The organism is Pseudomonas sp. BW16M2 (assembly GCF_014268865.1).
In the GTDB taxonomy this organism is placed as follows: Bacteria; Pseudomonadota; Gammaproteobacteria; order Pseudomonadales; family Pseudomonadaceae; genus Aquipseudomonas; species Aquipseudomonas peradeniyensis.
On sequence record NZ_JABWRI010000010.1, the window covers coordinates 56140 to 110960 of the forward strand.

Sequence of the window (54821 nt, forward strand, 5' to 3'; positions counted from 1 at the left end):
GTGTGCTCTACCTACCCCATCCCAAGTGGCTCCAGGCGTACCCAATAGCGCGTCACCCGCCTTGCCCGAACCGGCAACGCGTCTTCCAGGCTGGCCAACGCAACATCGGTATCATCAAGATTGAACGCCCCCGACAGGCGCAATCCGGCAACCTCCTGCGCGCACCCCAGATACCCAGGCCGATAGCGCCCCAGCTCACGAACCACATCGCCCAGGCGCCAATCAACGCTGACCAGCATGCCCTGTGCCCAGGCCTGGGCGCCGGGCGCCAGGGGACGCAACGGCCCGATGCTATCGGCAGCGAAGCTCAGCCCATACCCGGCATCGATACGCACCACTTGCGACGTTTGCCCTGGCCGCACTTCCACGGCATGGGCAGCCACCGCCACGTGGCTCGTACCCGCGTCCTGACGCACGCTGAAGCGGGTGCCGAGGGCAAGGATCACGCCCTCAGCGGTGCGCACACTGAGCGGACGCGGGTCCTTGGCGGTCTCCACCAGGATCTCGCCCTGGCGCAGGTGGATCAGCCGCTGGCCAGCGTCGAAGCGGATATCGACGCGGCTGTTGGTATTGAGGTCCAGGCGCGTGCCATCGGCCAGGGTCACTCGGCGCCGCTCGCCGGTCCGGGTCGAGTAATCGGTGCTCCACGGCGAAATCCGATAGCCCTGCCAACCCACCACACCAGCACCGAGCAACAGCACCAGTGCCTTCACGGCATGGCGCCGATCCCGTCGGGCGATTTCCAGGGTCCGCGCGGCGCCGCTGGGGGCGTTGCCCAGGCGGCCTTGCAGCTCCTCCAGCCGCGCCCAGGCGGCGGCATGGCGAGGGTCGGCGGCGCGCCAGGCTTGCCAGGAGGCGCGGGTGGCGGCGTCGACGTTGCTGTCGTGCAAGCGCACGTACCAGTCCACGGCCTCGGCAAGAATGGCCTTCATGCACCCTCGACCAGCAGGCAATGCATCAGCCCGCGCGCCAGGTGCTTGCGCACGGTGCTCACCGAAACGCCGAGGCGTTCGGCGGCCTTTTCGTAGCTCAATCCGTCCAGTTGCACGGCAAGGAAGATCGCCCGGGTGCGTGGGCCAAGACCGTCGAGCATCCGGTCGATGGCCATCAGGGTATCGAGGATTGCGGCGTGGGTTTCGGCGGAAGGTGCGTAGTTCTCCGGCTGCAGCGCCAGGGCTTCAAGATAGGCGGTTTCCAGGCTGCGGCGGCGATAGAGGTCGATGACCAGGCCCCGGGCGATGGTGGCCAGGTAGTGACGGGGCTGATTGAGGGTGCCGGCGGTGCGCGCCAGCAGCACGCGGATGAAGGTGTCCTGGGCCAGGTCGGCGGCATCGGCGGAGCTGTTCAGGCGTTGGCGCAGCCAGCCGTGGAGCCAGGTGCTGTGCTCGCGGTAGAGCGTTTCCAGGCCGCAGTGGACAGTGCCGGCGGGAACAACGGTGGACATCACGCCCTCCCCCAAAAGATTACCAGGTGCGAATAAGAATTTGTCGCAAGTGTACTCAGTGAGGGCGGGATTGGGAATGGTGGCAGGTACGCTCACATTGCTGGAAAGCCTTTCATGAACGGATCGATTGCCTGCATCAGCTGCGCAACCATTGATCCGCCCATGATGGATCGTCGTCAGTTATGAAACGACTGCGCCAGAAACTCGGTGATCTGCAAGGCAATCTGCTGCTGGATCAGCGCCCGTGGCCGAGCGTTATCGCCATCCCGGCAAATGACGCCATCACCGGGTGCGTCCTCTTCGAGCAACGCCAATGCGCCGGGTTTGCACATGGACAAGAAGCTGAAGTGGCTGGCGTCCTCGATCTCGACATAACGACTCGTCGTCTGAGGCAAACGCTTGGCCAGGTCGGCGGACTCAAGCTGTGCCGGAAGGTCTTCGGAGGGCGCGCCCGCCGCGATCACCAACGTCGGCACCGGCAATGCCGCCAGACTGGCATTGGTCATGCCCCGTGACAGGCCCAGATCCAGGGTCACGATGGCCGTGACACGCTTGTCACGCAGATCGTCGTCCAATCGGGCTTTCGATGCCGGGCTGCGGTCAGGGTTGATCTGTTTGTATACGTTGCAACTGGCCAGCTGCGGATGGGCGATGCAGTCCTGGACAAAGCGCTCGGCGTCGAACCGGGCACCGGCGATTTCCAGGGCCGTCCAGCCGCCCAGCGAATGGCCTGCCACCGCGATCTTGCCCACCGCCACCGTTCCGAACTTTGCCGGCTGAGCCATCACCGCATCGATGGCCCGTTGCAGGTCGATGGGACGCTGCCACAACTGTGCCGCGGCTTCAGGGTCGCGATTGCGGGTGGTGGTGCCGGGATGGTTGACCGCCGCCACGATGTAACCCTGCCGAACCAGCGCGGTGGCCAGCCATGACTGGTTTCCCCAGTTGCCGCGGTAGCCGTGGGACAACACCAGCAAGGGGTGCGCGCCTTTGGCCGGAGGCGCATCGCGCACGGCGGGATCGCCGACAAACACCGGTGTATCACCGATCAATTGCGGTGTAGCGGTGGTTGTAGCCGGGTACCAGACCGCCAGTTCCAGCGGGCGGTCATTTTGCTTGTCCGCCAGGGTAGCGGTGCGAAAACCGATGGGTGTGTCGCCGGCAAACGCCGGTAGGCTGAAACAGATGGAGAGCAAGAAGCCGAGCAGTGTTTTCATTGTTTTTATCTTCCTTGATGGGATCAGCGCCAGCAGGGCGCGATCGGGTGCGTGGGGAACGTATCGCCCCCTCACGTTGCCTTCAATCAGAACAGCCCGCCCATGGTCAACGTCAAGCCGCCACCAGCCTGCACCCCGATGTTGAATCCGGCGGAAAAGATCACACCCTTTGCCGAGCGCAGAAGACGCGGCAAGGTGTCCTGTGGCAGAAGCGCACCGCCCGCCCCCACTGCGGCGGTGCTCATGATCAGCAATTTGGGGTCCAGACCGAACAGCACGCCCGACCCGCTGCCACCACCGACCAGGCCCAGCCCGCCTTCGAGGAACACGCATCCACCTTTGAAATCGTCGCGGACCAGGCCACGGCCAGCGACCGAGTCAGCCACCAGCACCGTGCCGATCGCCGGGAAATCTTCATTCGCGCCCACCGCGCCGACGCTCTTGCCACGTACCAGCAAGTTGATCTTGCCAACCCGCGGCAGGCGCGCGCCCACGCCCACCCCGATCCCGAGCGAGCCGTAGCGAAACTGTTGTTCGGCCTTGTCGGGATCGGTCAGGGTGAGCAGACCGCCGCTGGCGGCAGCGAACATCACCGTCAGACCACCACCGCTGGCCGTCTTGTATTTCCAGTCGCTGACACTCAGGGGTAATGTGACTTGCATGTGAACCTCCTTGTATTGGCAATACCATCCGGCGCTGGCGAATGCGTATGCCCGGACCGCCAGCAGCATAGCAACTCGTTTATTTTGTGAGGCACCGGTTCAGTCAGAAATCTGGACGCCGCAGTCGAAAGCCGAAGCTGCCAGCTTGGCCATCTCAAGCCTACTGTCCGGCCCGGCACCATCCTCGATCATCCAGGTCGCCGACAACCCTGCCCATGCCAGCACCCATTGCAAAAGCCTGCGCCGATCAATACCGGCAGCAGCCGAGATGATCGCTATCCGACGTGCAAAGGCCCCCGGTGCCAGCGCGCTTGCATCGTCGGGGTTGCAGAGGATATTGGCGTAATCGAAGCCTCGCTCGCCGTACAAACCCTTGGGGTCGATGGCGAGCCATCCGGCCGCCCCGAAATCCAGCACATTGCCGTGATGGATATCGCCGTGCAGCACTACCACATCCTGCGGTTCGGCCAAAAGCGCCCTCGCCGCCCTGGCACTGTGTTCCAACACCCCGCCGTGAGTCGCCGCCGCACTCCACAACGCTTCGAACCATTGCACCAGCGGAACCAGCGCAGGCATTGGCTCAGCGCGTGGGGCGTGTAGGCGGGCTACCACCGCGCAGAGGATGCGCGTGGCTTCATCATCCCGGCCATCGGCAACCATCTGCGCCAAGGATGCCGAGCCTTGCGCCCGCGTCATCAACAACGCCTCACCATCGTGAGCCAGCACCGAGGCCGCACCATCACCGCCCCACCAGGTCATGAGCTGGTTGCCGGCCTGCTCTTCAGGTGATTGCGCGATTTTCAGCATGGCGGGTGTATCGCCCTGGCGAACCGGGAGGAGATGGCCGTTCAACGAAACGAACGCGTCCCCATCGAGGGTCAGCCCCCATCGTTTCAGGTAGTGGTCAAACATGGTTTCATTACTCGCGATTCGCTTGTGAACGGGGCTCTATGAGCCGGTGAACATCCATCGATGCCGTTCATTTGGAAATCACTATCCTGACGCGACGATTACCCGAGTACCAGCAGATGCTATCCGCACACCAAGCCAGCGCCATCGTCCTCGACCTTCATAAAGACATCATCCGAGACGGCCGCCCGGAACGGTTCGTCATTCAGTCCTGTGAACTCACTGCGAAGGGTGACTACTGGGTAGTTCGTTGCAACAGCGAGGACTGCGTGGTGCATGGCAAGACCGAGTACTGCTACGTCGGCGTCAACGCCCACCTGGTCGATGTGAGAAGCGGCGCGCTCGAAACGGTCGCCAGCTGCTTCACTATCGAGGAATACCTGCAGGACAAGGACGACCTTCATGCCGCAGCGGGCAAAACCTATGTGCTGGCGCCTTCGTTTACTCGTGAAAGCAGAACGGCAGTGATCAATCTGCGACAGAAGCTCGCCTACTCCTATCCCGACACCCTGTTCCTTCTGAAGGGGGCAGGCCGGCTTTGGTTCAAGGGTATCCGCCGGCAACTTGAAGATACCCGACAACTGCTCGCCATCGAAGGTATCACGACGCAGATCGAGCTACATGCCGACCCACTGGACGCCATCCTGATCGGGCCGCAAATCTGGTACACCGAAGCGGTATTCAATGCGCTGCGCAGGAAGCCACTTCACCACGGCGAAGCTGCTGAATGACGTTTTGTTCGATGTAACCTGCCCTGCAACTGCCTCAACGGGAGAGGTCTGCCAGTAACGTCTTGACCGCCCCAGGCCCCATGGCACTCAAAACCTGCGTGGCGGCCTCGCGCATCGGTTGCCAACGGCCACGCTGAAAGATCGACCGATCATGGCAAGGCAGGTCGCCGTCGCCCATCGACGCATAGAGCGCCCATACGCGGTTCAATGGCGCCGCAATCGAATCAGGCAAGGCATTACCGACGACCTGAAGCGCGTCCTGTACATGACGCATCCTGGCGTTCCACACCTCGCAGGCCAGGCAACCCGGCAGCGCTTGCTCCTGCTGTGTTGCGGTCATGGCAACGAACTCCAACGCCGGAATCAAACGCGCTATCGCGTCGACAGACTCAAGTTCATCTGCGCCATACCACTGGCAAATCAGGTCGACAAAATCAGGCATCTCGCTGGCCTTTGAGGTTGAGGTGTATCAGCAGGAACACGGGTGTTCGGCATGGAACACTACCTTGCACGCGCTGTACACCCATTGCCCAAGCCCTTTGCCAGTCACTACTTATAAAGCGCTCAGAAAGACAGCGAGAATCAGATTAAGCCCCTTCCTTGTAGTCCATTTCCCAAACATACTTCTGCCGCCTTTTTTCCGTTGCGACTGCTCTGATCGGGCTCTAGTCTCGGGCGAGTCGCTGGTGTTCAGCGACCGGCTTTGACAGGCCGCAACGGTATTAAGCATACGGCTAGCCTTCGATGGTGGCTGTACGTGCGGGCACGCTTGCGTGCGCCGGAACTTTGCTTATTCCGCCGGTCTGTCAACCCACGTACAGCTGCCACCCTACTGTTTGACAGCAGGCAGGTGGCAGCCCTTCGAAAGGAATAAGTACATGCTCAAGATCGTCCCCGACCCACCCCACAATCACCACTCCCTCGAAGACACCCTCATCCAGGCCACCGAGTACGCCCTGTGTGCATTGACCGTGGCCCATCATGCCGTACAGCTAAAACCCAGATCGCCCGCCGCGATCCTGATGATGGCGTCGATGCATGAGATGGAAGCCCTACGCGTACTGCTGGAATCGGCATTGATCCAGGTACAGATGCCGAACGCGCAGCCGCGTCCGTTGCACTAGACCCCAAGGCCTGTGGCACCTGAGCTGACGCCATCGCATCCCACTGTGGGAGCGGGCTTGCCCCGCGATAGCGTCAGACCAGGCAGCGAAAACTTCAGGGAGATCCAATAATGACCACAGACACCACCACACCCCACACCACCGTGGGCAAGACCAAGTTCTACCAGGGCGACGGCCAGACCGACCCACTGTTCTGCATCGAACCCGGCATCCCCTGCCAGCATGCCCGCGACCAGGCCTCGGAACTGATGGGCTGCGTACGCGACCTGACCATCACCGGGATCATGGAGGAGAAACCGCAGATGCTCTGGGCGGCGTACTACCTGAGCGCGTTGGCCAAGGCGCTGATGGACGATGCGGAACTGGGCATGAGCCACTGAAGCGAGAGAAGACTTGGGCTTACCTTGCAACAGGTAAGCCCTCTGGACTAAAGCAGCGAACTGGCAACAGCAAATGGATGCAATCAAGCGTTAATGACACGCCAGGAAAGTTACCGCCCCAAAATAAAAGAGCCGCGCGGCGCGCGACTCTTTTATTTTACCTGACCGCCCCTTTAAAGTGATTGCAGAGAAATACTGGCGCTTGTAGAGTCTTGCTGACTATCAGCATCCATCCAGACCCACTGCGTGCCGTCGCCTTGCAAGTTATTGCTGATACTTTGAATCTGAGTCGCAACGATGGTGACGGCGCCTTGCTCCGAAGCCGTAGGCCCAATATTGGTGACTTGGCCAGCCAGCAGGCCATTGGAGGTTTCATTAACAACAAACACAGTAGCAGCCGCTTCCCGGAACTGGCACGAGATAAACTGAGTAATTTTGCTAACGATGGTCAGATTCATCCACTTTGACGGAGGCACTGCATAGTAGCGGTTATATTTATTGAACGGATACTGCTCACCATTCGCCTGCAGCTGGCTATTGTTCAGCCCGCTTGTATTGGTCGGCATGCTGGTACTGCCCAGCCACAGCTCGACCTGTGCGATGCCACTGTTGCTGGGCAGCGAAACCGAAATGGTCTGGGTGTCGGTACCCGAAACAAAGCCCATCGAGGCCAAGCCGGCATTGGCAGTGGTACCTGGAACAGTAATGCGTGCAGGGGCTTGACTATTGCTCCATACCACATTGACAGTGGCATTATTATCACTACCTGCAGAGTTATAGATGAAAATCCCGTAAATCTGGCCAGGGCGCAACGTCGTGCAGGTAGCCGTATCACCCGGAGTCAAAGTGATCCGTTGGCCACCGTTCCAGTTTATTTGTGAGGCTGCGATAGCGAAGCTTTCCATGGGATAGTCCTTTAGTAGATGTAGCATGATAGACGCGCGTACGTCCCTAACATCCGTTGCGCGACTACGAGCTTAGCCATCACATAAAAATATGCTATGGAGCGCTTAGAATCTTTGGGAATTAGTGAGTAGTAGCTAAAAGCCACTCATCCTTCAATTAAAACTTAAGTAACATTCATACTAAAGTAAGTACTGGAATAGCACTTTCTACAACAGGCTGAAATCCATTACGTTTCAGCGCCCATCGAAAACATTAGGCCTGCTGGCTTTCACGATAGAAATTTGTGCGATAGCAGTTGATCGCTTTATTCGAACTACCGTCCAGTCAATGCATACAACTGCCACCCTCCCGATTGCCAAAACGCTGGTGCCCGCATCATCGAAAAACCGTAATGCTGAAGATCCTCCCCGACCCACCCCACAGCCACTACTCCCTCTGTGAGAGCGAGCGGGCCGGGGTAGCGCTCGGTCTCCAGGCGCTACGCGATTTCAAAGATGAGCCTGAATAACAGGCGTTGCCATGGGGCGCACGCACTCCGTCGGACCATGAGAACTAAAAGTCCGGCCCTGGGTCTCATTCGCACCCCAAACCCTCGCCCCTCGGAGGCGTACAAACCATGAAACATAAACTGGTGGCCATCTTCGCTTGTACATTGGCGCTTGGCGCTACTGCGTTGTTGCCTGCGGATGTCTCACCCATTGGCTCAGCCTATGCCAAAGGCGGTGGCGGTGGCGGTGGCGGTGGCGGTGGCGGTGGCGGTGGCGGTCATGGTGGTGGGAACGGTGGCGGCCACGGCGGCGGCATGGGTGGACACGATGGTGGCCGTTCCGGCTTTGGTGGTGATCACACAGGCAAGGCCAGTCGCGATCACGGCGTCAGCGGCAACCGATACGGCAGCCTGCGAAATGATGACAATGGCCATGGTTCCGTTACCTCTGGCGTAGCCCACTCCAAGGATACCCGCGGCCTGTCCAAATCCACCGCTGTCTCGCAGACAACCCCTGGGGATCATAACCAGAAGGGCCTGAGCAACGCAGTCCGGTCTTCGTCCAAGAACGATCGGTAAGCTGAGAGTTCCCACGACTCCATGCCCAGCTTCGTGCTGGGCTTTTTGCATCAGCTTCAGAGCACTCCTGGCCTGGAGGCGCCCAAGCGCAAGGTCGCTCAGCGCAATGACCCGGCATACGAGCGGGAGAGGATTGACGAACTGGCTGAGTTCATTGAATTCCATCTCTTGGATGAGCTGGCTGACCAAAGGTGCGTAGAGGGTTTCTGTCTAAATGCCAGAGCCGGGCTTGAGAGGGAGGTCCCCAGGCTAGAGGCATTCAAGGAGTCGTGGTGTACTGCAGCAGCTCGGTAGGTCTGGTACAAGTACAACCACTAAGGCATGTGGCGCCTGAGCTGATGTCATCGCGGGCAAGACCAAGTTCTACCAGGGCGAAGGCCAGACCGACCCGTTGTTCTGCATCGAACCCGGGATCCCTTGCCAGCATGCGCGGGATCAGGCCTCGGAACTGATGGGCTGCGTGCGCGACCTGACCATCAGCGGGATCATGGAGGAGAAGCCGCAGATGCTCTGGGCGGCGTATTACCTGAGCGCATTGGCCAAGGCGCTGATGGATGATGCGGAATTGGGGATGAGCCACTGAAGGTCAGCCCTTTCAAGGTGTTGAGAATTGGTGTTCGGCTTGGAACTGCCGGGGTCGCTTTGCGACCCTTTCGCGACACAAGGCCGCTCCTACAGGGGGAGCGGCCACCGGTAGGAGCAAGCCTGCTCTCACGCCGACGATGCTTGCAACGCTGTTCTCCTTCAAACCGGCCAGCACCTGATTCGTCGATCATACCGGACGAATCCCGCCACGCTTGGTAAACTGGCAGCCATTCACTCTTTCCATCGCCAGCCAGCGCACCCCGCCGCCTGGCTTCGCTGAGTTCGTGCCCCAGACTTATGCATTCTCAAGCCGCCACACCCGCAACCCCGCGCCCCGAGCCATCCCGCCGCTTCTCCGTGGCCCCCATGATGGATTGGACAGGCGCTTCATATCCCCCCTTAAACACGCGGCCTCCAGCATCATATCTCAACATTCGTACCATTTTTGTACCATCCCTTAGCTTCCACGTTTAGCGGACCACCGCTTTTAGCAACCCCGAGAAACGTCTTCTTCACTCAAGCGCACCTTGGCACATCAACCTCCTCCGTAACGACCATTTCGCAGCGATGACGGATGGGGTCAACCACCTAGTGTACTGTCTCGGAAATACGTTCTCTATTAACGAGTGGCTTGGGTGTTGGGCCAGGGCGCCGCGATGAGTCATAGCAGGTCTATGGCTAGGAGTGGCATCGCCGGCTGGGTACCCAAGACGGCGCCAAAAGTGAACAGCTTATTTCCGAGACAGGACACCAGGAACAGCGGCTTGTAGCAGACTGTGAATGATCCCACACCATTCTCCCCCTCCTTCCACACCTCGACTCGTGCTCCGCCCGATCCGTCCTGTTTTGGTGCTTAACCGCTAAGCTAGTTACCATTCTACTTATTGATGAAGCGAGATACTTGCCACGCATATGATCGTAGTGTACAAACGTATGGCACATAGACACCATACCAGTCGGAGATTCTTTAAATATGGACATATTGAATAGCCTAGTATCTGAACTAGCGACGCATATCAACTCAGGGAAAGCAATACTGTTCACTGGTGCTGGCTTCTCCTCTACCAGCATAAACATCCAAAACGATGACCTCCCTCGCGCCACTGAACTAGCCCGTAAGATCTGTGAACTTGGCAAATTTGAGATTGACGACGACCTTCGCTATGCCTCCGAATACTACCTTGACAAAGACTTGGGCAAGGAAGCTCTTATCGACTTATTAAAGACCACGTTCACTTGCCGCGAAACCACACCTGCTCAACAAGCAATAGCAGCTGCCAACTGGCGCCGAATCTACACCACCAATTATGATAACACCCTTGAGCAAGCCGCCCTTGCCAACTCAAAGCTGCTGGAAACAGTTGACATATCACGCTCACCTAAAGAATTTACGAAAAATGCAAAAACCTGCATCCACCTTAACGGAGCAATTACCAAGCTAACCCCTAGCACGCTAGAAAATCAATTCAAACTATCAACATCCTCTTACGTGAGCCCAGATAGCTTTTTATCTTCACCCTGGCACTTTCAATTCAAACGAGATCTTGATACTTGCAGCGCCCTAGTCTTCATTGGCTACTCACTTTACGACATTGAAATACAAAAAATCCTATACGAAAACAGACACCTAGTTGAAAAAACTTATTTCATCACGCAGAAAAATCCCTCATCAAAAAGCACATTCACTCTTAAGAAATACGGCCAAATACTGGCAATTGGCGTGGAAGAATTTGGCAATCTGCTTGCCCCACTTCTCTGCTCGGAAGAACGATCAACCACTGAAAACCTATCTGCCATCAGGGCGTATGAACCAACTGAGAGTGATACACCTATCAGAGATAGGGATGTAGAGAGCCTCATTCTCTATGGAGATACTACTCAGGCCGCAGTTGATCGATACATTTTACGTGACCCAGACGTCCCCTTCCTAGTAAATAGAAAGGAACTTGAAATTGTTGAGCGCTTTACCCAAGCTAAGCGCCACACTGTGCTTATCGGCACATTTGGCAACGGTAAATCACTGCTCCTTCAGCAGATTGCACCTTACCTGTTCACTAAAGGGTACGATGTCTACTTCTTAAGCGATCCAGATGGCGATTTCAGCCAAGACATTGAAATCATCCGGGGCGGCAAGAAATCTGTAGTACTAATAGATGATTACCCTCATCACATTGACCTAATTAAAACCATAGGACACCTACACCCCGAAAACGTGCATATCATCACGACAGCAAGAATATACGCACACGAATATCTCCGAAACAAACTCAAAGATTACAGCTTCAGCTATCAAGAATTAAGTATTGATCAGTTATCGGAACAGGAAACAACAGAACTGATTGAGATCATTGACAATCTCGGGGCATGGGGAGACAAAGCATACTATTCACAACAACAGAAATTTAGCTTCCTAGCGAACGATAACGACTCACAGATCTCCCTCACACTTTTATCACTCTTCAACTCCGACCAAATAAAGAAACGCGTAGCCGCGCTTCTTAATTTCTTTGGCGACGGCCAAACCCCACAAGAACAGCTATATAAAGACACCGCATTCGCCATTGCACTGATTGAGATTATTGGGCTTCAAACGTCCAACAGCCTCATATCAGAAATCGCCTTGAATGACGAAATTTACTCTGATGCACTCAGGCAAAATGAATCTTTCCAACAACTATTCCGCCTCAGCGATAGTGGTGTACGATCCAAATCAAGCCTCTTCAGCATGGCATTAATTCGAAACCATTTCCTGCCGTCTTACACAGTACCTCAGTTACTGCGCATTGCAAAAAAATACGGCGCAATGGATAACAAAAATCAGTTTGAAAACGAAGCATTTAGATCTGTAGTTAAATTTTCATTTATCGAGCGCCTGCTGCCAGATGCAAACAAAAAATCAAACATTCGAGACTACTATGAGCGACTAAAGAATAATGTAGACTGGCTAAAGTCAGACCCTCATTTCTGGCTCCAATATGCAATGGCTCAGATACCATTCAAAGAGTATGCAAAAGCCCAACAGTACATAGATCAATCTTATGCACTAGCTAAGAAAAAAATCAACTACCACACAAACCATCACGACACTCAACAGGGTAGGCTCTATCTTTTAATCGCACTGGAGCCCAAAACTGACGCTCCGCACGAGTACTTTAGCAAAGCACATAAGCTGTTCTGCAAAATTGACAATGACATATACAAGTTTCGGCAGGTCATTCGATACACCGATTACTACGAAACATGCTATACAAAAATCGCCAAAAGATATCAAACTGAATTCGAGCACGCTTGCAAAAGAATGGTAAACGACATTGATCAATTGATAAAAGACAGAAGCGACAGCTCTTTCAATGCGCCAGTTCTTATTCGTACACGGGAGCAATTAAGCAAAGTGCTGGATGCCATTTTGGCAAAGCGATAGCACGTTTACACACCCGATTGTACTGAAGTATTGACAAGAAAAGCGCCCAAGCCCGATACACAACGGGCTTGGGCGCTTTTTTCTACCTGCTGGTGAAGAGTCTAAAGGACATGGAGGGTTATAGGATGGCGCTCGGTTTGAACCATTTTTGCCCAGTAATACGGACTGCCTATCTACCGGACTCGCCATAGCTGATCGATCCGCGTGGTGTAAGACCGACTCATCATCTCGCGCCGCATCCCCCAGTCAGGGGTGTCGGGGACGCTGGCCGTACGCATCATGCCTCGGCCGTACTTGCCATTGATTTCGTCCAGCATCGACATCAGTCGATCGCATGCCGCCGGCTGCGTCACTGCGAACAGATCATCGCTGAACTCCCCCGGCTGTCGCAGATCCATCAGCAGGACCTCAGCCTTGCTGTAGCGGAAGCCCGAGCGGTAGACCTGCCCCACCGCTTCGGTGGCTGCCCTGGTGAGCAGCAGCGTATCGTTGGTTGGGTATGGCAGCTCGACCAAGGCGCCCTTGGCATACTTAGCTTCATCCGGATTGAACATCCCGGTACGGATGCTGACCCGCATGCGCTTGCATACAGATCCCTGGGCGCGCAGCTTCTCCGCCGCTCGCGCCGTGTAGGTGGCCACTGCCTGCCTGATCGGTGCGAGCTCCGTCAGCCGCTTGCCAAACATCCGACTGCAGCAGATCTCCTGCTTCGGCGGGTCTGCCTCGTCCAGCTCGAGGCACGGTGTGCCGGCGAGCTCGCGCGCGGTCTTCTCCACCACCACGCTGAACTTGTCGCGCAGCATCCGCGGGTCTGCCTTCGCCAGATCCATGGCCATGCGGATGCCCATCGCCTCGAGATGCGCCGTCATTCGCCGGCCGATGCCCCATACCTCCTTCACCTCGGTGTTGCGCAGCACCCAATCCCGCTTGAAGTCATCGGTGATATCGACCACCCCACCGGTGTGCGCCTGCAGGCGCTTCGCCGTGTGGTTGGCGAGCTTTGCCAGGGTCTTGGTGCGGGCGATCCCAACGCCGACGGGTATGCCGGTACAACGCAGCACCTTGGCGCGCACGTCACGGCCGAACTGTGTCAAGCTCCCCTGAACACCCGTAAGATCAGCGAAGCACTCATCGATCGAGTAGACCTCAGCCGCAGGAACCATCGACTCGATCAGCGACATGACCCGCTCACTCATGTCGCCATACAGTGCATAGTTGGACGAGAACGCCACGATGCCATGCCGGCGCAGCTTCTCCTTGGCCTGGAAATAGGGCTCGCCCATCTTCACGTACGGCTTGGCGTCGTATGACCTGGCGATCACACAGCCGTCGTTATTGCTCAGCACCACGATGGGAGTCTTGGCCAGATCTGGCCGGAACACGCGCTCGCAGCTCGCGTAAAACGAGTTGCAGTCGATCAGCGCGAACACCTGGTCACTGGGCATGATCGCGCACGCTGTAGCGAACAACACCCCAGATGACCAGGTCGTCGCCTTCCATGACGTGCCGCGGTGGGTAGGCGGGATTCTCTGATTGAAGGACCAGCACGCCGTCGCGCCGGTACAGGCGCTTGCAGACGGGCTCGCCGTTGATCGCGGCGATCACGATGTCGCCGTGCTCAGCCACCTTGCTGCGGTCTACGATGAGAAGGTCGCCCGAGAAGATGCCGGCGCCCTGCATGCTGTCGCCCTCCACCTGCACCAGGTACACGTGAGGGGCACGCAGGTCGAACAGCTCGTCGAGGGAAATATGGCGCTCCAAGTGATCCGCCGCTGGCGAAGGGAATCCGGCCGGCACACGGAACGAGTACACCGGTAGCAGCGCAGGGCCGCCCGTCGGCGCGCCAAGGAAGGTGATGGTCATGGCAGATCAACTCAAATGAATAGCTGTATATTCGTACAGTAAACTGTCAGACCGTTCCGGCGTCAATGCGCGGACGCGAGGCAGCCGACAAACGAGCGAGGTGTGGTATGTGCGGGAGGTACTCGATCTACGAGAGCATGGACGACTACCTGAGGCAGCTGGCCCTCGATCTGGTGGTCATCAACGGGTATGACCATGAGCGGATCAACCGGTACAACGTGGCGCCCTCTACCCGTGTAGAGCTGATAAGGCCAGTGCCTGGAGGGTTGAGCGTCGATCGAGTGAAGTGGGGATGGTCGCCATTCTGGGCGAAGGGGAAGCGGCCCGACCCGATCAATGCGCGGGCCGAGACGGTGATGACGGGGAAGTTCTTTAAATCGCTTTGGCCCAATGGCCGAGCCTTGGCGCCGGCCAATGGCTGGTTCGAGTGGATACCCGATCCTGCGGACCCAAAGCGCAAGCAGCCCTACTACATCCAGGCAGCGGATCAGGCCCCGCTGTTCTTCGCGGCGCTGGCTGAAGTCCACCCCGGCATCGAGCCGGACGAACACGACGGTTTCGTGATCATCACCGGGGCAGCCGACCAAGGACTCGTCGACATCCACGACCGTAAGCCGTTGGTCCTCAGCCCCGCATTGGCGCGCGAGTGGATCGACTCAGCCACCTCGGAGGAACGCGCCAACGAAATCGTCCAGACGGTTTGCCGCCCGGCGAGCGACTTCAAATGGCACCCCGTGGACAAACAGGTGGGCAACGTGCGCAATGAAGGAGAGACGCTGATTCGCAAAGTGGATGCGAAAACGCAGTGAGTGCGCCATCTGAATATCAAAAGCCCAGCACAAAGCCGGGCTTGGCCGGACAACCCGCTCACTTAGGCGTGCGCGCCGGGTCGTCTAGATTGCGCTGCTGCCCCATGCCCTCGCCTTGCTATTCCTCATCCATGAGCGGATCGTCCTCCACTGAGTCAGGATATTCGCAATGGGCGAAAACAAGGCAAAACTTGATCTCACCATTAGATCCATAACTTTAGAAACCAGCATTCTTAGACAGAAGACCCAAGACCGCAGAAGAAGCAACTATAAATGTACCACCCTTTCCAGCGAGGCTAGGCGAATCTTATATCTGTATAGTTACTCAACAACCAGAAGACATCTTTAAAGCATCACGATAATCGGTAAGCAAAGGCATTAAGTTCGCGAGATAGTCACCATGACCCCGAATATTACTTAGAGCATAACGGGCATCCGAAACGCAAATTATACCATGCCCCAAACTATTCGCCCCCACATTCGATATCCCTCTTCTAGCAGCATCAGAAGCATTAGCAGTGAGCATTACAAATGCATCAACCCCCATAATTCTTCGAGTAGACCAATGAGCGAAAAGATGTCGGACATCTCTGTACATCTTTAGGTTATTAATCGCCTTAACGATGCCAGCCAACATTTCAGGGAGACTGTGCTTCGTCGCGAGATCATCACACTCTCCAAACTCGTCCACTTGCTTTTCAAGATGAATAAATACATCAAGATCATTCAACCTAGCAACTTTTTCGGATTGTTCATCACCTTTAATTGAATAAAAAAGATTTAGCAACCGCCTCATATTTAGGTCTGCCCAACCATACTCTTGAACAAACTCCCCCAACAGCGCATGATCAGAAGAATTCAATGGCAGGGTTTTTTCAACTCCACCACGTTCGTAGACATCCTTCGCCTCCACTAGAACTGAATTCTCGTGTCTTTCTGACATAGTCACTTACTCCTTTATCGAAAGTGACGGAATACTACCGCAACAAAATAGCAACCGGAAATACCCAAGGAGCGGACGGCGATGAGAGAGCGATCTCCACCGCCTTGCCTCGGTTACCCTTTGTTACTTGATGATTTCGCGGACATACGCCTGGCAGGCCCGCAGCGCGATCATTCCTTGATCGCCTTCGTCGGTGATGGCGATAATTCGTCGAGCATGCGCTGGGTCAAGTTGGGCGCGTAGGGCTCCATCCACCACGCTTCCGGTGCCGGCGGGCGCTCGCACCCCACCGCCACAACTCTGGGCGGCAACAGATCCGGCGTCGACCAGGACTGACAGCCGCAGATCAGCAGTAGCAAGCCGGTCGCGCAGGCGAGCCTGAGCTTGTTGAGCATCGTTCATCTCCTTCCAGTGGGTTTGGTCCTGTGCCTGCAGGCGGTCTTCCAACTCGCGCCTGGCTGCCTGCTGCTGTTCTAACTGACCGAGCACCGCCACCGCAGCACCCTCCCGCTCCCGGCCGTGCTCCAGATCCTTTGTCGCAAGCTGCTGCTCATAGCCCGCCGCCTGCGTGGCCAGCTCGTTGGCCTGCCACAACCAGGCAAGCCGCGCACCGACCACCGCCCCGAACACCAGGGCCAGGAGGGCGAGCCGAGAATCGAGGCCCATCAGAACAGCACCTGCTCGGCACGCCTGTAGATCGCCAAGCGATCTTCCAGGCCATTCAGGCCGCCGTTTATGCGCCGCGTGATGGCTTCGAATGCCGCCGGCCCCTTGTCGGCCAGCGAGTTAAGGCCCGCCTGATGCCAGAACCACCCGGCCGAGTTAGCGGCATGCTCAGGGCGCTCGAGGAGTTCGGGGTGGGCCAGCAGGTTCAGGCCCAGGGCCTCGCCACAGCGCTTGTAGTTGTCGTGCCCGGTGACCTGAATCAGGCCACGGCCGCGGTACTTCTGGCCGTCACCGTCGGCCTCGGGCGTGTTGCCCAGGCGGGCAGCGAGCTTGCCAGTGTCGTACTTCGACAGGTACTGATCGCCGCCCAGCTCGCGGACGTAGCGCAGCTGGCCCGACTCATGGCCGACCTGGGCGAGCCAAGCACGCTTGCGAAAGGGAGTGACGATCCCCCACTTCACCATCGACGCGTTCAAGACAGGAAGAAAAACGCCGGCTTGGCTACCGGCGTTGGGGAGGATCTGCTGCAGCTGCTTGAGGGTGACTGTCATTTTGAATCTCCTGTTATGGCCGCTCAGGCCGGGTTGACCGCGACCACCTTCAGTGGCTTGTCGGATTTCGATTTCTTGCCCTTGCCTTTGGCCTTGGCCTTGCCCTTCTTCCCACCGTTGCACTCCACGGCGGTTGACCAGCCAGAGGCATCGAACGTCTGCTCGACGCTGTCGACCAGGTACTGCCCGTCCAGCCCATCCTTGAAGCCCTTGGCATTGATCACCCGTTCAGCGAACAGATCGGTTCGTCCGGCCATCTGCAGGCGCACGCCGGCCGTGCTGCGGTTGAATGCCGCGAGCTTGGCTTTGGCCGCCTGCTGGGCTGCCGACTTGTTCGGGTAGATGTGGCGATCGGTGTGCACGCCCGGCAGGCCGGAGGGGGCGTCGTCGTTGCTCAGCTCGATGACGGCCAGTTCTCCCGTCTTCTTGTCCTGGTGCGTGGTCTTCACGGCCGCCTGCGCGTTGCGATCGCCGAGTCGGAACTGCCACCGGCTCACATCCGCCGGGGCGATCGTGACTGTGCCAAAGGCCTTACCGCCGGCACTCAGGCTGGCTTCACGAGGCATGACCAGCAGCTTTCCGTCGGCCACTTTCGCCGTGCAGTCGTACTGCTTGGCCAGGCGGGTGATGAAGTTGAAGTCGGATTCGTTGCGCTGGTCGAAGCGATCGACCTTCGTCTGCACAGGACAGACCGGTGTCCAGCCGTTGCGCGCGGCGATGTCGCGGACGATCTGCGACAAGGGCACACCTTCCCAACTACCACTGCGCGTGGTCTTGCCGGTGCCGCGCATATCGCTGGCCTTGCCACGGATCACCATGGTGCGAGGTGGCGCCGAGACCTCGATCTCGTCGACAGTGTATCGCCCCAGGCGAGCCAGCGCCTGGCCAACGTAGCCCAGGTGGACTTCGATCCGGGCGCCCCTGGCAGGCAAAGCCACCGCAGCATCGCGGTCATCGATCCGCAGCTCGAACTCGTCGGAGTCCATGCCGGGCTTGTCGGTGGTTCTCAGCAGGATCAGTCGGTCGTTGATCAGCGTCGTGATGTCCCGGCCATCAGCGACGATGCGGAAAGTGGGTTGCATAGCCCCTCCAGAATGAAAGAGCCCCGCACTGGGCGCGGCTCGGTGTGTGGCGGTGGGTCATCCCCACAACTCGATTGTCTCGATCGACGGTGCTGCCAGCTCGGGCAGCACGATGATCACCCCGGCGCGGTAGGGCTGTGGCTCATCCGCCAACCCAGGGTTCTCCTGCAGCACCAGCTCGACCGTGCCGTTGAGGTGCCCGTAGTGCTGATAGCACAGCGTGTCGAGCAGATCCCCATCAGACGTTCTGCATGTCATTGCCATAACTCACGAACTCCAGTGAGAAACCCTGCTTGCGCGGAATGCCGCCGGCCAGCAGCGCGCCCTGTTCTTCATCCAGGCTGGTCAAGCACCAGGTGCCCAGCACGTCGCCGTAACCGGTCACCAGGCTGACCGGCTGTAGCCGGCGGACGATTGTGCGCAGCGCATCCAGCTGCTTGATTCCGCCCCTGCTGGTGAAGATCACCCCCTTGAGCGTGATCTTGTCCTCGCCCTGCCCGACCGCCTGCTGCGCAATGGTTCGCGTCAGGCGCTCCTGGCCGGCCCAGCGCGCCGAGGTCTGCCGCCGCAGCTCGTCGAAGGCCGCCGTATCGAGGTTGAAGTAGTACGGCTGCAGCTTGGCATCGAGCGGCTGCAGAATTAGCAGGTGCGGGAAAGGCTTGATTGCCTCGGCTGCCGGCGTGGCCAGCGGCGCGAGCGCACTGGTCGGCAGGATGTTGGCCAGCGTAGGGCTTGCCTGCCCAGCAATGCGGCTGATCGCCGCCGAGGCCCTGCCGGCCTGTTCCTTCAGCGAGCCGATGCGGTCTTGCACCGCTGCCGCTCCGCTGACCACCTGGCTATAGGTTGATGCGACCTGCCCCACCGAGGACTGGGCCGCGTTGATGGCTCGCATCGTGCGCTGCAGCTTCTGGCCGAGGGCCGGGCCAAGGACTGGCAGGTTCTCCAGCTCCGAAGCGGCGCCGGTCATGTCACCGACAGCACCGGTCAGCGGGCCGAGCATACCGTCGAGGCTGGTGCGGCCAGCCTCCCCCGCCGCAATCAACGACGACAGTGTCGATTGCATGGACGCCATGTAGGCCATGGCACCTCCTTAAACGTGAGGTTGATCGAAGAGCTGACCAGCGGCCTGACGCGCCAGGCTCTCCCGTGACCAGGTTTCCCAGCTGTTGCGGATCATCCCCTCAAGCGAGCGGAACACCTGCTGCGGATCCTTGACGTCACCCTGCACCGTGATCGGCATGTTGGGCATGTAGGAGAACTGCTGGTCGACCTTGGGCGGGTCCGCTTTGGGCTTGGCCTGCTCGAGCGCCTGGGCCACAACGGGCGCCGTGGGAGCGGGCGCTGCAGCTGCGATCGATCGTGCGACATCCCCTGGCGCGGCTTTGTCCTTGTCGGCCTTCGCCACCTGCTCGTCCTCGCCGAACAGCTTCTTGCCCAACCAGCCACCCAGGCCCTCACCGCCGAGGCCGCCGATCGCCGCCCCGATGGCACCGCCAATCGCCGTGCCCAAGACGGGCACAACAGAACCGAGCGCCGCACCCGCAGCACCGCCCGCCAGCGCGCCGGCCAACCCGCCCGCCGCGCTGCCGTAGCCCTCGGCCTTCTCGTCCTGGGTTTTCGCGTTCATGGCCGTCTCGACCACGGTCATGCCCGCATCGAGCACCTTCCCACCTGGGAGCCTGCCGACCACCTTCGACACCTTGCCGACGGCACCCATCATCCGGCCTATCCGCCCGACCTCGGCTGCAGCCGTCGCAGCGCCTGCGGCCGCCACACCTGTCGCAGCACCTGCTCGAGCGACTCGGCCAACAGCCATCGTAGGAGCAGATCGGCGCGGCGCAGGCCCACCCCGGCCCCTGCGCTGCCGGCGGCGCCGTCGACCACCTGGTTCACCAGCGTCGGCCGATGAGCCAAACCCGCCGAAGTCCTTGGCGTTGACGACAAACACCCGCTGCGGATCGCTCGCGAGGCCACCACGATCATCGTTCGCAGCACCCGCGCCGAATACCTTGCCTAACGCGCCGAGGCCCGCATCGACCACCGGATTGCCCGTCTCCGGCATCTCCCCCTCGCCACCGGCGCCGCGCCCCATCCTGCGGCCCCGTGCGAGGTTGATCACCCCACGCCCAACCTTGATCGCACTGCGTGCCGTGAGGAAAGCCATCACCGCCGCAGCAACGACCGAAATGCCCATGACCAGCCCAGGCAGCTTGTCCGACAGATAGGTGATGCCATGAGCGGTCTTGGTCAACCCTGTCGCCAGCAGATCAGTGGCCGGGCGGATCGCATCGCCAATGCTGCGCATCGAGTCATCCACGGCCTGGCCCAACTCGCTCCACTGCTGCTTGGACGTTTCCCGACGCTCAGCCAAGTTCTTGTCGAGGATGCCCCCTACCTTTTGCGCATCAGCCGAATCGGCCTTGAGGGTGTTGTACAGCCCCCGGTTCTGCGCGTAGGCCGTGAGTGCCGCCTTGACCTGCATGTCGGCGAACACATCACCGGTACGCAGGCTTCTTTCAAGCGCCTCGAGCGACGCCTTGACCTTCTCCGGGTTAGCCTCCTTAGCGATGTTGGCCTGGGCGTCCTTCATAGCCTGGGCCTTCTTCGGGTCAGTCTTCTCGACGTACTGCATGGCCAGGCCCATGGACGCCTCAATGACGTTCATGCCCTTTTGCAGGCCCGTGTTCAGCGACTTCTGGTAGTCGATCCCGGCCTTTGCATAGTTCTTCTGGATATCACCGGCGCCGATCTTCTCCATCCAGTTCTTGAAGTTGTTCGCCGCCTCGTCGGCGCTGCCTGCAGTCTTCATCTGCACCTGCAGCATCGAGCCCAGCGAAGTGACCGCATCCAGCCCGGTGACGCCATTCTTCTCCATCCCGGCCAACAGTTGCGGAAACCACTTGGCCATGTCGGACGCCTCGAAGCTGCCCGCCTGCCCCTGGTACGCGATGGCCTCCAGAGCCTGCTGCATGACCTTCGGGTCGGTGATCTTAGCGTTCTGCTGCAGCGCTTGGATCATCGCCGCCGTGTCGACGCTCGAGGAGCCTTGGCCCACGGCGAATTTCGCCGCCGTCGGCGCATAGGCCATAGCCTTGTCCACCTCCATACCGGCGCCGACCAGCTGGTTGATCAGGTCCGCTACGTCGTTACGCGACATCCCGGTATCACGCGCGGTATCGATTACCGCCCGGCTGAGCTGAGCCTCTTGCGGCTTGTTGACGATATCCGACTTGATCGCGATGTCACGGATGATCGCTTGGTAGTCCGCACTGATCTTCGTCGGGATCGCAGCCAGACCGGCGCCGACGACGGTGGCACCGATGTTGGACTTGAGCGACGACTTACCTGCATCGATCTGCTGCCGGCCTTTGTGCTGCAGATCTGCAGCTTTCGCTTCACGCCCAAGTCGCTGGTACTCCTTGGACAGCCGGCCGACCTCGACGCCCTGTTTCTTCAGCGCAGCGAGATTGCCATCCAGGCGCCGCAGCAACCCGGAGGCTGCGGCCGAGCCGCTGTCATGCGCCTTCTTCCACTCCTCCCGGAGCTTGATCGTCTCGCCGATGGTGTTCTTCAACACCTTCGCGCGGCTGCCGCTCTCCTCGAGCCTCTTGATATGCCCCTTGGCAGTGCCGAATGCCGAACCAAGCGATGCAGCAACGGCCCCGCCGATTTCCAGCGCGATCGCCAGCTTTGCCATGCGCTACCCTCCTGCAGGCTCAATCCGTGAGCCACCAGACGATGTCCATCCACGACATCGCCGAGATCTCAACCGCCGAGAAACCCAGCTCCTTCGCCAGCCGCTTGGCCAGCTGCTTCTGGGATCGCGGGTCAAACTTCGTCGTCTTGCACCAGACGAAAGTAACCGGTCTGCAGGCGGGAATAGTCCTTCAGGGTCAGGCCTTCGAGGTCCTTCACACCTACCTCGGCCAGGGAGGCGAACAGGTTCAGTTCGCGTTGCTCGTCGTCACCATTGGTGAGCTGCTGCGCCGCACGGATGTCGCGCACCGTCGGCGCCCGCAGGCTCAGCTTGTCCACCTGGACGCCATTGCACTCGGCCGGTTTGCTCAAGGTGACGATGACGCGGTCTGTATCAACCTGCAGGTAAGCGGGGATTTTCTTGCTCATGGGGTGTTGTCCTTGTCTCTGAGGGAGTTACAGGCCCAGGGCCTGGCGTTGCTGGGCGAGCTGGTCGACGCCGTCGATCACCCGCTTCATACCCAGGGCATCGATCTCGTAGATCAGGCGCCCGTCGACCTCGAGCTTGTAGTAGGTCACCGCGACGTTGTGCTTGATCTCGGCCTTGTCGCCTGGCTTCCAGTCGCCCATGTCGACCTCTTTCAGCGCGCCGCGCAGGGTGACTATGACCGGGGTGACCTTGCCCTTGAGGCCCTTGAAGGCACCGCGGAAGGTGGCGTTGAAGGCGGTGCCGTCGGCCAGGCCGAAGAACTTCAGCGCCTCCCGGCGAACGCCGGTGGTGGTGAAAGCGGCCTCTTGCTTTTCCATGCCCTGCTCCATCTCGATCGGCATGTCCATGCCGCCTGGGCGGTGCTCTTCCATCTTCAGGGTGAGCTTGGGCAGGGTCAGGCTGGGCACGTCGCCCTGGAAGCTGACGCCGTCGACGAACAGGTTCAGGTTGGCCAGTGTTTCGGGAATCATTGCCATGTGGATGCGCTCCTTAAGCGGCGGAATCGAGGACTTCGGTCAGCCACTGGTTGGTGACTTCGACGCGGAAATTGGGGTTTTCGGCAGGCGGCACATCGGTGAAGCGGATGTTCCAGTACACCTTGCCCTGCTCCAGCTGACTGGTGGTGTTCAGCTCCGGATCGGCGAAGACCTCGAAGTTGATGATCGCGCCCTGGTTCTTCAGGTCGCGCATGAAGGCCTGCAGGCCCTCGGTGACGTCCTTGACGTAGGTCGCGGTGATGGAGCGGTCCACGGCCCACTTGTGGCCGTAGAGGATTGCGTCCATGACGATGTCCATCGTCCGCACGCGGGTTACGAAGGCCCACTTCGGATCGCTGGACAGGGTGCGGTTGCCCCACAAGCGGTAGCCGTCGTCGCGAATGATGGTGGCGATGTTGGCGTTGTTCAGCAGGTTGGCGCGGCAGGTGTCGTCGCCGTCGAGGAACTCGATGGGCCGCGATGTACCGGTGATGCCGACGAACTCCTTGTTCGAGGGCGATGCCCAGAACCCATACTCGCGGTCGGTCCAGGCGAACAGTCCGGCCACCCAGGCCGAGCTGGGCGCGTCCACCGTGGCACTCGCGTCGGAATCCCAGAACCGCACGCCCGGGTCGACCAGGAAGGCACGCTTGGCACCGAACTCGCCGGCATACGCGACAGCTGCTTCGTCAGTGGTGTTCGGCCCGTCGATAATGGCAATGCCGCGCAACTTGTCGGCCAGGGCCACCAGGGCGGTACCGACGGCCTGGGTGGCGCTGTGCTTGGGGGTGACCAGCAGGCGCGGCTGGGCGTTGAACCGGCTCTTGCCGTCGAGCAGCGCCTGCAGGCCGGTGCGCTGTCCGCCCGCTTTAGTACCGCCGATGATCGCCGAGGTCTGCTCGGCGGCGTCTTCGAGCTTGGCCACGCCGCAGGCGACGATGACCGCCTTGGCGCGGCTGTAGATAGCGCGGCAGGCCTTGGTGATCGCCGCGTCCTGGCCGAACGCCGCCACCGCCTCGCGCTCGCTGGTGATCATCACCAGGTCATTCGCTTTGGCCGTGGCATCGGGGCCAGGGGTAAAGGTGTCGACCAGGCCGATAATCGAAGACGACGGCAGCGCGATGGTGCGTGCGCCGGTGTCGACGTTCGTGACAGTAACGCCGTGGAAAAAGCCGCTCATGCAAATCCTCCAGATGCTAAAAGGCCCCGCATCGCAGGGCCTGGGTTACAGCAGATAAGAAAACGCCCCGTCAGTGCGGGGCGTAATCAAGGGGTGGCAGTCAACCAGGGCGGCGCAATCGGACGCCCGGATACTTGCGGGAACAGCTCGGCCTGGGGCCAGTCGCGCAGTTGCTGCAGATAGACCAGCACCTCGCTTGCCCGGTCAGCCGAAAGCGTGGGGATCAAACCCAGCTCCAGCTCGTCACGGTGGCGGTCTCGTACCCATGCCGCTCGCGTGACTTCCTGATCCCGCCACACGCGCTCGCGCGCCTCCGCTTCCTCTCGCGACAGCACGACAGGTTCAGGATCGACAAGGACCAGGCGGCCGCCCCGAACGATGATCTGCTTGCCGGTGTTACGCCCGGAGGACAGCTCTTGGAACTGCTCGTCGGTCACGTCGACGGCATCCTTGGGAATGTCTTTGTGAATGCGGCCGTCATAGAAACAGCCGGTAGAGATGCTGAATTTCATGCTTGCTCCTAGCGCCCCAGCGCAAAAATCCAACCCTTGCCACCACCGCCCCAGGTTCCGGCGGCGGTCCACACATAGCGGTTAACATCGATCACACTGAGGATGGTCCCGTAATTCCCGGCAAACCCCTGCGTGGTGCCAGAGTACAATTGCAGCCAAGCGCCGTAGACCACCGAGGTAAACGCGACCGGGAAGTACCGGTAATCGGTTTCGCTCAACGACTCATCGCTCAGCGACCATTGCACCATCAGCCCACCCAGCCAGGTCGGCAGCTTGATGTAACCGTTCGCGTCGAAGCGATAGCCAAAGCCGGCCACGAGGTACGAGGGGCACACCGCGAGATAACCGGACGCCCCCGCGACCACCTCGGCGAGCGTTGCATAGCGCGTGATCCCCGCGATGACTTCGCCGGCGGTCTTCAACTTCCTGCCGAAGTAGTACGCCAAGCCGCCAACGCTGACCCATTTCTTGTTTGAGGTGCCTTCGTCTAGCTCTTCGGCCGTGGCCTGCATGCCGGTATCAACAATTTCGCTGGTGGTCGCCCCGGCGCTCGTCGGCACCCCCGGCCCCCACTTACGAATGACCGCTATTCCACCCGCCCCACCGATAGCAATGGCGGCCTTGGCATTATCGTGCTTCACCCACTGCGAGCCATTCCAGTAGGCGTTCTGGCCGAGGCTCGACTCGTTCGGCGAGGTGATAAAGGCGTAGTTCGCACCGTGCAAGTCATAGCTGCCACCCGGCAGCGGGTTGAGGTTCGGCAGCGCATCAAGGATGCCGTAGTCGGCTAGCTTGGTACCCTTGTCCGCCTTGGTGGCCAGCTTGTTGAGCATGGTGGTCGCAAAGTTCGGATCATTGCCCAGGGCACGCGCAATCTCATCCAGCTGATCGAGGACGCCGGGCGCGGAACCGACCAGCGCGGCGACGGCGGTATCAATACGCTGCTGGGTCTCGGTCTTGGTGTAAGCATCCTTGATCCCGTGATCGGCCAGCGCGGCCGGCAGTTGCTGCAGGTGACTGAACAGGATGTTGCCGCTGTCGAGCGCCGTGGAGATTGTCCAGACAATCGGGTTAGCCCCTGGCCCAGCCCGACGCACAAGCACCCCGCCGGGTGTCGCGGCGATGCTGACAGCCGCACGACTGACGTCATGCCGCAGCCAGTCCGAGCCGTTCCAGTAGCAGTTGGCACAGGCCGAGGACTCCAGCGGCGAGGTCAGAAACGCGAACAGGCCACCGTGCAAGTCCAGGCTGCCGCTGGGCAGCGGGTTCAGGTTCGGCAGTGCGTCAGTGATGCCGAAGCCGGCCAACGTGGTCGGGTTGTAGCCCTTCAGCACCAGGCCCCGGTCGCTGACCTCCACCTTGGTGTAAGTGCCGGGCGTCTTGTTTTTCGGCAGCACATTCAAGATCGCGGCGTCGACATACTCACGGGTCGCGAGCACCACCGACGGGTCGATCTTGAGCTGCACATTGCTGGCACTGCTCACCACCAGATTCATGCGCACGACCTGGGTCCGCCCCGAGCCCTGACTGAGCAACGGCTTGTAGGTCGGTGCGCAGTTGGCCACCGCCACCATGTCGCCATCAGCATCGTACAACGCAATTTCGCGAATCCAGTGACCGCCCACATCGGCAGGAATGACCTGCTCGGCAACGATCACCGAGGCGTCCTTGTCGTCCACCTTAAGCTGGTTCAGTGACGCCCGGCGCCACTCGTTGATCAGCCGTGTCTGGGCAGCGCTGGGCGTCGGGTCGACACCGTTGGCATCGCCCACGCCCATCTGGGTGATCTTCCACGGAATGCTCAGGGCATCCGCATTGGCTTGTTTCGCCGCTCCCACGTTCGTGAGGATGGCGAAGAACTGCGTGTTCTGGTCAACCATGTGCAATGTCCAGAGTGTCAATTGTGTGTTCACGCCCCCCACGTCCAATGACGCCGGAGACATCTATGTCGCGCTGTGCGGGCGGGTAGACGTCGAGCACATCGCCGTCGCTCAATGAGCCGGCCAGGTAGAAGCTCCCTCGGGTTTCCAGACTGATCTCCAGCGTGATCAGATGCCGGCTCACGGGCCTGGCGTCATCCAGCAGCGAGGACAGCTCCCGATAGGTCTCTTCATCAATGCCGCCGTCGGACACACCGACCTTCAACCCGAAAGTGCCTGGAACTCCCCGCGGCTCTTGCTGCCACCATTCGTTGATCTCAATGAGGTATCCGAACGGCTCGACGACACGCCGAAGTGCGCCGATCGTGCCCTTGTGCGCATGCACGAAAAACGCGGAGCGGATCACAGAGCGCTTGACCGCCTCTGACCAGGTGTCGTCCCAGCGGTCCACCGACCAGGCCCAAGCCAACTGGTACAGCAGGTGCGCCGGGCAGGTGTCGGGGTTGTACAGGGTCCGCAGGGGGATGTCGGTCAGCTCGTCCGTGGCGACCTCGACGGCGCGTTCCAGCTGGGTGCTGTTCACGGGGAGCAGACTTTTCATGTCAGCCACCCCACTCCACGTCGATCGCCTCGCACCACGCCGCCTGTTCCTTGGTAGGGCGAATGTCCGTCCACCCCACCAGCTCCACGCGACTCACTCCGTCGATGTGCAACCGGGCATCGATCCCGGACCGCGAGACCTCCAGGCCCAACCGACGCCGGGGATTTACCCAGGCCTGCAGCCGAGCCTTGCATGCCGCGAGGATGGCTTCGTTCTCCGGCCCCGTGCCGGCCTTGTACAACACGGCCTCGACCCGATACGGCAGGATCTCGGCGGCCTGGACCGTGAGCCGATCTGCCACCGGACGTACGTCGTCGTCGCTCAGGTGTGCACGTACAGTCTCCAGCAGCTCCGGTGGGGCCAGACCTGTGCCCTCCAGATCCAGAACCGTGACCACCACCTCGGCCGGGGCCGGGCTCTCGGCTGTCGCGTCCGCCACCCGGCCGGAGGCATTGCGCGCATGCAGGATGTAGCTGTTCCTCGGGCCGGCGGTGGTCAGGCCCTCATAGACCAACTGCACGCGTTCACGCAGTGCATCGTCAGCCTCGAGGACGCGCTCGACCGGAGGTACCGCATTGAGATCCTCGGCCTGCACCACCAGCCGCTGCAGGTTCACATTGGCGGCCAGCTGGTCAAGGTCAGCGCCGCGTGCATAGGCCAGCATCAAGGCTTTGGCGGCGTCGTTGACCCGCGCCCGGTTCTGCATGCGCCGGTAGGCGCCCAGCTCGAGGAGCTTGGTGATCGGGTCACTCTCGAGCAGCGCGTCCCATTTTTCCCCCATGTACTGGCGAAAGCGCTGCAGCTCTTCGTCGTACACCCCCTCGAAATCAAGGCTCTCCAGCACCTGCGGCGCCGGGAGCTGCGACAGATCCACTACGCTCATGCACTCACCTCCAAGACTCCGCTGTCACCCAGGTACGTGCCGGTCAGTTGCAGGTCGATCTTGCCGTCGATGACCGCAAGCACCCGTACCCGCTCCAGCTGCAGCCGCGGTTCCCAGCGCCCCAAGGCACGGGCGACCTCGGCCTGCACCGCACTCTTCCAGCCCTCGTTCACCGGCAGGTCGACGTATCGGCGCAACTGGCAACCGTACTCAGGGCGCATCCGGCGGCTGCCTACCGTGGTCGTGAGAATGTCCTCGATGGACTGCCGCAGGTGCCCCAGGCCGGCGACCGGCTGGCCCGTTCGACGATCCATGCCGATCACGGTCAGGCCTCCTTGAAGTCGGATCGGTTACGCATGTAGGCCAGGCCCACCGCGTCATCACCCTTGATCGTGACCCGGCCCTGCACCACCTCGAGCTCCACCCAGTCGGGCAGAATCAACTTGCGCCGGGTGTACACCTGATCGATGAAGGTCACCGGCCCGTGCGGTACCGGCGCCGCTTCGCTGCCCTCTTCAGGCGCTGTCTGTGTTCTGGCCATGCTTTCCTCCAGGCATGAAAAAGCCCGCTCCAGGCGGGCTCTGTTCAGTGTTTGTGGTTTGCCGTGTTGCCGGCGGTGTCGATGATCCGGCCCCCGCCGTTGATGTCACCCGTGACCTTCAGTGTTCCGTTGATCGTGACCGCGCCGGTCAGCGTGATCGTGTCGCCCTGGGCGGTAATGCTCGAGGACTGTGCCGTGATGGCGTCGTCCGTCAGCACTGCCTGGGAGGCTCCGACCTTCACCGTGACCGTGCCGCTGGGCAGCTCGATCGTGTAAGTCTTGGCCTGCCAGTCGTAGACCAGAGAGCCACCGTCGTCGAATCGCCAGACCTCGACATGGTCGCGGTTGTCCGGCGCCGGGCCGGCGTTGCCGTACAGCCCCGGCACGAACGTTCCCTGGGCAGGTTCGCCGCTGGGACTGATCAGCGCGCCCTGCTCGTCCAGACTCGGCGCCCGCCAGTGGCGTGCCTTGCCGGCGGCCTGGCTGTGCCAGCGGACCCAGGCGCTGGTCCAGCCGCTGCCGTCCGACACCCGCACCATCGCGGCGGCCAGGTCGATGGCCACCACCCGGCAAGGGATCACCAGGCTGGCCAGCATCCGGTCGTGCATGGCTGATGCGTAACTCATGACAGTTCCTCTGGGCTGACGGGCTCAGAGTCCGGACCGACCTTCAGCACCAACGAGCCGGGCGGCTGAGTTGGCCAGGGCCACTCTTCATCGCCGAGGTAGATGACCTGGGTCCATTCGACGACCCAGACCGCCATGCTGTCCAGCTCGGGGCGACTCCAATCTCGCTCCGCCCGTACGAACTGTGCGGGCTCGACTTCGATGCCCCAGGTCTGCAGCCGCAGAAGCACGGCCAGCTGCGCAGCAATGAACGCCACGACGTGCAGATGATCTTCGTCCTCGACGCCCACAATGGGCCGCGCCTCGAAGCGAGCCTCAACCGCCACTTCACCTGTGCCAGGGTCACGCTCTGCAGCGTCGAACCCCGCCAGCTCGATCACCACCGCCGGCACATCCACGACGGTGAGCATTCCGGGCATCGTGCCCACATAGTGCAGACCCGGTATCGCCTGCGTGATGGCTTCTTCCATCGCCGCATACACCCTGGCCAGGGGGATTGGATCGTCAGCCATTTCCGACCCTCCGTGTAAGCTTGACCATCTCGAAGTTCAACTCCTGCTCCATCACCACCAGCAGGCGCTGGTGGGCCTTGTTCGTCCATGACTCGAAGTGAGGCCTGACGTCCTCCAGCGAGATCTTGGCCTTGGCCAGGGGGAAGCGACTGTCGTTCTCAGCGATCCAGCCTGAACTAGCCCCGCCAGCCTTGGAGACCTCGCTGTCGGGGTAGTCGCCTGGGTCAAAGTGCTTGCTCGCCGTGCGGATCCAGATATCGGCCTTGCTGCCATACACCTGGCGGTAGAACGCGCCTTGATAGCGACGCCCTGCCACAGACACGCCTGCACGAGTCTGCCGTGGCCGCCCGGCCCGGCTGGCCTCGATCGGATTGAGACCGAACCACAGCTTGCCCTGGCCGTTGCTACCGGCCTTGTAAGCCCGCAGGCGCTGCCGCACCGCCTTGACGGCAATGCGCTCCTGCTGGCCCACCGAACGAGCGACGCGCCCCTGCAGCCAGCGCAGCGTCTTGTTGATAGCTCTCCGCTCCGCTGCGGCGATCGCCTTGGGCACCAGCCCGGCAAACTGCTCGAACCCCTTGACCTGCCGGGGGTTGGCCTGCAGCGTGATCAACCCCGTGCTGCCGGACTGCTTGTAATAGCTGCCGACGCTCATTTCACCTCCCGAAGGGCAAAGTTGATCCAACCGCTCCCATCCGGCTCCCGCTTGGCGATGACGTACCGTCCACCGCCATCTGCCGGGGCGAGATCGCACACCAGGTGCAGACCCTCCCTGATGCCATTGGCCTGGGTGACGCGCACCGAGAAGACGGGTTGCCGCAGGCCGGTGTTGATCGAGCCAACCCGGGGCTGCTGCCACGGTACCGACATGAACCCTCGCACCGGCTCAGCGAAGCCCTCGATCTCGACTTCGTCACCCAACTCCTCGAGCAAGGATTCATCCATGTCCGACATGCCCTCGCGAAAGGACATGATCAGCCCTCCCTGCCGTCGCCGTCGCCTTCGTCTTCCTCCTCTTCCTCTTCCTCCTCCTCGTCTGGGTTACCTCCACCAGGGGCTGGAGCAGAGGCCGGAGCGGGCGGCCCCGCCGAAGGCGAGCGACCAGAGGAACGACCACCGGTACTCAGCTTGCCGCGAGCAACGATGGCCCCCTCTTCAAGCAGCAGCTCGCGGATCGCAGCCGAAGACGGAACGAAGACCTCACCCGCCTTCACGACCTTGCCGGCGTCCTGAATGCAGCCATCCACCACCACGTATTCGACCTTGGCCATGTCACACCACCTTGGCGAAGAGGAAGGCGTTCGGCTCCAGCAGACCAGCCAACGGGGCGGCCTGCACCTTCAGCCAACGCTGGCTAGGCTCTTGGGTGACCCAGCTTTTGGGGAAGCGAGACGCCTCGACCAGACCACTCTCGATGGCTTCCATGTCCTGAATCGCCGCGTACAGCATCGCGTTGCGTGTCCCGGTAGAACCCAGGATCAAGCCACCGGCTGGCACCATGGGCTTCTCGCCGTCCTCGTCGTCCAGGTACCACTCGTCATAGGCGTAGAGGTCAATGCCCGGATCGTTGAGGTAGCCCAGGTAGGTCACCCCGTCCGGCAGCAACTCGGGTTTGATCAAGCCGAGGTCGACGCGACGGTTGTTCAGTTGCTTGAGCACCGAATCGTTGTTGTGGAAGGAGTCCTGCGCTTCAGCACTCAACACCGCCACGTTGGCGGAGCGCCCCGAGTCCTTGGCAATCAGGCGACGCCACTGACGCAGGTTGCCGATCGGGTCAGAATCGCTGGTGTTCCAGCGCCCTGCGGCCAGCGTGACCTTGTGAGTGTCCTCCATGAGGAAGTCGATGGTGTCATCCACACCATCACCGACAACGCGCAGACGGCCAGTAGTCAGCACTTGAGCGCACATCCACTCTTCCCGCCGAGTGATCTCGTCGTCGAGTTCGACCAGGTCCCGGCCGAGCCGCTCGCCTGCACGCTCCAGCGCAGTGCGGGTCGAGAACGGGTTCTCACCCGCGCCACGCTTCAGGATCAGCTCGGCACGGGTGACGCGCTTCGGTTGAATGTAAGGCGGCTTGTAAGTCGACGAGCTGATGCCGTTGCGCTGCGACACACTGCCTGGCAGGGTCGGGTGAACGAACGGCGCCATTTTGCGCTGGCCCTTCACGATGTCGATGGTGACCGCCTCGGTACCGAAGGTCTCAGGCATACCCGCGTTGAAGAAGGTGTCCATGAGAAAGCGCCGCGGCGTCGGCATCTGCTCGATGGCTTCCAGCATGGTGAGGGTGTCAAAGATGTCAGTCATGGTTGCTCCGATCAGCGAATGAAGAGGCACAGAGGTCGCAGGGCGGCCTTCGCGGCGGCCAGGGTCAAGCCCTCGCCAAAGGTGAGTTGGCTGCCCAGCACCTGGCCGGTCAGGCGGATCGGCGTGCTCTTGGCGCCGTCGGTGGTGTCGGCGTCTTGGTCGAGGATCGCGCAGGGCGCCTGCGAGCCGTCCGCGGCCGCCGCCTTGCACAGCACGTACTCATGACTGGCCGTGATCTGGCCCAGCACCGCGCCACGGGTCAGGTTCTGGCCGGCGGCGATCAGGCCGGTATCCATCACGATGGGGAAGTCGCCCGCCGAAAGCTGGCTCGGCAGGTAGGAACTGCGGGTAGGGTTTGACATTGGAACCTCCTAGTTAGCGGCGCGAGGCGCCTGCAACGATTGCGCTGACGGCGACCTTGCGCTCGCCCTCCTTGCCACCGGCAGGTGGAGCAGTGCCGGTAACACCCTGGGCGTCGCTTTTGATGCCGGCCAGCGAGATACCGCGATCCTGCGAAGCCTTGAGCAGCGTCAGGGCCGTGGCCTCTACGGACGTGCCGTCGTCGATCGCCGCACTGATCTCTTTCTCGAAGCCCTTGGCGCCCAGGGCGTTGATGCCCTTGATGCGGTCACGCTCAGCGGTAGTGGCCTCGGTGCGGATCGCCGCGGTGTCGACCTGCTCGGCCTGGGCAATCTCGATGGTGTTGGGGTCAGTGCCCGCTGCAATCGCGGTGCGCAGTTCTGCCGTGGTCTTGACGGTGGTCATGGTGTATATCCTTGGGGAGTTGATGGCCGGCTTGGCCAGTTCGGTGATCAGGGATTCCAGCGAGCCCGTGCGGTGGGCCAGGCCGTGCTTGACGGCGTCCGCACCGACGCGGATGCCGCCGTGATCGCCCATTTCGGGCACCTTCTCGGCAGCGACGCCGAGGTTACGGGCAACCTTGCCTACGAAGACTTCGGCCATCGCGTCTATGGTCTCGCCCACCTTGGCGCGCCCTTCTTCGGTACCGAGGTCGGGGCGCTTGTTCGGCGCGTTGCGGCTGACGATCTGATAGCGGGCTCGCCCAGCCTTCTTGTCGTCCTCGACCACAGCCTCGACGACGACGCCAATGCTGCCGGCCAGGCTGGTCTCATCAACGACGATCTCGCCCGCCGCCGAGGCGATCCAGTAGGCCGCGCTCGCGCCCATCCCGCCGATGTACGCCACGATCCGCTTGCGGGCGCGGCCCGCGTAGATCATCTCGGCCAGCTCGTTGATGCCCGAGGCGACGCCACCAGGGCTGTCGATGTTCAGCACGATTGACTTGACCTTGGGGTCGTCCAGGGCACGCTGTATATCGGTGGCCAGGACCTGGGTGCTGGTGGCACCACTGATCTCGGTGAACAGGTTGGCGTAGCGGAAGATCGGCCCGGTGACCGGTACCACCGCCACGTTGCCGCGCATGGTGACGCGCCGGGTTTCTTCCAGCCGCTCGCCGCGCTTGGTCGCCAGCGCCACCGGATCGCCCATGCGGTCGGAGATGGTCAGCAGGTTGTCCAAGGCGTCGGGCATCATCAGCCAGGGCTGCGAGGCAGCCAGCTCAAGTGCTCGAGGCATTTCTAGTCCTCTTTGGGTTCGGGATCTGGCGGGTTTTCAAGGCCACCCTTGGGCAAGGCCTGCATGTTGTGCTGCCGCCGGTACGCGACTTCGCGGGTTCGCTGCCGGATCACCTGTTGCCAGGGCTCGCCAGTCATGGCCGCCGTCTCCAGCGTTTCGTTGCTGACGCCGATCTCGATGCGCTTGCCGGCGGCGTTGGCCTCCTTCAGCTCGTCGATCGCGCCCCGCGCCGGACCAATCCACAGGGCCTGGCAATACGCCTTGCGCTTAGCGGGCTCGCTGTACCCGGGCAGGTCGATCAGCCCCCTGGCCACGGCTTCATCGATAATCAGCTCGCGGCTTGGCTGGCAGAAGTCGCAGGCCAGCCACCAGCGGCGCAGGCTGTAGAACCGCCAGGCCTGGAGCATGGCGGCGCGGGCAGCGCTGTAGCTGCTGCTGTAGTGCAACAGCAGCTCCTCCAGCGGCAGCTCCAGCGCGGCCCCGATCTCCTTCACCACCGCGGTGAAGAACGGGTCGAACTGAGCGTTGGGCCGGCTGGGGTTGGCCACCATCGGCTCTTCACCCACACCGAGGTCGACAATGGCGCCCTCGCCCAGGGCGAGCGCACCGTCGGAGGTGTCATCGCCGCCGGGCTGCTCTTCGCTGAGCGCCGACATCGGCAGGTTTCCGGGGTTGAAGCCGTCACTCTTCTTGATGAACACGGTGAACATCGCTGAGATCACCGCCGCCATCAGTTCGGCGCTGCTGTAGCGCTCCAGCTTTTGCAGCGGCTCCAGCACGGGAGACAGGTACGGCGCCCCGCGCTTCTGTCCGGGCCGCTCTTTGTCGGCCATGACATGCAGCACACGGCGCCGTCCTGTCACCGTGCCGAACACCGGCAACCGCTCCCACTGCAGCGTCTTGCCCTGCAGGTGCTCGCCGGGGTAACCGGTGCATACGTGATACGCCACTGGCGCACCCAGGCCGTCAAACTCGACACCCTCCACCAGGTCAACACGGTCCAGGCCGCTGTTGGGGTTGCCGACACGGTCGGACTCGATCAGTTGCAACCGCGTACTGAAGAGGCATCCGGGTCGCTCCTGATCCGGGCTAGCGACGAATACGTCGCCCGCCACCATCGACGACACCAGCACCAGGGCCTGCAGCTGATAGTGGTTCAGCGTCGCTTCTGCATCGCACTCACGGGGGTCATCGGCATACAACGACCACAACCGGTCCAGCTGGCCATTGAGCTGCTCGGCTTCTTCTTCGGTGATACCCAGCGCCTCATGATCAACTTGCGCCCGGCAGACCAGCCCTGTGCCAACCACATTGGTGCGCAGCCGCGTGATCGCCGCGCGGGCCACCAGGTGGTTGCGCATGGCATCGCGGGAACGCGCCACCAGGGTGCGGCGCTCGCTCTGGTGGAAGTCGCGCCGTGGGCTGCCGAGACCAGGCAGCCAGCTGGCCATGCTTCGCAGCACCCGCGACGCACCGCGCCATCGGGTTTCAACCCCACCGCCGCCGCCCTGCGCAGAGATCTGCTGATCCTCGACCGACGCCCTGGCCACACGAATGGCCTCGGTCATCAGCTGCTCGGCAGCCGACTCCCGTTTGTTGAACGGCCACATGGTCAAATCCCCACGTACGAAACGCGGTTGCGGCCACGCCCCAAGAGAGCGGCCTGCTCTCGGGCGACCTCGTCGGCGTACTGCTTTTCCAGCATCCGTAGACTGCTAAGTTCGGCCAGCTGGACCTCGCGATCCTGCCGACGCAAGCGCTGGCCATTCTTCAGGACGCGCGAGATCGCCGCCCGGACCTCTGCGAGGCGTTTTTGTGCATCAGTCATGGTGACCTCGGTTAGTGGACGCGGCTCCGCGTGCCCCGGCCGCGCGTGACAGCCCGGCGAGGAACCGGCGCCACCGCCTGTTCAGTTGTGAAGAGGGTGGGCTGCAGCAGTTGCTGCTCCAGCTGGTCCCATTCGTGATCACGCAGCAGGTGCGTCTTGAGGCTGCGAGCCGCATGCAAGGCATACACCTCGCAGTCCAGCGCTTCGTTGCGCCGGCCGGCTTTCTTCTGCCACACCATCTTGCTTGGGTTGCGCGGGTGCGGAGCCAAGACCTCGTTGGTCACCTGCTCGTAGTAGTCCGAGCGGATCTCGCTGTACCAGTGCATGCGCCCTGGTCCTGGGCCTTTGAGCTTCATCCGGCCATCGATCAGCGTCTTGGCCTTGTGGGTGCCGACGATGAACACCCGCAGGCCGTACTTCGAGGCCTTGGTGTTGTCCTGGCTGGTGTCCGCCGACTGGGCCGGCTTGGTGAAGATCTCCCGATCCCGGCTGTCGATGGAGGCGCCCTTGATCGCCATGATGTTGAAGCGCTGACGATCTCGAACGTAGGTGTACACCGCGTCGCTGGTGTTGCCGTCAGAGCTGTCGATGCTCACCGCCGACACGGCGATCTGGGCGCCGCTGTCGGTCGGGATCGGTGTGGCGATCATCTTGTCCAGCTCGGTCCACACCGGGTCGTGGGGATCGATAGGGTTGCCGGGTAACTCGCCCCAGTACAATCGCCAGGACTCCTCCCCCCGCCCCCAGCCCGTGAACAGCACGGCAAGGCGGTCGCCCTGGACGTCGACACCGACCGTCACCAGCAACACGCCCTTAGGCGCCGTAAGTTCGGCGTAAGGCTCGGCCCGCTTCTCCAGCTCGTCGGTCTTGGGCGCGTCGCTCTTGTACTCGTAGCTTTCGCCCATCGAGCTGTTGGTGAAGGCGATCATCGGGCCGATGTTGCCCTGACGCTGTGCGTACTCGGCCTGCAGCTTCTTCTCCATCAGCACTTCGAAGCGGGAGCCGGGGAACGTGGCATACAGCTCGTTGATGATGTAGCCGGCAATGCCGCGGAATTCGGCCGTCGCCTCCCAGCGGCAGCGAGGGTCGCCCAGGTTGGCGTTCTTCTGGTGGTCATCCCAGATCTCGCCGCAGTGCGGGCACGCGTAGTACGCCGTCTCCGGGCGGCGCTTGCCGTACACCTCGTGGAAGTAGTGCTCGTCCTCGTCGCAGTGCAAATGCTCGAAGCTCGGCGTGTGCAACTGTCCGCATCCATGGCAGGGGACCAGGCCCACGCGCTTGTCTGAAAGCTCAAGCTCGGCGTCGATCGCCGACAGGCCCTTGATGGTGGGGGTGCCGCCGATGATGATCTTCGAACGCAAGAACGTCTTCAGACGCTCCTTGGCGAGCTTGATACTGTCCCCCTGCCCCCGCAGGTTCAGGTTGCAGTCGTCGGGCTCCTCGATCGCAACCCTTGGTACCGGCGTCGACTTCACGCTGGCCGGGCTGTTGGAGCCGACCATCTTCAGGAACCCGCCCGGAAACCGCTTGAAGTCTTGCCGCTGCTGCAGCTTGCGACTGCGAAGGTCGACCTTTTTGCGCAGGCGCTTGGTGGCCTGGATCATCGGCTCGAGCTTTTCGGCAACGTACTGCTTAGCCGCTTCGGCCTTGGGGAACAGGACCAGGATGGGTGACGGGTCGAGATCGATCCACTTGCCCAGGGCGTTCCCCAACACACCCGACGTCCAGGCCACCTGGGCCGACTTGCGTGCCACAATCTCAGAGACGTTCGGGTCGTCCAGCGCCTCAAGTGGGCCACCCGGCCAGATCAGGTGCGGTGTTTTATCAAACCGGTACTTACCTGGTGCTGCCGACTCTTCGGGAGCCAGCCAGCGGAACCGGTCAGCCCATTCTATGATGGACATGCGTGGCGGCGGCGCCCACTTGCGGCAGACGCGGCGCATTGCCTTACTCGCCGTCTTCTTCAGAGCCCTCCTCGTCGTCCGGCTCGTCAGGATCCCCGGCGAGATCGTCGTCCTCGTCATACGCGGACAACCTCCTCAGTATGGATTCGATGGGATCGCGGATCAGCTGGTTGTCCACCGGCACGCCGTACCTGGCGGTCAGCGTCATCGCCAGCTCATCAGGGAAGGTGTTCAGCAACTCGATCTTGGCGGCGGTGATCACCGCCTCGAAGCGCTCGACCATTTCGGCCTCGACCACCACCTCGCCCAGCTCCCGAGCCAGCGCGATCTCTTCGCGGTCGCCGCGCAGCCTGTCAAGCCGGTCCCGTGAGGACTCCTTCTTGCCGTTCAACGAGGCCTGGCGCATCAGCCATTCGATCACCGCCTGGGTGTCGTACTGGTTTTCGTTGCCGCGCCCCACGCCAAACTCGTTCACCGGCATGCCTTCGTTCTGCCACCGGCTTAATGTGCGTTCGTCTCGCCCGACGATCTCGCTCAGCTCGAGCTTGCTGACTGTCTTACCCATCGCTAAGTCCTTGAAAAGACGGACATCCCTGCCAGATTTCCAGCTGCAGGGAAACCGCGAGTCTGCGCACCCGTGTAGGGGGCGGCCCAGGGGGAGGACCCAAAAAATCGGCCCCCACCCCCTACCCCCGGACGGGTCACTGACCTGCCTCGGTACCAGCTGGCGGCACCTGCGCTAGACCCAGCCGCTTGGCGGCCCAGCGTTCGTACAGGTTGATCGCAACATCGGCGCCGGCCATCGCGGTCAAGCAACCGACCGCCGCCGACGCCCACACCGAAACCCCGAGGGCGTACAGCAGCATGTTGGTCGACAACCCGCAGGTGACACAGGCCCCCGAACGCAAGGCCAAACGGCGAACAAGCCCCCACCCGCGAGCACCCGCCTTATCCGCTCGCCACATCTCACCCGATACACCGCCCACCAGGGACAGCACGATCACCATCCAGACCGGCAGCTCGGCTAAGGCTTGTTGCTCGCTGTTCATCCCTTCCCCCAAATGCAAAAACCCCGGCGCCAAGGCCGGGGTTTCTGGTATATGGCGGGCTGCTTTGTGCGCCCGCACGTCTCGAAGATGGGTACTTTTTACAGGTCGAGTTTCCTGGCAGCAAGCAAGTTTTAATGCCACCCCCCAATAAGTGGTAAACGCCTGGGGAATGTCTGGCGAATGTCTGGGGAATACATCCGCCCGGCTTTCTTTCGCTTTAGTGAAGTCCCAAGAGTCCCAAACTGTTCGCAAGTGGTGGGACTAGCTGAGGCCTTTAAAATCAAGGGCTGTCCCACCGTCCAACTGTATTAACCCTTTCTCACGTATGAAGGAGGAATTACTAGCACGCTGCGCGCAACGCGCGCGTAACGCTATGCATGTGCCCTATGTGTGCGCCTGCGGGTGGAAGGTGGGACAGCGGGACAGCCCGCCAACTCAGCGGCCTTGACTTGGCCAGCCTGCTCAAAGGGAGGCGGGACAAGGGAGGGACGGCGGGACCAAACAACGCAGCTCATGCAGCCTTTTTCCCTTTCAGCAGCCCCTGGATAGCCACATGGGCCTGGTGGAGGCGGTCATAGTACGTCTTTCTACTGCATCTGCAATAAGCCATCTTCTGCTCGAGGAAGCTGTCATGGTTGCAGTAGTGCTCCCTGACGATGACGTACAGCTGGGGCTCTAGGTGCTTGTTCACAATGATTTCAATGTCTGCCGACTCGTCCAGCAGCACCCTGCTACCTCGAGTGCCACGGATCAACTCCCCCTGGCAGTCCATCAACAGACCCAGCATGCTGCCGCCTCCTGAACCATGACCGCGAAGATCCGGGGTGTGCAGCTCCTGCGCCCACAGCTTCAGCATCTCATCAATATGCTTGATCAAAAGCACTCCTCCCTTGCCGTCACCACAGACTGCTCCAGCGGGCTGGGCGTGCCCCACCCCTTCGGCTTCTGATAGGCCCAGGGGCGCACCCCACTTTTCTGCAGCGCCGGCATCCGCCGCCGACGCCAACCCAGCCGGTGCATGATGGCACCGACCCGCATCTGCTCGGGTTTCCCCCAATGGCCGAAGTCCAGATTCAAGGCGTCCTTCAGCAACTCACTCCCCGTGACCGTTTCGCCGACCTGGGACTTCTCCAGCCAGTCAAGGATCGGTCCCTCCCACTCATCAACCACAAAACGTTCCTCCTGCTCACGCGTGAACAGCTCTTCCTCTTCGCGTGCCACCCACCATATATCACCCGCCAAGTAGCAGAAGACCGCCTCCGCCCACAACTGGTCCCGTACACGTCGCAGCGTCTCGAGGTCGACCTTGGTACACGCCACCGGCCAATAGCGCCGGTTCCCGGTGGCATCCTTGAGGTACTCGTCCTGGTTGGTCGTACCCACGAAAACACACTGGCGTGGCACATCGCTCGTTCTGCGGCCATAGCTTTCGCGATAAGTGTCGATGGAGGCCGAGAAAAACTGCTTGGCTTTGGTGCTCTCTGCTTTATTGAAACTGTCCAGCTCGCCCAACTCGACGATCCACTTGCCCCGGATCGCCTGGAAGGCATCCTTGTCACCCAGCGTGAAAGGTGTGTCCATGAACCACTCCCCGCCTAGCACACTCATGGCGGTGGACTTGCCTGCGCCCTGTGCCCCTTCAAGGATCAAGACGTTGTCGGCCTTGCAGCCCGCCTTCATGACCCGCGCTACAGCCGAAATCATCCAGCGCTTACCGACCTTGGCGCTGTAGTCGTTATGGGCCACACCAAGCACCTTGTGCAGCCAGACCTCCAACCGCGGCGTACGGTCCCATTCCAGCTTGGCCAGGTACTCGCGCACCGGGTGGAAAGCGTTATCGTGAGCCACAACACTGACCGCCTCGACAACGTGCGTCGCCTTGACGCGAAGGTTGTACTGCTGGGCCAGCCATTTCATCACGCGGGTATCATCAATATCGCCCCACTCCCCCGGCTCACCACCATAGGGCGCGGCCCGTAGCTTGACGATCTTGGAGCTGAATGAGCTGTATCCGATCACCCCGGCCCAGCGCTCGTCGTTGCTCAGGATAAGCTCGACGTTTTGCATGTGGGCGATGAGCGCGCCGCTCTCAGTACGCGCCAGCATGTCTTTCCAACCGCCAGTGGCGGGGGGCTTGATCACCGCCATCACCTGACGCCGAACAGCATCCAGACCTTCAGCGCAGTGCAGGTCGTTGAAGTCGGTCCACTTCACCTCACGCTCAATGGAAAAGATTGGAGCGACCACCTGGCCGCCCACTACCACCGCCGCATTGTTGGCCTTTTCCTCACCAGGGTTCCAAGGCTCGCCGCTGGGCCGCGTGGTCTTCCAGTCATCGTCGCGGCAAATGATAATTGGCCGTCCAGGGAAGCGCTCACGCATGTGCTTGGCCACCGGCAGCAGATTGCCTGCATCGAAGGCGATGGCCACCGCCTGGGAGGTCGCCATATGCAGGCTAGCGCCGGTGGCGTACCCCTCGCACACCAGCACTGGCTCGCCGGGTTCAGGGTGGCCGCCAATCATGTGGAAGGCACCCTCCTTCGCCATGCCATGAGGCCAGTAGGACTTGTCGCGACCTGTGCTCTCCAGGACCGCAGGATAGATCACCTGCAGGCCGACGATCGTATCCTGGGCGTTCTGCATGGGGATAAGCACGGCGCCCGACTTCGGGGCGTAACGCACCCCAAACCCGACCACCTGCTTGCGATCGAGGTAGAGGCTTCGCCCCTTGTCCGGCATACGCTTGAACATGCCCGATGCCCGATTGGCTGCGCGGCGGGCCGCATTCGCCGCAATCTCGGCGGCACGGCGCTTGGCGTCGGCCTGCCGCGCGCGCATCACCTCACGCTCCTCAGCGGACAGCCCGCGCCCGTCAGTCTTCACCTTCTGGGTTTCGCCGTGGCGCCAGTCACCGAAGCTACCGAAGATGAGCGTTTGCCCCTTCTCAGTCTGGTGTTCATGCAGGACGTACCAGCCGTTCTTTTCCTTGCCCTTGTCATCCTGGGTACGGCAGCGAGTCAGCTTCCCGATGATCAGCGGCTGATCTGGCTGCAGGCCGTAGTCGTGCAACTGGTCAAGAACCTTATCGAGCATACCGAGCCCCCCTGCCCTCATGAATCTGCTGGCACTCGATGCAACGCATGCAGCCCCTCTCTGCCATCCTTCTGGCTTCGGGGATTGGCTCGTCACAGACAACGCAGTCCACCAGGGACTCAGGAAGCACCTGCGTTCTACGTTTCGCCGCAGCCGCAAGTGCTGTGTCGTTATGCCACTGGGCTTGATCATTCGCCCGGTCGATTACATCACCCACGGCGCGCCCCCCGAGTGGTCTGGTTGACGTACTCGGCTCGGCGATACATGCCGAGCAAACCTTGGATACCTCGGAACACCTGGTGCTGAATCTCGGCCAGCTCCTGATCGTCGACCTTTCCGTCGCCAATGCTGCGCGCCCAGGTCTCGGACAAGTTGGCAACCTGCCGGAAGAAATCGGCAAGGCCCATGGTCAGCGTCTCGGGGATGTCATGGGTGTAGGCGTCCGACAACTCTTGCCAAATGGTGTCGCCAACCAGGGCATGCACCGAGTCGAGGATGCGTGGATCCTTCGTCAGCTCAAGGATCTCGCTGAACTCTTGAACGTTCACGGTATGGGTAGGATGGGTGGGAGACAGCTTGTGCTGGAGTGTCGTGGCGTTGCGGCCGGTAGTGGCAGCGATAGCAGCAGCGCCACCCGGATAATCCCGCACGGAATGGTAGAGGGCGAGTTCGAGGGGCAACACTTCGCGCTTGGCGCGCTCGGTGCAGCTCATTGCAGTTCGGCTCATGGCGTTTGTCCTTGTCGGTAGCCAGTGCCTGCGGCGAGTCGTGGTGAGACCATCGCCGCACAGCTTATGAGAGGGCAATGCCAGCCAGCCAAAAGGCCGGATCGGCTCCATGCCGGGGCGCCACTCCATTGACCGCCCCAGGCGAAACTACCGCCTCCCGTGGTGAAGGAGGCGCCGCCCCAGCTCCATGCCAGGCCGGTGCAATCAAAGCGCGCGGACCTAAATGGTGTGCCCGCCCACCTGTCATGCAGCCCAGTAGCATCGTGGTGCTGCTACCGAGCGAAGGAGGCGACTAGTCGCCTCCCCTTTCGGCACCTGGCATTACCTCAGAAAGGCTGCCAGTGCCGGCGACGAGCGGTGGTGTTACACTCGCCGCATGGCTTGAGAGGGCCATATTGCTGCCAATCTGTGGTGGAGAAGGCAGCAATCTCAGGCTTTCGTGCCTGGGCTCCGCGAACAAGGCAAGTGGATACGTGGTGTGCCCGCCCAACTTGAACGCGGCCCGGTAGTACTGTGGTGGTAGTACCGGGGGAAACAGGGCGACCTTTAGGTCGCCTTTTTTCTATTCAGCCGCTAGGCCGCTCGGGGCTCATCCAGTTCAGGCGGGAAGACATCATCCAATGCACAGTTCGCCCCCAGATCATTCAAAGCTGCCGTTATCGCGCGGCATTCGCTCAGCCCTGGCATGCGATTTCCAGACTCATAGTTACTGACTCGGGTCTGAGTCCATCCCAATCGAGCAACCAGCTCCCTTTGCTTGACACCCGCACCCTTTCTCAGCTCCGCAATTCGATTCATGAAGAACACTCCGGTTGACTCGCTCAAAAGATAACACGAGACGTGGTTTTCACAACACGGTTAGTGCAAAAAAACCATTTCAATACGTGTTAAACATCAGGAATGAACACACTCGCACAGCGCATCAAACAGTTTCGCAAAGCCAAACACCTGACCCAGCAGGCACTTGCCATTGCCTGTGGTTGGGAATCGCAATCGCGCGTTGGCAACTACGAGCGCGGGATTCGGGAACCCAACCTGGCCGACATAGAGAGAATGGCAACCGCACTCGGCGTCACCCTAGGCGACCTGCTGGAAGGCACTGAGGAGTCCAGTACAGCCCCCAGCACCAACATTTCTTTTGCAAGACGGGCCTTGGAGGGCGCGGTGCCAGTTGTGGGTTACGCTCAACTCGGAGTGAATGGTTACTTCGAAGCCCTGGATTTTCCGGCGGGGCATGGTGATGGCTATCTGAATATCCATAGCGATGACCCTAAGGCATACGGCCTCAAGGTGACCGGGGACAGCATGCACCCCAGGATCAAGAACGGAGAGTATGTGCTGGTAGAGCCCAGCAAGGCCTACTTCAGCGGTGACGAGGTAATGGTCCGAACTACGAATGGCCGCACCATGATCAAGGAGTTCATCTACCTACGCGACGGGATGTATCGTTTCGATAGCGTCAATGCCGAACACGCCCCGATCCACATCGCAGAGGACGAGATCGAACACATTCACCTAGTGGGCGGCATCCTAAAATCATCACGGTTTATGCACACCACAAAAAAATAAAACGAATCGTGTTGACACGATAAAGCACATTGCGTGATATTTGCCCCACTCTCCCACCACAGAGTGAGGCAACACCATGCACACCACTGCATCGCTACACGTCCACCCGGCCGCGGCATCCACGGACCTCGTATTCAAGGTCCGGCGCCTGGCCAGACAGCACGGCTGCGCGTTCTCCCCCACCAAGCACCGAGCCACCACACACACCACCCGCCCACTGACCCCTGACGACGGGGGGCGCGCGGCATGAGCTATGCACTCAGTCATAACGCCTTTGCTTGCCTGAAGGCCCAGACCAATCTCTCCGGCCACTTCACCCACATCCTTAACGATGAGTCGAGCGGCACGCGCACCAAGGCAACACTGCAGACCGAGGTTTACCTCGACCAGGTGACCGTGGTCATCCGCATAGGGCCCACAGTGAATACCCTGACGCTGCAGGCAAACAGCCTCCCCAGCGCGAGGACCATCGCGCGGCATCTTGAGGCCATTGCCAACGGTGAACTGGACTCCGCTGAGATGTCCCCCGCCGAGCAAGTGCTCGCTGATGTCGCCTAGGAGGCGCCCATGGAACGCAACCTGGCACAGACCGCGAAACTGTTCGGGATCACCCGCAACGAGCTGATCCGCCTCATGCGCGAGCAGGATCTGCTGGACCAAAAGAACCTGCCCCGCTACCCCACGCGAGACCGCGACTACCTGCGGAAAAAAGAGGGCTGCTGGTTCCATCCGGTATCTGGCATGCAATACAGCGAGTCCACCCGCGTGAAGCAGGTCGGGATCCCCTGGCTTGCAGAGCGGCTCCAGCTGCAGCTTCCGACACCACCGGAAGACAAACGCTATGCGGCCTAGGCAGTACGCGGCCCAGATCCTCCAGCTCAAGACCCGCGAGGAGCGCAATGCCGCGCTCCTGCAGGTTCCTGAAGATTGGCGCGACCTGGTACGCAAGCACTGCGAAACCTCCTGGCACCATCCGTCACGCCACAAGCTCAGGGAGAGCCCGAAGCCTGATGAGCAATACAGACCAACTAGCGCTGCGCCTGCCGCACGCACCTGATGCAACGACTGTAGAGCTGCTGTACCGCACCTTCGGCGACGTTCTCATCCCGCTCGACAAAGTGCGCATGCAGTACTTCCGCAACCTCAACGAAGACACCTTTTCCGAGCAACTGAAGGTCGGCCGGATCTGCCTGCCAGTGACCACGCTGGACAACAGCCAAAAGGCATTGAAGTTCGCCCACATCCGCCATGTTGCCGCCCTAATCGACAGCAGGGCCTACCAGGCGGACGAAAAGCAGTCTCGGCCTAACGAGCAAGAAAAGCAGTAACGACACCAGCAAGGGCCGCCACCACCGGCCCGCACACCACAAGGAGTAAACCCATGACCACTCAACAGGTCCTCGCCCTCGTCGTCATCAGCGCGTTTGTCATCGGACTGTTCGCCTACGCCTACTGGTTTGGCCGCCAAGAAGGCCGCACTCGAGGCATGCTCGAGAGCGACCGCGTACACCACGCCACCATCAAAGACCTAGAACAATCTCTGGCAGTTTTGCGCCGGGACCACCAAAACGCCACTGCACGCGCCGAAAAGCTCAAGGACGCAAGTGCACTACAGGGGCAGCACCGCCGCTCAATGTTGGAGATCGCCGAGACACTACGCATAGCCGCCGAAACCTGGAAAGCCTTCAACACGGGCAACAAGCTCGAGCGTGATGCACGCCGCCTGCATGTCGAATCCCTCGCTATCGCTGCTCTGTTGAAGCCCACCGAAGAGGAGGCTGCAGCATGAATCAGGCCCATCTCCACACCGGCTTGCTTTTCGACTCTCCGCCTTGCGCAGGACATGCACTCGCCATCGCACCAGGACAGACACCGATCCAGACCTCGGAGAAAAGCGGGCGCGCGCGCGATCAGGTGAACGCTACCCACCCCGCCGCTTTGCTCCGTGAAGCTGCAGGCGTCGACGCGCAAGAAACAAAGAGCCTCTGCTGCGCAGCAGCAGGCACTATTCCCACCCTCAACGCCCACTCCGATTCGCATACCCCCCATGACAGGCTGCGCCAGGCTGCGCCCACTGATGCAACGCTGATCGCTTCTGATCGCCCGCACGCGCAGCCTGCCAAGGGGTATACGCACCTCTCCTTCTTAGCACTCGCAGCTAAGGAACGGGCCGTATGCAGCTGCATTGCCGTCGCCATCAACGCGACGCTTGCAGGGAATGCTGCAGGCGTGTATGCCACAGTTGACGAGATGGCCCTGGCTATCCATGACGCCCTACTGCACGCCGGCGTCTTACACCCTAAGCCCAGTGCTGCCGCTTGGCTCGGCCGATCCGACCTATATCGCACTCGGTTGGAAGCTGTACAGAATGGTGAACAGCGCGTGGAGTCTGTTTCCAGCAACGAACTGTTCGAGCTCGCCCGCAGCCATGTACGAAAGAGCCATAGGGATGCTCAGCCTAAGAAGGAGAAATGTTCATGAATACAGCCTTTGTATTGATGGCACAGTACAACGGCTTGGCAATCATCCCGCTTGAGCAAGTCTGCGCCGACTACTTCACACACCTCACACCCCTGGTATTCCAACGCAAAGTGCTGGCAGGGGATATCAAACTGCCTATCACCCGGCTTGAACCTAGCCAGAAAAGCGCCCGAGGCATCCACATTGCCGATCTGGCTCTTTACTTGGATCAGCAACGGGAAGCTGCGCGCAAAGAGTGTGTGCAGCTGAACAAGCCCCTTCGGGCAGGCTAGCTGGGAGATAGCACCTCACTTAGTAGCGCGCCTGTCAACCTTACTGACTGCCTGTTTGCACTCGACCCTACCAGCCAGGTGTATTCAACTCGACCACCCGCTGTCGATGGCCGGCTCCGACCGTCGGCTATCGACCCCAAGCTGCTCTTCACGTAGGTCAGGTAACGGCCAAAGCCGGAATTAACGTGAACCCTGCTTGCCAGCAATTTCGGGACTGAGGAGCTTTTTATCTATTCAGGTAGAGGGGCGTACGAAGGCTTTCAACTGCGGCCGGATTAGCAGGGAGAAGTGTGAGCAGCGGAAGCCTTGACTCACAGGAAAGGGCCCAACTGTTGAACGACGCTCTTGGTGAGACCGACGCACTTAATTTTCGAAAGTATCAAGGCATGGTAGGATTATATTGCACCATGTTATCCAGAATCAAAGTCCGCCGCATGACCTAAATGCCGCCCCGCTGCTGGAGTTGAGTGTTGTACTATTCCTGCTCGGCGCCACCGATTGCAGCGACGCTTACTGAGGACCTTCAATTTTTCTGAGCAGAGTCGGCAAACTGAATTATAGGAATAATAATATATAGATAGCCATTCACATTGAGAGCGCTTTGCGTGACTTACTCAGGCGCCAGCCATCGGAATAACATCCTCAACCAGTGCATAAATCGTAGGATCGTTCAGGGCAACCCAGCGTAAGAAGGCAGAGTATTGCTGAGCGTCCCTCATCATGTGCCGTATATGCAATACGGCTCGATCCCTGTCTTCTTTTATTGTATTTTGATCAATATATGCATTCACATACCTAATAAAAGTTGCATACTCCGAAAATAGCCGTTTTTTCATATATGCCGAAGTGACTCTTTTGTTTCCAGTATTATCTTCGTTGAATATCCTGCATATAAGCTCAGCAGTGGAACGTGTGCTTTCATCAGGTAGCCTGGCAATAACTCTAACTTTGGCGCCCGGCGAGGCGGGGGCGATATGCTCGATCGCCCTTAGTACGTCAACTCGATCGTCAGTGCAATCCAAAAGATTGTTATAGTGATGTCTTTTAAAGTTATTACAACGCGCGCAAGATAGAAATAAATTATTCCACGAATAAGTGAGCTCCTCATCTCCCTCATGTGCTACAAAATGCTCTACATTCAAGGATAGTGGCTCTTGAGTCTCACAAATATAACACTTGCCAAGGAAGTCGCGATTGAGCGCCTCAAGAACATCATCACCAGTATAGCTTCTTCTTGCAGCCAACGATGCAGGGGGCGGAAAACTTCTAGCAACCTTGAACATTTATACATCACCACGCTTATATTTGAGGATCTTATTTATGGCGATTTCTAGGTGCATTTCAGATTCGCTATCCATACTACTTCTAAATGGACTAAGCTCTTTAGCCAATGCCACGGCTTCATCTGTTATGTTTTTTTTCGACGTAAGTTCTACAAGCCGTCCTATTTTATCCTCTAGATTCTTTGAAATTACTGGCACACCAAGAAGTCCCTCAACGATCGCTTCTATCGAATACATGGAAAGATTTTTAGAGATTTGATTGGAGGAAATATCGTAAATTACAGTATCGTCTGTGGAAGTTATGACGAACGGGGAGTGAGTGCTTACAATGAATTGAATATTCGGGAACGACTTGTAGAAGAATGGCAGTATCTTGCGCTGCAGCGAGATATGCAGATGAGCATCTATTTCATCAATAAGAACCACGCCGGTCAAATCTGAGGGGATGATGCGATGATATTCTGCCCTAATGAATAAATCGGAATATATTTCAAATATCGCAGCATAACCGGATGAAAGATTTTGGAAGGTAAAAGGCTTCTTTCCCCCCTGGTGAATATAGTATCTTAATTCGTCGCGATTAAAAACTGCTCGAACAGACTCATCCTCAAATAAGTATTGCAGGCTTTCATTAAAGCTCTCAAACCAATCTTTTATCTTTGTTTCTATATATGCCTTTTGGTCGGTTGCCAATGCAAGCCTTACCTGCATGTTTACCAAGTGCTGCTCAAACTCTTGACCGAACTTGTGATCATGGAAATAGTGCGTTGGCGGCTTAGTATATGCCTCTGCCGACTTAACGACTTTGATTTCTGAATGACGGTATGCGGTATACAGGCGAATGACAGCTTTGTTGCTATTATATTGCTCCAACAAAGCTTCGCCATCATTAACCCTCACAAGACAAGGAGCTTTATCAAATTCTTTTTTTCTTGTCACGCGAGTTGCTTGAATTTGGTCCCTATAATTTTTTTCGTATTGTGGATACAAACTGATTTGCTCCACAAGATTTTTGATCTGACTTTTTCGACTTTCATCATATACAAAACCGTGCGAAACTTGCTTTTTCAGTGCTTCGTAAATACTGGTGAGCAGGGATGTTTTTCCTGCACCATTCTTACCTATGACTATGCAGTTTTGTCCGCTTAACCTAAAGCGGTAACTCTTTTTAATGTTAACTAAGAATCCTGAAACTGCGTCCACATTCCCCATACTTTAATCCTTTTTATTTCTATCGCTTTGAGCGGGCCTGCCGGAGCGAGGGCATCCATACGTCCTAAGGAGCAATGCGCCATTCTCGCCTCCGACCTACGCTGGAATCAATGGCGCCCGCTATCGACCTCAGCGGTGTTTCGCAGGGAACAGACCATTGCCTAGCCCGCCGTTAAACCCAGCCATTAAAACCCATCCATTACCGGGGCAAGCCAAACTAGTCAGCCCTGGCGCCAAGGGTTACTGGTGCAAGGATAATCCGATCTAACCAACTCCATGCCTTGTATCGATCGCCACGCCCACGCAAATGGGTATAACGCCGCAGCGAGTTCCAGTCACGATGACCAGAAACGCTCGACACTCTGGGAATATCCCAATCCATTTCGAACAGCCTGCTCACTCCCTCGTGGCGCAGATCGTGGAAGTGCAGATCCGCTACACCAACCATCTTGCACGCCTGGGACCAGGCCTTTCCGATGGAGTCGCTGTTGTAAGGGAAGATCTCAGCGCACCGACGTGGCATGCTTTGCACGATCCTCCACGCTTCATCGGGGAGATAGCACCAAACATCGTTGCCAATCTTCTGGCCTGGGTTCTTCATGTCCCGCACCTTCACCGCCTGGCGGTGCTCATCCAGATCCTCCCACAAGATGCGGGCAATCTCGTCCATGCGCCGAGTAGAGAAAATGGCAAAGGCTGCCACTTTGGGCATGTGAATGACAGTCGGGCGCCGTGAAAGCATCTCGAAGAAATGCTCGAGCAGCTTGTCGAGTTCGTCGAGATTGGGCCTTCGATCCCGCTCACGGCTCCTCATGTTGTAACCGAGCCGCTTCAGCACGAGGCGCGCATCCGGCATGGCTTGAGGGTTGATCTCATACCCCCACGCCGCCCTGGCCAGCGACAGCACTGAGCCCAAGTGAGCAAGATCATTGCCAGCTGTCTGCGGTTTGATGTCACCACCCTCGGGGCTCATGCGCCATAAAGCATAGTCCACCAGGACCTGCTGAGAGATATCGGAATCGACCACGTCGCCCAGGTAGCTACTCTTGATGGCCACGAGGGTCTGCCGCTTCGTCTTGCCAAGCGGCCGAGCTTTCTCTGCCTCCACCAGGTATCGGTCGATCATGTCCTTGACGGCGTGCCCGCCACGATTGGCCCGCTCGATCGCTCCAGGTTCCGCCAACTCGGTCTCTCGTCGCTTCGCCCAGGCTTGAGCTGCCTGCTTGCGGGCGAAGGTCTGACACTCTTGGTAGACTAGGACACCTTTTTTCTTGAGGCGGATCTGGACGGTATAACTGACCGTTCCATCGGCCTTTTTCCTTGCTCTGATCGTTGCCATATTTTCCGGTGGTACAAGCGTGATTGGCGGTGGTACATCGTACCACCGTCACACCAAAAACGTCTGAAAACCCTGGAAAATGGTACAAAACCGTGTAGACCAGAATGCCCCTAGAAACAGCTTCAAAGCCACAAAACACGCGCCCCGAGCCATCCCGCCGCTTCTCCGTGGCACCGATGATGGACTGGACAGACCGCCACTGCCGCTTCTTCCTGCGCCTGCTCTCCCAGCACGCCCTGCTCTACACCGAAATGGTCACCACCGGCGCCCTGCTGCACAACGACGCCCAGCGTTTCCTGCGCCATGACCAATCCGAGCACCCACTGGCCCTGCAGCTGGGCGGCAGCGTGCCGGCGGACCTGGCCGCCTGTGCGCGCCTGGCCGAGGACGCCGGCTATGACGAGGTCAACCTCAACGTCGGCTGCCCCAGCGACCGGGTGCAGAACAATATGATCGGCGCCTGCCTGATGGGCCATCCGGCGCTGGTGGCCGATTGCGTCAAGGCCATGCAGGACGCGGTCGGCATTCCGGTCACGGTCAAGCACCGCATCGGCATCAACGGCCGCGACAGCTACGCCGAGCTGTGCGACTTCGTCGGCCAGGTGCGCGACGCCGGGTGCCGCAGCTTCACCGTGCATGCGCGCATCGCCATCCTCGAAGGCCTGTCGCCCAAGGAGAACCGTGAGATCCCGCCGCTGCGCTACGACGTGGCGGCGCAGCTCAAGGCCGACTTCCCGGACCTGGAGCTGGTGCTCAACGGCGGTATCAAGACCCTCGACGAGTGCCGCACCCACCTGCAGACCTTCGACGGCGTGATGCTCGGGCGCGAGGCGTACCACAACCCGTACCTGCTGGCCGAGGTCGACCAGCAGCTGTTCGGCAGCGCGGCACCGGTGGTCAGCCGGGCCGAGGCGATGGAAAAGCTGCGTCCGTACATCGTCGCGCACATGCAAAGCGGCGGCGCGATGCATCACATCACCCGGCATATCCTCGGGCTCGGCCAGGGCTTCCCGGGGGCGCGGCGCTTCCGCCAGTTGCTGTCGGCGGACATTCACAAGACCAGCGAACCGCTGAAGGTGCTGGACCAGGCTGCCGAGCTGTTGCAGGGGCGCTGAGGGAACCTGGGGCGGGGTTGGCACTCGAAGGGTTAGCCTTTTACCGCGGCCCTGGCGTTGGCCGGGGCTGCTTTGCAGCCCTTCGCGGGGCAAGCCCGCTCCTACACGTGGGAGCGCGCTGCTTCGAAGGGTTTCCCGATACGCCTGCGACGGGCCTTGAGTGGCTGTCGGGGCTCGGGTAATGTCGAGTCATTGCACAGGACAGAGCACGCCCATGACCTCCAAGCTGGAACAACTCAAGCAGTTCACCACCGTCGTCGCCGACACCGGCGACCTGGACGCCATCACCCGCCTCAAGCCGGTCGACGCCACCACCAACCCTTCGCTGCTGCTCAAGGCCGCCGCCATCCCGGGTTACGCCGACCTGCTCAAGCAGGTCAAGGCCGATGCCAAGGGCAATGTCGACCTGGCCTGCGACAAGTTCGCCGTGTCGGTGGGCTCGGGCATTCTCAAGGTCATTCCGGGGCGCATCTCCACCGAGGTGGACGCGCGACTGTCGTTCGACGAGCCAGCGCTGCTGAAAAAGGCCCGTCAGCTGATCGAGCTGTACGAAGCGGCCGGTGTGTCGAAAGACCGCGTGCTGATCAAGCTGGCCTCCACCTGGGAAGGCATCCGCGCCGCCGAGAAGCTGGAGAAGGAAGGCATCCAGACCAACCTCACCCTGCTGTTCTCCTTCGCCCAGGCCCAGGCCTGCGCCGATGCCGGGGTGTTCCTGATCTCGCCGTTCGTGGGGCGCATCTACGACTGGTACAAGAAAAGCACCGGCAAGGAATACGTCGGCGCCGAGGATCCGGGCGTGCAGTCGGTCACCCGCATCTACGACTACTACAAGACCAACGGCTACAACACCGTGGTCATGGGCGCGAGCTTCCGCAACATCGGCCAGATCGAGCAACTGGCCGGCTGCGACCGCCTGACCATCAGCCCCGAGCTGCTGCAGCAACTGTCGGAAGACCAGGGCGAACTGCCACGCCTGCTCAAGCCGGGCAATGCCGGCGAAGCCAAGCAGCAGTTGAACGAAAGCCAGTTCCGCTGGGCGATGAACGAAGACGCCATGGCCACCGAGAAGCTGGCCGAAGGCATCCGCCAGTTCGCCCGCGACCAGGAAAAGCTGGAAGCGCTGATGGCTGGCTGACAAAGCCTGATACATCTTCGGCTTGATCGACGGGCGGTTAATGCAGAGCATTTCCCGCCCGTTTTCGTTGGGGTGGCCGATGACGCCATCGCGGGGCAAGCCCGCTCCCACACTGAAAACACCGCATTCCCCATTCCCTGTGGGAGCGGGCTTGCCCCGCGATAGGGCCATCAGCATCACACGAACCTGAGCCATCCATGCCCGCCACCGCTTCGCTCCCCCTCGTCCTCGCCGGCCCCATCCTCCGCCGCCTGGAACCGCAACGCCTGGCCATCTGGCTGGTCGGCTCGCAACCGCTGCAACCCGAATTTCTCCTCGACCAAGCCGGCATCGGCGCCACCACGCGCTGCGAGGTGATCGCGGTCGGTGAGCACGCCTTCATTCACCTGCTGGACATCCACTTCGACCACCCGCTGCCCAGCAACGTGGCGCTCGACTACGACCTGCGCCTGGCCAACGGCCAGGGCATCGCCGACTGGGCCCCACACCTGCTCTACCCCGGCGCCAGCCGCCCCAGCTTCGTGCTGCGCGACCGTCTTGACCAGTTGCTCCACGGCTCCTGCCGCAAGCCCCATCACCCGGCCGCCGACGGTCTGCTCTGCGCCGACCGCCTGCTTGCCGCCGATCCGCGCCCTGAAGAACGCCCCGCCGTGCTGCTGATGAGCGGTGACCAGGTCTATGCCGACGATGTCGCCGGCCCCATGCTGCGTGCCATCCACACGCTGATCGAGCGCCTGGGCCTGTTCGACGAAGCCCTCGACGGCGCCCTGGTCGACAGCGGCGCCGAACTCTATCGCCACCCGGCCTGCTACTACCACCGCGCCGACCTGCTGCCGGCCCAGGAAGGCAACGAGACCCTGCGCGAACGCTTCTTCGGCGGCAAGCGCAAGCCGATCTTCTCGTCCAGCAACGCCGACAATCACCTGGTGACCTTCGCCGAGGTCATGGCCATGTACCTGCTGGTCTGGTCGCCGCTGCCGTGGCCCCTGGTGCGGATGGACATGCCAGAGGGCCTGACCGAGCAGCGCCAGGCCCGTTATCAGTGCGAACTGCCGCTGATCGAGGCTTTTTGCGACGGCCTCGGCCAGGTGGCGCGGGTAATGGCTCACCTGCCCTGCCTGATGATCTTCGACGACCACGACATCACCGACGACTGGAATCTGTCGGCGCAATGGGAACAGACCGCCTACGGCCACCCGTTCTCGCGGCGCATCATCGGCAACGCCCTGCTCGGCTACCTGCTGTGCCAGGGCTGGGGCAACGACCCGGACGGTTGCGCGGCGCTGGTCGGGCAATGCCGGCAACTGAACGAGGCACGGGACGAGCTGATCGGCGAGCTGCTGCGCTTCCAGGGCTGGCAGTACGCGCTGCCCAGCAACCCGCCGCTGCTGGTGCTCGATACCCGCACCCGCCGCTGGCGCAGCGAAAGCAGCCTGGCCAAGCCCTCCGGCCTGCTGGACTGGGAGGCGCTGAGCGAACTGCAGCAGGCGCTGCTCGACCATCCTTCGGCGATCATCGTCTCGCCGGCGCCGATCTTCGGGGTCAAGCTGATCGAGACCGTGCAGCGGGTATTCAGCGCCCTCGGCTACCCGTTGCTGGTGGATGCGGAGAACTGGATGGCCCATCGCGGCGCGGCGCAGGTGATCCTCAACATCTTCCGCCATTCGCGCACGCCAGGGCACTACGTGGTGCTGTCGGGCGACGTGCATTACTCGTTCGTTTACGAAGTGCTAATCCGCCACCGCCAGCGCAGCCCGCACCTGTGGCAGGTGACCAGCAGCGGGATCAAGAACGAGTTTCCCCGCCGCCTGCTGGATGTGCTCGACCGGCTCAACCGCTGGCTGTATTCGCCACGCTCGCCGCTCAACTGGTTTACCAAGCGCCGGGAAATGCAGGTGGTGCCGCGCACGCCCAGCCGGAGCAAGGCCGGGGAGCGGTTGTGGAACAGCGCGGGGTTGGGGCAGGTGTTTTTCGATGGCCAGGGGCGGCCGGAGCGGGTGTTGCAGCTCAATGCCGACGGGACCGCGGCAACCGAATTCATCAGGCGGGATTGAATAGACGCTTGATACCGCGCCGGCTTCTTCGCGGGTAAACCCGCTCCCACAGAGTATGCGGTGCCTGTGGGAGCGGGTTTACCCGCGAAGAAGCCGGCGCGGC

At 60.5% G+C, this 54821-nt stretch carries 63 protein-coding genes; 17 read left to right on the forward strand and 46 right to left on the reverse strand.

What is annotated here, in order from left to right; all coding sequences use genetic code 11:
- Nucleotides 1–11: 11 nt before the first annotated feature.
- The 5 genes from HU735_RS11470 to HU735_RS11490 all read right to left on the reverse strand — a co-directional run bounded on the left by HU735_RS11470 (nt 12) and on the right by HU735_RS11490 (nt 4235).
- Nucleotides 12–932 (reverse strand): FecR domain-containing protein, encoded by a 921-nt coding sequence (locus tag HU735_RS11470; protein WP_186713620.1) that lies wholly within the window; start codon nt 930–932, stop codon nt 12–14.
- Nucleotides 929–1444: a sigma-70 family RNA polymerase sigma factor gene (locus HU735_RS11475; protein ID WP_050704877.1), complete on the reverse strand. Its 516-nt coding sequence runs from the start codon at nt 1442–1444 to the stop codon at nt 929–931. The genes HU735_RS11470 and HU735_RS11475 overlap by 4 nt, the downstream gene beginning before the upstream one ends.
- 176 nt (nt 1445–1620) lie before the next feature.
- On the reverse strand, nt 1621–2661 hold the full coding sequence (locus HU735_RS11480) for an alpha/beta fold hydrolase (RefSeq protein WP_186713621.1): 1041 nt from the start codon (nt 2659–2661) through the stop codon (nt 1621–1623).
- An 86-nt stretch (nt 2662–2747) separates the two neighbouring features.
- A complete protein-coding gene (locus HU735_RS11485; RefSeq protein ID WP_238349802.1) occupies nt 2748–3392 on the reverse strand; it encodes a hypothetical protein in 645 nt (214 codons plus the stop codon).
- Between the two features lie 30 nt (nt 3393–3422).
- The gene (locus HU735_RS11490; protein ID WP_186713622.1) at nt 3423–4235 is read right to left on the reverse strand and encodes an aminoglycoside phosphotransferase family protein; all 813 of its coding nucleotides are present in this window, start codon (nt 4233–4235) and stop codon (nt 3423–3425) included.
- A gap of 71 nt (nt 4236–4306) precedes the next feature.
- Between HU735_RS11490 and HU735_RS11495 the strand changes: the two genes are divergently transcribed.
- Nucleotides 4307–4963: a hypothetical protein gene (locus tag HU735_RS11495; RefSeq protein WP_238349803.1), complete on the forward strand. Its 657-nt coding sequence runs from the start codon at nt 4307–4309 to the stop codon at nt 4961–4963.
- Between the two features lie 34 nt (nt 4964–4997).
- Here the strand turns inward: HU735_RS11495 and HU735_RS11500 are convergent, their stop codons facing one another.
- Nucleotides 4998–5405, reverse strand: a complete 408-nt coding sequence (locus HU735_RS11500) for a hypothetical protein (protein ID WP_186713623.1) — start codon at nt 5403–5405, stop codon at nt 4998–5000.
- Between the two features lie 436 nt (nt 5406–5841).
- Between HU735_RS11500 and HU735_RS11505 the strand changes: the two genes are divergently transcribed.
- Both HU735_RS11505 and HU735_RS11510 read left to right on the forward strand, forming a co-directional pair.
- On the forward strand, nt 5842–6087 hold the full coding sequence (locus HU735_RS11505) for a hypothetical protein (protein ID WP_186713624.1): 246 nt from the start codon (nt 5842–5844) through the stop codon (nt 6085–6087).
- A gap of 110 nt (nt 6088–6197) precedes the next feature.
- Entirely contained in the window at nt 6198–6467 is a 270-nt protein-coding gene (locus tag HU735_RS11510; protein WP_186713625.1) for a DUF3077 domain-containing protein, read from the forward strand.
- Nucleotides 6468–6640: 173 nt separating this feature from the next.
- On the opposite strand, the gene HU735_RS11515 is transcribed toward HU735_RS11510, so the two are convergent.
- Nucleotides 6641–7372 (reverse strand): hypothetical protein, encoded by a 732-nt coding sequence (locus HU735_RS11515; protein ID WP_186713626.1) that lies wholly within the window; start codon nt 7370–7372, stop codon nt 6641–6643.
- A 617-nt stretch (nt 7373–7989) separates the two neighbouring features.
- Here HU735_RS11515 and HU735_RS27260 point away from each other — a divergent pair.
- The 3 genes from HU735_RS27260 (at nt 7990) to HU735_RS11530 (ending at nt 12445) form a co-directional block, all read left to right on the forward strand.
- A complete protein-coding gene (locus HU735_RS27260) occupies nt 7990–8439 on the forward strand; it encodes a hypothetical protein (protein WP_273018703.1) in 450 nt (149 codons plus the stop codon).
- 343 nt (nt 8440–8782) lie between these two features.
- Nucleotides 8783–9022: a DUF3077 domain-containing protein gene (locus HU735_RS11525; RefSeq protein ID WP_186713719.1), complete on the forward strand. Its 240-nt coding sequence runs from the start codon at nt 8783–8785 to the stop codon at nt 9020–9022.
- A 975-nt stretch (nt 9023–9997) separates the two neighbouring features.
- Nucleotides 9998–12445: an SIR2 family protein gene (locus tag HU735_RS11530; protein WP_186713627.1), complete on the forward strand. Its 2448-nt coding sequence runs from the start codon at nt 9998–10000 to the stop codon at nt 12443–12445.
- A gap of 173 nt (nt 12446–12618) precedes the next feature.
- Here HU735_RS11530 and umuC read toward each other — a convergent pair whose 3' ends face one another.
- Nucleotides 12619–13890, reverse strand: coding sequence for a translesion error-prone DNA polymerase V subunit UmuC (gene umuC / locus HU735_RS11535; RefSeq protein ID WP_186713628.1), 1272 nt, complete (start codon nt 13888–13890; stop codon nt 12619–12621).
- Nucleotides 13880–14308, reverse strand: a complete 429-nt coding sequence (locus HU735_RS11540) for a S24 family peptidase (protein ID WP_186713629.1) — start codon at nt 14306–14308, stop codon at nt 13880–13882. Before HU735_RS11540 ends, umuC begins: the two co-directional genes overlap by 11 nt.
- Nucleotides 14309–14415: 107 nt before the next feature.
- Here HU735_RS11540 and HU735_RS11545 point away from each other — a divergent pair, with 107 nt between their 5' ends.
- Nucleotides 14416–15117: an SOS response-associated peptidase family protein gene (locus tag HU735_RS11545; RefSeq protein ID WP_186713630.1), complete on the forward strand. Its 702-nt coding sequence runs from the start codon at nt 14416–14418 to the stop codon at nt 15115–15117.
- A 325-nt stretch (nt 15118–15442) separates the two neighbouring features.
- Here the strand turns inward: HU735_RS11545 and HU735_RS11550 are convergent, their stop codons facing one another.
- From HU735_RS11550 to HU735_RS11715, 34 genes are all read right to left on the reverse strand, one after another.
- Nucleotides 15443–16060: a hypothetical protein gene (locus tag HU735_RS11550; RefSeq protein WP_186713631.1), complete on the reverse strand. Its 618-nt coding sequence runs from the start codon at nt 16058–16060 to the stop codon at nt 15443–15445.
- A 123-nt stretch (nt 16061–16183) separates the two neighbouring features.
- Nucleotides 16184–16726 carry a lysis system i-spanin subunit Rz gene (locus HU735_RS11555; RefSeq protein ID WP_186713632.1) on the reverse strand — a complete coding sequence of 181 codons (543 nt, stop codon included), beginning with the start codon at nt 16724–16726 and terminating at the stop codon, nt 16184–16186.
- Complete coding sequence (locus HU735_RS11560) at nt 16726–17277, reverse strand: glycoside hydrolase family 19 protein (protein WP_186713633.1); 552 nt, start codon at nt 17275–17277, stop codon at nt 16726–16728. Before HU735_RS11560 ends, HU735_RS11555 begins: the two co-directional genes overlap by 1 nt.
- Nucleotides 17278–17300: 23 nt before the next feature.
- Nucleotides 17301–18359 (reverse strand): contractile injection system protein, VgrG/Pvc8 family, encoded by a 1059-nt coding sequence (locus tag HU735_RS11565; protein ID WP_186713634.1) that lies wholly within the window; start codon nt 18357–18359, stop codon nt 17301–17303.
- Between the two features lie 57 nt (nt 18360–18416).
- Entirely contained in the window at nt 18417–18623 is a 207-nt protein-coding gene (locus HU735_RS11570; protein WP_186713635.1) for a tail protein X, read from the reverse strand.
- A complete protein-coding gene (locus tag HU735_RS11575) occupies nt 18598–19440 on the reverse strand; it encodes a phage tail protein (RefSeq protein WP_186713636.1) in 843 nt (280 codons plus the stop codon). The genes HU735_RS11570 and HU735_RS11575 overlap by 26 nt, the downstream gene beginning before the upstream one ends.
- 9 nt (nt 19441–19449) lie before the next feature.
- The gene (locus tag HU735_RS11580; RefSeq protein WP_186713637.1) at nt 19450–22056 is read right to left on the reverse strand and encodes a phage tail tape measure protein; all 2607 of its coding nucleotides are present in this window, start codon (nt 22054–22056) and stop codon (nt 19450–19452) included.
- A 131-nt stretch (nt 22057–22187) separates the two neighbouring features.
- The gene (locus HU735_RS11585) at nt 22188–22484 is read right to left on the reverse strand and encodes a phage tail assembly protein (RefSeq protein ID WP_186713638.1); all 297 of its coding nucleotides are present in this window, start codon (nt 22482–22484) and stop codon (nt 22188–22190) included.
- 27 nt (nt 22485–22511) lie between these two features.
- Nucleotides 22512–23021 carry a phage major tail tube protein gene (locus HU735_RS11590; protein WP_186713639.1) on the reverse strand — a complete coding sequence of 170 codons (510 nt, stop codon included), beginning with the start codon at nt 23019–23021 and terminating at the stop codon, nt 22512–22514.
- A 13-nt stretch (nt 23022–23034) separates the two neighbouring features.
- Nucleotides 23035–24201, reverse strand: coding sequence for a phage tail sheath family protein (locus HU735_RS11595; protein ID WP_186713640.1), 1167 nt, complete (start codon nt 24199–24201; stop codon nt 23035–23037).
- A gap of 86 nt (nt 24202–24287) precedes the next feature.
- Complete coding sequence (locus tag HU735_RS11600; protein WP_186713641.1) at nt 24288–24713, reverse strand: phage tail assembly chaperone; 426 nt, start codon at nt 24711–24713, stop codon at nt 24288–24290.
- Nucleotides 24714–24721: 8 nt separating this feature from the next.
- On the reverse strand, nt 24722–26593 hold the full coding sequence (locus tag HU735_RS27080; RefSeq protein WP_238349804.1) for a phage tail protein: 1872 nt from the start codon (nt 26591–26593) through the stop codon (nt 24722–24724).
- A complete protein-coding gene (locus tag HU735_RS11610; protein ID WP_186713642.1) occupies nt 26586–27194 on the reverse strand; it encodes a phage tail protein I in 609 nt (202 codons plus the stop codon). The genes HU735_RS27080 and HU735_RS11610 overlap by 8 nt, the downstream gene beginning before the upstream one ends.
- Nucleotide 27195: 1 nt before the next feature.
- A complete protein-coding gene (locus tag HU735_RS11615; protein ID WP_186713643.1) occupies nt 27196–28077 on the reverse strand; it encodes a baseplate J/gp47 family protein in 882 nt (293 codons plus the stop codon).
- Nucleotides 28074–28400: a GPW/gp25 family protein gene (locus HU735_RS11620; RefSeq protein WP_186713644.1), complete on the reverse strand. Its 327-nt coding sequence runs from the start codon at nt 28398–28400 to the stop codon at nt 28074–28076. Before HU735_RS11620 ends, HU735_RS11615 begins: the two co-directional genes overlap by 4 nt.
- A 2-nt stretch (nt 28401–28402) precedes the next feature.
- Nucleotides 28403–28618, reverse strand: coding sequence for a hypothetical protein (locus HU735_RS11625; protein ID WP_186713645.1), 216 nt, complete (start codon nt 28616–28618; stop codon nt 28403–28405).
- 44 nt (nt 28619–28662) lie between these two features.
- Entirely contained in the window at nt 28663–29244 is a 582-nt protein-coding gene (locus HU735_RS11630; protein ID WP_186713646.1) for a phage baseplate assembly protein V, read from the reverse strand.
- Nucleotides 29241–29756 carry a hypothetical protein gene (locus tag HU735_RS11635; RefSeq protein ID WP_186713647.1) on the reverse strand — a complete coding sequence of 172 codons (516 nt, stop codon included), beginning with the start codon at nt 29754–29756 and terminating at the stop codon, nt 29241–29243. Before HU735_RS11635 ends, HU735_RS11630 begins: the two co-directional genes overlap by 4 nt.
- Nucleotides 29749–30411: a hypothetical protein gene (locus HU735_RS11640; RefSeq protein WP_186713648.1), complete on the reverse strand. Its 663-nt coding sequence runs from the start codon at nt 30409–30411 to the stop codon at nt 29749–29751. The genes HU735_RS11635 and HU735_RS11640 overlap by 8 nt, the downstream gene beginning before the upstream one ends.
- Nucleotides 30408–30728: a hypothetical protein gene (locus HU735_RS11645; protein ID WP_186713649.1), complete on the reverse strand. Its 321-nt coding sequence runs from the start codon at nt 30726–30728 to the stop codon at nt 30408–30410. Before HU735_RS11645 ends, HU735_RS11640 begins: the two co-directional genes overlap by 4 nt.
- Before the next feature lie 2 nt (nt 30729–30730).
- Nucleotides 30731–31027: a hypothetical protein gene (locus HU735_RS11650; protein ID WP_186713650.1), complete on the reverse strand. Its 297-nt coding sequence runs from the start codon at nt 31025–31027 to the stop codon at nt 30731–30733.
- Nucleotide 31028: 1 nt separating this feature from the next.
- Entirely contained in the window at nt 31029–32060 is a 1032-nt protein-coding gene (locus tag HU735_RS11655; protein WP_186713651.1) for a major capsid protein, read from the reverse strand.
- Between the two features lie 11 nt (nt 32061–32071).
- On the reverse strand, nt 32072–32422 hold the full coding sequence (locus tag HU735_RS11660) for a head decoration protein (RefSeq protein ID WP_186713652.1): 351 nt from the start codon (nt 32420–32422) through the stop codon (nt 32072–32074).
- 13 nt (nt 32423–32435) lie between these two features.
- Nucleotides 32436–33656 (reverse strand): S49 family peptidase, encoded by a 1221-nt coding sequence (locus tag HU735_RS11665; protein WP_186713653.1) that lies wholly within the window; start codon nt 33654–33656, stop codon nt 32436–32438.
- A 2-nt stretch (nt 33657–33658) separates the two neighbouring features.
- Nucleotides 33659–35266: a phage portal protein gene (locus HU735_RS11670; RefSeq protein WP_186713654.1), complete on the reverse strand. Its 1608-nt coding sequence runs from the start codon at nt 35264–35266 to the stop codon at nt 33659–33661.
- 2 nt (nt 35267–35268) lie between these two features.
- Nucleotides 35269–35484, reverse strand: coding sequence for a hypothetical protein (locus HU735_RS11675; RefSeq protein ID WP_186713655.1), 216 nt, complete (start codon nt 35482–35484; stop codon nt 35269–35271).
- A gap of 11 nt (nt 35485–35495) precedes the next feature.
- A complete protein-coding gene (locus HU735_RS11680) occupies nt 35496–37427 on the reverse strand; it encodes a terminase gpA endonuclease subunit (RefSeq protein WP_346655361.1) in 1932 nt (643 codons plus the stop codon).
- A 4-nt stretch (nt 37428–37431) separates the two neighbouring features.
- Complete coding sequence (locus HU735_RS11685) at nt 37432–37953, reverse strand: terminase small subunit (RefSeq protein WP_186713656.1); 522 nt, start codon at nt 37951–37953, stop codon at nt 37432–37434.
- Between the two features lie 136 nt (nt 37954–38089).
- Nucleotides 38090–38437 (reverse strand): phage holin family protein, encoded by a 348-nt coding sequence (locus HU735_RS11690; RefSeq protein WP_084941496.1) that lies wholly within the window; start codon nt 38435–38437, stop codon nt 38090–38092.
- A gap of 511 nt (nt 38438–38948) precedes the next feature.
- Entirely contained in the window at nt 38949–39314 is a 366-nt protein-coding gene (locus HU735_RS11695; RefSeq protein ID WP_186713657.1) for a hypothetical protein, read from the reverse strand.
- A complete protein-coding gene (locus HU735_RS11700; protein ID WP_186713658.1) occupies nt 39311–41530 on the reverse strand; it encodes a VapE domain-containing protein in 2220 nt (739 codons plus the stop codon). The genes HU735_RS11695 and HU735_RS11700 overlap by 4 nt, the downstream gene beginning before the upstream one ends.
- Nucleotides 41520–41747: a TraR/DksA C4-type zinc finger protein gene (locus tag HU735_RS27390; protein ID WP_186713659.1), complete on the reverse strand. Its 228-nt coding sequence runs from the start codon at nt 41745–41747 to the stop codon at nt 41520–41522. The genes HU735_RS11700 and HU735_RS27390 overlap by 11 nt, the downstream gene beginning before the upstream one ends.
- The gene (locus HU735_RS27090) at nt 41740–42258 is read right to left on the reverse strand and encodes a phage regulatory CII family protein (RefSeq protein WP_186713660.1); all 519 of its coding nucleotides are present in this window, start codon (nt 42256–42258) and stop codon (nt 41740–41742) included. Before HU735_RS27090 ends, HU735_RS27390 begins: the two co-directional genes overlap by 8 nt.
- A gap of 573 nt (nt 42259–42831) precedes the next feature.
- Complete coding sequence (locus HU735_RS11715) at nt 42832–43056, reverse strand: helix-turn-helix transcriptional regulator (protein ID WP_186713661.1); 225 nt, start codon at nt 43054–43056, stop codon at nt 42832–42834.
- 102 nt (nt 43057–43158) lie between these two features.
- Between HU735_RS11715 and HU735_RS11720 the strand changes: the two genes are divergently transcribed.
- From HU735_RS11720 to HU735_RS11750, 7 genes are all read left to right on the forward strand, one after another.
- The gene (locus HU735_RS11720) at nt 43159–43827 is read left to right on the forward strand and encodes a helix-turn-helix transcriptional regulator (RefSeq protein WP_186713662.1); all 669 of its coding nucleotides are present in this window, start codon (nt 43159–43161) and stop codon (nt 43825–43827) included.
- Nucleotides 43828–44073: 246 nt separating this feature from the next.
- On the forward strand, nt 44074–44385 hold the full coding sequence (locus tag HU735_RS11725; RefSeq protein WP_186713663.1) for a hypothetical protein: 312 nt from the start codon (nt 44074–44076) through the stop codon (nt 44383–44385).
- Nucleotides 44386–44394: 9 nt separating this feature from the next.
- Nucleotides 44395–44679, forward strand: a complete 285-nt coding sequence (locus HU735_RS11730; RefSeq protein ID WP_054925419.1) for a phage antirepressor KilAC domain-containing protein — start codon at nt 44395–44397, stop codon at nt 44677–44679.
- A 158-nt stretch (nt 44680–44837) separates the two neighbouring features.
- Nucleotides 44838–45155: a pyocin activator PrtN family protein gene (locus HU735_RS11735; RefSeq protein WP_186713664.1), complete on the forward strand. Its 318-nt coding sequence runs from the start codon at nt 44838–44840 to the stop codon at nt 45153–45155.
- Nucleotides 45156–45208: 53 nt separating this feature from the next.
- A complete protein-coding gene (locus HU735_RS11740) occupies nt 45209–45616 on the forward strand; it encodes a hypothetical protein (protein ID WP_186713665.1) in 408 nt (135 codons plus the stop codon).
- Nucleotides 45613–46308 carry a hypothetical protein gene (locus tag HU735_RS27095; protein WP_238349805.1) on the forward strand — a complete coding sequence of 232 codons (696 nt, stop codon included), beginning with the start codon at nt 45613–45615 and terminating at the stop codon, nt 46306–46308. Before HU735_RS11740 ends, HU735_RS27095 begins: the two co-directional genes overlap by 4 nt.
- The gene (locus HU735_RS11750; protein WP_186713666.1) at nt 46305–46580 is read left to right on the forward strand and encodes a pyocin activator PrtN family protein; all 276 of its coding nucleotides are present in this window, start codon (nt 46305–46307) and stop codon (nt 46578–46580) included. The genes HU735_RS27095 and HU735_RS11750 overlap by 4 nt, the downstream gene beginning before the upstream one ends.
- Before the next feature lie 614 nt (nt 46581–47194).
- On the opposite strand, the gene HU735_RS11755 is transcribed toward HU735_RS11750, so the two are convergent.
- The 3 genes from HU735_RS11755 to HU735_RS11765 all read right to left on the reverse strand — a co-directional run bounded on the left by HU735_RS11755 (nt 47195) and on the right by HU735_RS11765 (nt 50414).
- A complete protein-coding gene (locus HU735_RS11755; RefSeq protein ID WP_186713667.1) occupies nt 47195–47863 on the reverse strand; it encodes an HNH endonuclease in 669 nt (222 codons plus the stop codon).
- A complete protein-coding gene (locus tag HU735_RS11760; RefSeq protein ID WP_186713668.1) occupies nt 47864–49075 on the reverse strand; it encodes an ATP-binding protein in 1212 nt (403 codons plus the stop codon).
- A gap of 217 nt (nt 49076–49292) precedes the next feature.
- Complete coding sequence (locus HU735_RS11765; RefSeq protein WP_186713669.1) at nt 49293–50414, reverse strand: site-specific integrase; 1122 nt, start codon at nt 50412–50414, stop codon at nt 49293–49295.
- Nucleotides 50415–50518: 104 nt separating this feature from the next.
- Here HU735_RS11765 and dusA point away from each other — a divergent pair, with 104 nt between their 5' ends.
- The 3 genes from dusA to HU735_RS11780 all read left to right on the forward strand — a co-directional run bounded on the left by dusA (nt 50519) and on the right by HU735_RS11780 (nt 54718).
- Entirely contained in the window at nt 50519–51529 is a 1011-nt protein-coding gene (gene dusA / locus HU735_RS11770; protein ID WP_186713670.1) for a tRNA dihydrouridine(20/20a) synthase DusA, read from the forward strand.
- A gap of 214 nt (nt 51530–51743) precedes the next feature.
- The gene (gene tal, locus HU735_RS11775; protein ID WP_186713671.1) at nt 51744–52664 is read left to right on the forward strand and encodes a transaldolase; all 921 of its coding nucleotides are present in this window, start codon (nt 51744–51746) and stop codon (nt 52662–52664) included.
- A 197-nt stretch (nt 52665–52861) separates the two neighbouring features.
- A complete protein-coding gene (locus HU735_RS11780) occupies nt 52862–54718 on the forward strand; it encodes an alkaline phosphatase D family protein (protein WP_186713672.1) in 1857 nt (618 codons plus the stop codon).
- The last annotated feature ends 103 nt before the right edge of the window (nt 54719–54821 follow it).

Excerpts from the sequence above, each read along its gene's own strand:
- HU735_RS11470 (WP_186713620.1), bottom strand. The coding sequence starts at position 932 with ATGAAGGCCATTCTTGCCGAGGCCGTGGACTGGTACGTGCGCTTGCAC.
- HU735_RS11475 (WP_050704877.1), bottom strand. The coding sequence starts at position 1,444 with ATGTCCACCGTTGTTCCCGCCGGCACTGTCCACTGCGGCCTGGAAACG.
- HU735_RS11480 (WP_186713621.1), bottom strand. The coding sequence starts at position 2,661 with ATGAAAACACTGCTCGGCTTCTTGCTCTCCATCTGTTTCAGCCTACCG.
- HU735_RS11485 (WP_238349802.1), bottom strand. The coding sequence starts at position 3,392 with ATGCTGCTGGCGGTCCGGGCATACGCATTCGCCAGCGCCGGATGGTAT.
- HU735_RS11490 (WP_186713622.1), bottom strand. The coding sequence starts at position 4,235 with ATGTTTGACCACTACCTGAAACGATGGGGGCTGACCCTCGATGGGGAC.
- HU735_RS11500 (WP_186713623.1), bottom strand. The coding sequence starts at position 5,405 with ATGCCTGATTTTGTCGACCTGATTTGCCAGTGGTATGGCGCAGATGAA.
- HU735_RS11505 (WP_186713624.1), top strand. The coding sequence starts at position 5,842 with ATGCTCAAGATCGTCCCCGACCCACCCCACAATCACCACTCCCTCGAA.
- HU735_RS11510 (WP_186713625.1), top strand. The coding sequence starts at position 6,198 with ATGACCACAGACACCACCACACCCCACACCACCGTGGGCAAGACCAAG.
- HU735_RS11515 (WP_186713626.1), bottom strand. The coding sequence starts at position 7,372 with ATGGAAAGCTTCGCTATCGCAGCCTCACAAATAAACTGGAACGGTGGC.
- HU735_RS27260 (WP_273018703.1), top strand. The coding sequence starts at position 7,990 with ATGAAACATAAACTGGTGGCCATCTTCGCTTGTACATTGGCGCTTGGC.
- HU735_RS11530 (WP_186713627.1), top strand. The coding sequence starts at position 9,998 with ATGGACATATTGAATAGCCTAGTATCTGAACTAGCGACGCATATCAAC.
- umuC (WP_186713628.1), bottom strand. The coding sequence starts at position 13,890 with ATGCCCAGTGACCAGGTGTTCGCGCTGATCGACTGCAACTCGTTTTAC.
- HU735_RS11540 (WP_186713629.1), bottom strand. The coding sequence starts at position 14,308 with ATGACCATCACCTTCCTTGGCGCGCCGACGGGCGGCCCTGCGCTGCTA.
- HU735_RS11545 (WP_186713630.1), top strand. The coding sequence starts at position 14,416 with ATGTGCGGGAGGTACTCGATCTACGAGAGCATGGACGACTACCTGAGG.
- HU735_RS11550 (WP_186713631.1), bottom strand. The coding sequence starts at position 16,060 with ATGTCAGAAAGACACGAGAATTCAGTTCTAGTGGAGGCGAAGGATGTC.
- HU735_RS11555 (WP_186713632.1), bottom strand. The coding sequence starts at position 16,726 with ATGGGCCTCGATTCTCGGCTCGCCCTCCTGGCCCTGGTGTTCGGGGCG.
- HU735_RS11560 (WP_186713633.1), bottom strand. The coding sequence starts at position 17,277 with ATGACAGTCACCCTCAAGCAGCTGCAGCAGATCCTCCCCAACGCCGGT.
- HU735_RS11565 (WP_186713634.1), bottom strand. The coding sequence starts at position 18,359 with ATGCAACCCACTTTCCGCATCGTCGCTGATGGCCGGGACATCACGACG.
- HU735_RS11570 (WP_186713635.1), bottom strand. The coding sequence starts at position 18,623 with ATGGCAATGACATGCAGAACGTCTGATGGGGATCTGCTCGACACGCTG.
- HU735_RS11575 (WP_186713636.1), bottom strand. The coding sequence starts at position 19,440 with ATGGCCTACATGGCGTCCATGCAATCGACACTGTCGTCGTTGATTGCG.
- HU735_RS11580 (WP_186713637.1), bottom strand. The coding sequence starts at position 22,056 with ATGGCAAAGCTGGCGATCGCGCTGGAAATCGGCGGGGCCGTTGCTGCA.
- HU735_RS11585 (WP_186713638.1), bottom strand. The coding sequence starts at position 22,484 with ATGAGCAAGAAAATCCCCGCTTACCTGCAGGTTGATACAGACCGCGTC.
- HU735_RS11590 (WP_186713639.1), bottom strand. The coding sequence starts at position 23,021 with ATGGCAATGATTCCCGAAACACTGGCCAACCTGAACCTGTTCGTCGAC.
- HU735_RS11595 (WP_186713640.1), bottom strand. The coding sequence starts at position 24,201 with ATGAGCGGCTTTTTCCACGGCGTTACTGTCACGAACGTCGACACCGGC.
- HU735_RS11600 (WP_186713641.1), bottom strand. The coding sequence starts at position 24,713 with ATGAAATTCAGCATCTCTACCGGCTGTTTCTATGACGGCCGCATTCAC.
- HU735_RS27080 (WP_238349804.1), bottom strand. The coding sequence starts at position 26,593 with ATGGTTGACCAGAACACGCAGTTCTTCGCCATCCTCACGAACGTGGGA.
- HU735_RS11610 (WP_186713642.1), bottom strand. The coding sequence starts at position 27,194 with ATGAAAAGTCTGCTCCCCGTGAACAGCACCCAGCTGGAACGCGCCGTC.
- HU735_RS11615 (WP_186713643.1), bottom strand. The coding sequence starts at position 28,077 with ATGAGCGTAGTGGATCTGTCGCAGCTCCCGGCGCCGCAGGTGCTGGAG.
- HU735_RS11625 (WP_186713645.1), bottom strand. The coding sequence starts at position 28,618 with ATGGCCAGAACACAGACAGCGCCTGAAGAGGGCAGCGAAGCGGCGCCG.
- HU735_RS11630 (WP_186713646.1), bottom strand. The coding sequence starts at position 29,244 with ATGAGTTACGCATCAGCCATGCACGACCGGATGCTGGCCAGCCTGGTG.
- HU735_RS11635 (WP_186713647.1), bottom strand. The coding sequence starts at position 29,756 with ATGGCTGACGATCCAATCCCCCTGGCCAGGGTGTATGCGGCGATGGAA.
- HU735_RS11640 (WP_186713648.1), bottom strand. The coding sequence starts at position 30,411 with ATGAGCGTCGGCAGCTATTACAAGCAGTCCGGCAGCACGGGGTTGATC.
- HU735_RS11645 (WP_186713649.1), bottom strand. The coding sequence starts at position 30,728 with ATGTCCTTTCGCGAGGGCATGTCGGACATGGATGAATCCTTGCTCGAG.
- HU735_RS11650 (WP_186713650.1), bottom strand. The coding sequence starts at position 31,027 with ATGGCCAAGGTCGAATACGTGGTGGTGGATGGCTGCATTCAGGACGCC.
- HU735_RS11655 (WP_186713651.1), bottom strand. The coding sequence starts at position 32,060 with ATGACTGACATCTTTGACACCCTCACCATGCTGGAAGCCATCGAGCAG.
- HU735_RS11660 (WP_186713652.1), bottom strand. The coding sequence starts at position 32,422 with ATGTCAAACCCTACCCGCAGTTCCTACCTGCCGAGCCAGCTTTCGGCG.
- HU735_RS11665 (WP_186713653.1), bottom strand. The coding sequence starts at position 33,656 with ATGCCTCGAGCACTTGAGCTGGCTGCCTCGCAGCCCTGGCTGATGATG.
- HU735_RS11670 (WP_186713654.1), bottom strand. The coding sequence starts at position 35,266 with ATGTGGCCGTTCAACAAACGGGAGTCGGCTGCCGAGCAGCTGATGACC.
- HU735_RS11675 (WP_186713655.1), bottom strand. The coding sequence starts at position 35,484 with ATGACTGATGCACAAAAACGCCTCGCAGAGGTCCGGGCGGCGATCTCG.
- HU735_RS11680 (WP_346655361.1), bottom strand. The coding sequence starts at position 37,427 with ATGCGCCGCGTCTGCCGCAAGTGGGCGCCGCCGCCACGCATGTCCATC.
- HU735_RS11685 (WP_186713656.1), bottom strand. The coding sequence starts at position 37,953 with ATGGGTAAGACAGTCAGCAAGCTCGAGCTGAGCGAGATCGTCGGGCGA.
- HU735_RS11690 (WP_084941496.1), bottom strand. The coding sequence starts at position 38,437 with ATGAACAGCGAGCAACAAGCCTTAGCCGAGCTGCCGGTCTGGATGGTG.
- HU735_RS11700 (WP_186713658.1), bottom strand. The coding sequence starts at position 41,530 with ATGCTCGATAAGGTTCTTGACCAGTTGCACGACTACGGCCTGCAGCCA.
- HU735_RS27090 (WP_186713660.1), bottom strand. The coding sequence starts at position 42,258 with ATGAGCCGAACTGCAATGAGCTGCACCGAGCGCGCCAAGCGCGAAGTG.
- HU735_RS11715 (WP_186713661.1), bottom strand. The coding sequence starts at position 43,056 with ATGAATCGAATTGCGGAGCTGAGAAAGGGTGCGGGTGTCAAGCAAAGG.
- HU735_RS11720 (WP_186713662.1), top strand. The coding sequence starts at position 43,159 with ATGAACACACTCGCACAGCGCATCAAACAGTTTCGCAAAGCCAAACAC.
- HU735_RS11725 (WP_186713663.1), top strand. The coding sequence starts at position 44,074 with ATGAGCTATGCACTCAGTCATAACGCCTTTGCTTGCCTGAAGGCCCAG.
- HU735_RS11730 (WP_054925419.1), top strand. The coding sequence starts at position 44,395 with ATGGAACGCAACCTGGCACAGACCGCGAAACTGTTCGGGATCACCCGC.
- HU735_RS11735 (WP_186713664.1), top strand. The coding sequence starts at position 44,838 with ATGAGCAATACAGACCAACTAGCGCTGCGCCTGCCGCACGCACCTGAT.
- HU735_RS11740 (WP_186713665.1), top strand. The coding sequence starts at position 45,209 with ATGACCACTCAACAGGTCCTCGCCCTCGTCGTCATCAGCGCGTTTGTC.
- HU735_RS27095 (WP_238349805.1), top strand. The coding sequence starts at position 45,613 with ATGAATCAGGCCCATCTCCACACCGGCTTGCTTTTCGACTCTCCGCCT.
- HU735_RS11750 (WP_186713666.1), top strand. The coding sequence starts at position 46,305 with ATGAATACAGCCTTTGTATTGATGGCACAGTACAACGGCTTGGCAATC.
- HU735_RS11755 (WP_186713667.1), bottom strand. The coding sequence starts at position 47,863 with ATGTTCAAGGTTGCTAGAAGTTTTCCGCCCCCTGCATCGTTGGCTGCA.
- HU735_RS11760 (WP_186713668.1), bottom strand. The coding sequence starts at position 49,075 with ATGGGGAATGTGGACGCAGTTTCAGGATTCTTAGTTAACATTAAAAAG.
- HU735_RS11765 (WP_186713669.1), bottom strand. The coding sequence starts at position 50,414 with ATGGCAACGATCAGAGCAAGGAAAAAGGCCGATGGAACGGTCAGTTAT.
- dusA (WP_186713670.1), top strand. The coding sequence starts at position 50,519 with ATGCCCCTAGAAACAGCTTCAAAGCCACAAAACACGCGCCCCGAGCCA.
- tal (WP_186713671.1), top strand. The coding sequence starts at position 51,744 with ATGACCTCCAAGCTGGAACAACTCAAGCAGTTCACCACCGTCGTCGCC.
- HU735_RS11780 (WP_186713672.1), top strand. The coding sequence starts at position 52,862 with ATGCCCGCCACCGCTTCGCTCCCCCTCGTCCTCGCCGGCCCCATCCTC.